Below are 57671 nucleotides of genomic sequence, written 5' to 3' on the forward strand. Positions count from 1 at the left end.
TCCTTGCAGGTGAAGAAGCTTCTTTCATTTGTATGATTGATGGCGACAACATCCTTCCTATGGCAACTTCACAAGACCACAAGCGTATTTTTGAAGGCGACCAAGGTCCAAATACTGGTGGTATGGGTGCATACTCTCCTGCCCCTGTCGTGACTGCAGACGTATTTGAAAAAACCATGAATGAAGTGATGCGTCCTACTGTTGAAGGTATGAAAAAAGACGGTCATGTTTATACAGGTTTCTTATACGCAGGCTTAATGATTGACGACAAAGGTCAACCAAAAGTGATCGAGTTTAACTGCCGTTTTGGTGACCCAGAAACACAACCAATTATGATGCGCTTAAAGTCATCTTTGGTAGATTTGGTTGAAGCAGGTATTGCTGGCAACTTACCTGCCGAAGCAGACTGGGATGAACGCAAAACTGTCGGGATTGTATTGGCGACTGCGGGTTACCCTGAAACTTCAGGCAAAGGTGATGTGATTTCTGGTTTAGAAACACAAATGGCAGATGCGAAAGTATTCCACGCAGGTACAGCAAGCAATGCCGATGGTGAGATTGTGACCAATGGTGGTCGTGTACTGTGTGTAACTGCGCTCGGTAATACCATTGGCGAAGCGCAAGCTAAAGCCCTTGAACTGTGCGAAAAAGTTACCTTTGATGGTGTGCAATATCGTAAAGATATTGGCTATCGTGCCATTGCTCGTGAAAATGCTTAAAATTTTTAGTTTAGTCTAAAAATTTAAGTCCATAAAAAAGCTCGTCACTGTACGAGCTTTTTGTTTATCAGGTTGTAACCCATGTACATTGTGATGATCTACGTTTATAAAATACTTTAGATCAATAAACATGCAAAAAATAAAAAGCTTCAAAGAATTTTTAATTTCAATATTCGTTGAGTTTACATTGCAAATACTTTTTATTTTTGCAGGATTAATATATTTGGCTTATGTTTTTATAGGGATAGGTTCATTGTTACTCTGTTTGCCTTATATATGGGCGATATATTATCGTTGGAAAAATCATTCATAACTTCTTTTATGTATTTACAGCCATGTTCTGATTCTTGTAACTAAGCCGATTTCATACCGACAATTTCATATCTCGTTTTTTACTATCGATTGCAGAATAAATTTTAAAGCACCTAAATATTTAAACACTTGTTCAAATCCTTAATCTTTACAGAATATATTTATTTATAAGAACTTATTTTGACTTATTCGCTTTCTGTTGTAAAAACAGTGATATGCATAACATACACAGCACTATATAGAATTATTTTTTATTGTTATGATGGTGCATCTTTTGAAAAAGTGAATTGCCCATCCATCTCAAAATTATTGATTGAGCTGTGGGCTGACTTTTTCAGTACTCAAACAATACCTACAACATATTTGAGAAACATACAAAATCATCATCATGCGATTCCATCCATCGTGCTGATTTGATTCTTCTCAATCATTGGCAACTTTAGGCACTGCTTAAACTTGCTCGGGATATATTCATGAAAAAGCTCCTTGGTCTTGTACTTGGTCTTTCAGTTGGCTTGGCTGGCTGTGGCAAACAAGAAGCGCCTGCGACTGACGCGGCACAAAAAGATTCTTCTGCTCTACACACTGTCACTATGGCATCGACTGGTTCAGATGCAGATATTTGGCGTTTTATTGCCGACTTACCTGAAACCAAAGCAGCAGGTATTCAACTTGAAGTGAAAAACTTCACCGATTACGTGTCAATGAACACAGCGGTAGCAAATAAAGAAATTGATCTTAACGCATTCCAATCTTATGCCTATATGGTGGCATTTAATGCCAACAATAAAGATCAAATTGCACCAGTAGCGACAACTTACTTAGAGCCAATGGGTATTTACTCAAGCAAAGTGAAAAAGTTGGATGAGTTCAAAACAGGTGCAACCATTGCTATTCCAAATGATGGTGCCAATGAATCACGTGCACTGTTATTACTTCAATCGGCTGGTTTGGTTAAACTGAAAGATGGTTTTGACAATGTTCAAGGTACGCCTGCAGACATCGTAGAAAATGCGAAGCAAATTCAAATCAAACCGATTCAAATGGCAACGGCTGTACGCGTAAAAGATGAAGTCGATGCAATTGTTTTGGGCAACACTCTTGCAATGGAAGGTGGTTTAAACGTGCTTAAAGATTCAATTTATTACGAGCCAATTGACCAAAGCACAAAAATGAATGTCAACATTCTCGCTACTGCTGCAGATCGTCAAAATGACCCAATCTTGCAAAAAGTAGGTGCGTTGTATCATACCGAAGCAGTGAAGCAATATATTGATCAGCACTTTGGCGGAACAAAAGTTGCGGTAAATAAACCTGTCAGCTATTTCACTGAAGCAGCAAAATAGTAATATAATGCGTTAAACAAAACAGGCAAAGCGAACTTTGCCTGTTTTTTCATTTATGGACATTTCTTGACGATATGATTGAATTTAAAAACATTTCAAAGCACTATCAGCTCAAAGGTCAAACACTGCGTGCGTTGGATCAAATTAACCTACAAATTCCAACAGGCAGTATTTTTGGCATTATTGGCTATAGTGGTGCAGGTAAAAGTACGTTAATCCGCTTGATAAATTTGTTGGAGCGCCCAAATGCTGGGCAAGTCATCATTCATCAAAAAGATTTTACTGCACTCAATGCCCGCGAATTACGTCAAGAACGTGCCCATATTGGAATGATTTTTCAGCACTTCAATTTATTGCAGACCAAAACTGTGGCTGCCAATATTGAAATGCCGATGAAACTGTTAGGCTGGAACAAAGCCGAACGCGAAAAGCGTTTAAATGAATTACTTGAGTTTATTGATTTAAAACATAAAAAAGACGCCTACCCTGATGAACTTTCAGGCGGACAAAAACAACGTGTCGGTATTGCGCGTGCGCTAGCCAATCATCCTAAAATTTTACTCTGCGATGAAGCAACTTCAGCACTTGATCCACAAACCACCAAATCTGTGCTGGAATTACTGAAAAAAATTAACCGCGAACAAGGCATTACCATTGTAATGGTCACACATGAAATGGATGTGATTGAATCGGTTTGTGATTATGTGGCGGTGATGGAACAAGGCAAAGTCATTGAAACAGGTTCAACCCTAGAAATATTTAGTCAACCGCAACATCCGACCACCAAAAGCTTTATTCAAACCGTGTTGCAGCAGCAATTGCCTATCAATATTTTGAATAATCTGGAAAATCAAAATCAGCACAGCATTTATTGTCTGAAGTTTTTAGGTAAATCAGCTCAGGAAACCGTAATTCAAGCCGTCATTAAACAGTTTGATATCAGCCTGAATATTTTATTTGCCAATATGACCGAAATTGATGGCGCTGTGATTGGGCAAATGTTTATACAATTGCTCGGTGATGCAAGCGTCATTCAACAAGCACTTGAATTTCTGCAAGCCAATGGTGTTGAAGTTGAACAGTCAGGAGTACAAGCATGAGAGATTTAATTGTACAGTGGCTGACCTCAGTAACTGCGCCTTTCTGGAAAAGCTCTTTATCTATTGACCAGTTTGTTACAGCCTTACAAGAGACCTTTCACATGGTGTTCTTTGCCATGTTGTTTGGTTGTATCTGGGGCTTTATTCAGGGCATTACCCTTGTAGTGACTCGTCCGACAGGTATTTTGCCAAACCGTGTGATTTATCACGGGCTTAACCCGATTGTAAACGCACTGCGCTCCCTACCCTTTATTATTTTATTGATTGCGGTGATTCCGCTGACTAAATTGTTAGTGGGTACATCCATCGGAACTTGGGCAGCCATTGTTCCACTGACCATTTATGTCGGCCCGTATATTGGTCGTTTGGTAGAAACTTCACTGCTTGAAGTCAATGAAGGGATTGTCGAATCTGCACAGGCAATGGGTGCTACACCCTTACAGATTATCTTCAAATTTATTTTACCTGAAGCACGTAGCTCACTCATTTTGAACCTAACCACAGCCACCATTAGCTTAATTGGCGCAACTGCTATGGCAGGCGCAGTCGGTGCAGGCGGCATTGGTGACCTTGCTATTTCTTATGGTTATCAACGCTTTGATAGTAGTGTCGTGATGCTAACCGTGGTGGTCTTATTAATTTTAGTGCAATTGGTGCAAAGTTTAGGCGATTGGTTATCTAAACTCAGATAAATCTTTCATCTACACATCAGAAATAGATTCACCATTTAACTCCTTGCTACTCGTATGAGTGTGTAAGGGGTTAAAACCACACTCCTTCTCCATGCATACGTGATTCACGCCATATCAACATCCAAAAAACTGAAATTTTGATATACGGTCAAGATCATCGAAAACCGTAGGAAAAACTTTGCAGCATGTTTTGTCTTGAGCAGAGCATGCTAAACTAACCCGTGATTTTTTAAGGGACTGATTCATGCGCTTTGTTCATTTAGGTATACATACAGAATTTTCGATTACCGAGTCGATTGTACGCGTACCTGACTTGATTAAAGCTGCAGTCAATGAAGAAATGCCTGCTTTGGCATTGACCGATCTCTCTAACCTGCACGCTGCCGTAAAGTTTTATGGCAAATGTTTGGGGCAAGGCATCAAACCGATTTTAGGTTCAGTGCTGCGTTTAAATGATGCCGATCATCGTGTGACGCTATTGTCGATGAACAATCACGGCTGGCGCAATCTGACCGAACTGGTGTCGCGTGGCTATATTGAAGGTCAGCAACTCAATATCCCTTGCGTCAATAAAGCATGGATTTTAGAACAAGCCGATGATCTGATTCTGTTACTCGGCATTCAAAGTGATGTCGGCAAAATGCTGATCACGTCCAATCCACAAAAAGCCGAACCGTTGCTGGAAGAATGGATCGAAAAATTTGGTAATCGGGTTTATTTGGCACTGACCCGTACAGATCGTCCCGATGAAGATGCTTTTATTGCCGAAGCAGTTAAATTAGCTAAAAAATATAATATTGGTGTGGTGGCACATAATGATGTGCACTTTGTCCGCCGTGAAGATTATGAAGCGCATGAAGCGCGAGTCTGCATTGCCGAAGGTTATGTTTTAGGAGATAACCGTCGTCCTAAAACTTACAGTCCTGAGCAATATTTTAAAACCGCTGTAGAAATGACGGAATTATTTTCCGACATTCCAAGTGCTATTGAAAACAGCTATCACATTGCCAAACGCTGTAACGTCACGCTGCAATTGGGTAAATATTTCCTTCCAGATTATCCAATTCCAGACGGACACACCATTGATACCTACTTCGCACACCTATCCAAACAAGGTTTAGAAGAACGTCTAAATGTGCTCTATCCTGTCGCGCAGCGCGATGAAGACTGGGCAGAGATTCGCAAACCTTATGATGAGCGAATTGAATACGAAATTAATATTATTAATTCGATGGGCTTCCCGGGTTACTTCCTCATCGTCATGGACTTTATTCAATGGTCTAAAAATAATGGTGTACCTGTTGGGCCGGGTCGTGGTTCGGGCGCGGGTTCATTGGTCGCCTATAGCTTAAAAATTACCGACTTAGACCCATTGCGTTATGAACTACTCTTTGAGCGTTTCTTAAACCCAGAACGTGTATCCATGCCCGACTTTGACGTCGATTTCTGTATTGCAGGACGCGATAAAGTCATTGATTATGTGGCACGCACCTATGGACGTGATGCGGTATCACAAATTGCCACTTTCGGTACTATGGCCGCCAAAGGTGCGATTCGAGATGTCGCACGGGTTTTGGGCAAGTCTTATGGTTTGGCAGACCGTATTTCTAAACTGATTCCAACTAAACCTTTAGGGCTTAGTTTGGAAGAATCAATTGAAGCCGAACCACAGCTGAAAGATGTGGTGACCAATCCATCTAACCCAGACTATGACGATGCTTCAGAAATTTGGGAAATGGCTTTAAAACTTGAAGGCATTACCCGCAACACAGGCAAACACGCAGGTGGTGTGGTGATTGCACCCACCAAAATCACCGACTTTTCTGCGGTTATGTGCGATGCTGATGGAACCGCCCGTGTTGCACAATACGATAAAGACGATGTTGAATCGGCAGGTTTGGTCAAATTTGACTTCTTGGGTTTACGTAACCTGACGGTTATTGAAGATGCAGTACAAAATATCAATAAACGCATCCAAGCCGATACACCGCTAGATATTGCCCATATTCCATTGGACGATAAAGACGCCTATTTAGTCTTTGCCAATGCCAACACCACAGCGGTATTCCAGTTTGAATCCGTGGGCATGAAAAAGATGCTGAAAGAAGCACGCCCAAGCAAATTTGAGGAAATTATTGCCTTCGTGTCCTTGTATCGTCCTGGCCCGATGGATCTCATTCCAGACTTTATTCACCGTATGCACGGTGGCGAGTTTGAGTATCTGCATCCTTTGCTAGAAGGTGTGCTTGAACCAACCTACGGCATTATGGTTTATCAGGAACAGGTAATGCAGGCGGCACAGTATTGTGCAGGCTATACCCTCGGTGGTGCGGACTTACTACGTCGTGCTATGGGTAAGAAAAAACCTGAAGAAATGGTGAAACAGCGCCAAATCTTTATTGAAGGTGCTGCGAAAAAAGACATTGATGCCGCCACAGCCAACCATATTTTCGACTATATGGAAAAGTTCGCAGGCTACGGTTTTAACAAATCCCACGCGGCTGCTTATGCCCTCGTTGCCTATCAGACGGCATGGCTGAAAGCACATTACCCTGCCGAATTCTTGGCTGCAGTAATGTCGTCGGAAATGCAAAACACCGATAACGTGGTGTTCCTGATTGATGACTGTCGCCACAATGGTCTGGAAGTTTTACCACCTTCGGTAAATATGTCTTTGTATCATTTCCACGCCAGCGATGAACGCACCATTGTCTACGGACTTGGCGCAATTAAAGGCGTGGGCGAACAAGCCATGCAATCGGTGATTGATTCTCGCCAAAAAGAAGGTCCATACCGCGATTTATTTGACTTCTGTCATCGTATTGATTTGAAAAAAATCAACAAACGAACCCTTGAAGCCTTAATTCGTGCGGGTGCATTAGACTGTTTAGGCATCGAACGCTCAAGTTTAATGGCACAATTGCCAGAAGCGGTACAAGCGGCGGAACAAGCACGTTCCAACCGTGAAACAGGCATCATGGATTTATTTGGTGAAGTTGAAGAAGTACAACGTAAGCCTGCCAAACCTGTAAAACCATGGTCAGATGAAGTCCGACTTAAAGGTGAAAAAGACACACTTGGACTTTACCTCACTGGTCACCCGATTGATGTCTATCGCAATGAATTAAAAGCCTTTATTCCAAGTAAAATTAATGAACTGACGCCAACCCGTCGTGGCGTGACCACCGTCTTTGCAGGCTTGGTGGTGGATGTCGCCAACTTCCCAAATCGGATGGTGGTCACTTTAGATGATGGTACGGCACGTATTGAAGTATCTGCCAACCATGAGCGCTTCCAACGCTTTAAAGATATTGTACAAACTGAAAAAGTGGTGGTGATTGAAGGCGAAATTTACGAACGTGAAGGTTTTGACCGCCCAATGGGACGCTTAACCAAAGCGTTTAGCTTGAATGAAATTCGTCAAAAACGCGCCAATAGTATTCAAATTCACTTGCATGCAGAACATTTAAGCAAGACCTTGAGTCAAGACTTACAAAATATGTTGCTGCCTTATTGTAATGTGGATTTATGCACGCATATTCCTGTTTTATTGCACCTTGACTATGCTTATGCCACTGCAGAATTACATTTGGGCATTCAGTGGAAAATCGCACCCTTAGATGAAGCCTTGGTCAAATTGCGTGACTATTTTGGTAAAGAAAGCCTGCATATCGAATATCAAGTGAAATCCAAAGCCGCGAAAGCTGTCGATGTGGCGAAACCTGCATCGATTGCTCCACCACCTGCTGATATGAGCATGGATGATGCTATGGATTTATACCATACCGAAGTTGATCAATATTCTTAATTAAAAATTTAACCCATCTGGATTTGTTATGAGTCAAACCGACAATGCAGCTGTTGCCGCACACCTCTCCCACGTGCGTATTGTCATGGTGAATACCACCCTGCCTGCCAACATCGGTAGTGCCTTACGCGCCATGAAAACCATGGGGCTATGTAAATTGGTTTTGGTTGCTCCAAAAACCTATCCGCATCCAGATATTGATGCTTTGGCGGCAGGTGCAACCGATTTAATTGAACAGATTGAAGTGGTTGAACAGCTCGAAGATGCAATTGCCGACTGCCATTTGGTCTTTGGCACCAGTGCACGTAGTCGTACTATTCCTTGGCCACTCTTAGATGCACGCCCTGCGGCAGAAAAGTCGTTAAATGCTGTGGCACAGCATGGGCAAAATGTTGCCATTATTTTTGGACGTGAAGATCGTGGTTTAACCAATGAAGAGCTGGCTTTGGCGAATTATCACGTGACGATTCCTGTCAATGAAGAATATGGTGTGCTCAATGTTGCTCAAGCCATTCAAGTGATTTGCTATGAAATGCGTATGGCTGCCATCGATATTGTCGGAAAAATTGCCGATCCTGCAGCGACGATGCAAGTGACAGATTCTGAAGCGATGCAATGGGATGAACCTTTGGTCAACCATGAACAAATGCAACAGTTCTATCCACATTTAGAAAAAATGCTGGCAGAAATTGAATTTATGGATCCAAAAAATCCACGATTATTGCCTTTGCGCTTGCGTCGGCTTTTCGGACGTATACAATTAGATCGTATGGAATACCATTTACTTCGCGGTATTTTTAGCCGCGTACAAGCAATGAATAACGGTTCATGGAAAAAATCTACATCAACACAGGACGAGGATCAAACTAATGCTTAAACAGCTCAAAGAAGACATTCAAGCTGTCTTCGCGCGCGATCCTGCTGCTCGAAATACACTTGAAGTCTTAACCACTTATCCAGGAATTCACGCTTTAATTATGCATCGTGTGGCGCATGAATTATGGAACAAAGACTGCAAGGGGTCGGCACGTCTACTCTCGTCATTTAGCCGTTTTGCTACAGGAATTGAAATTCATCCCGGTGCAAAAATTGGTCGTCGCTTTTTTATTGACCATGGCATGGGCGTGGTGATTGGTGAAACTGCTGAAATTGGTGATGATGTCACCTTATATCATGGCGTGACTTTAGGCGGCACAACGTGGAATAAAGGCAAACGTCATCCAACTTTGGAAGATGGCGTAGTAGTCGGTGCAGGCGCGAAAATTCTAGGCCCATTCACCGTACATAAAAATGCCAAAGTTGGCTCTAATGCGGTTGTGACCAAAGAAGTACCTGAAGGCGCAACTGCTGTGGGTAACCCTGCGCGCTTTATTATGAAAAATAAACCTGCCGATGATCAGGAAGCACGTCGTCGTGATTATGCTGCCAGTATTGGTTTCCAACCTTATGCAGCAACGCAGGACCAATCTGACCCAGTATTGGACGGCATGCGAGTATTACTAGATCGCTTGGAACAAAATGAAAAACGTATGAATTTATTATGTCAGCGTCTCTCTTTACTTGACCCAAGCTTTAAAAACCCACAGCAAAATGAACAACCTTATAGTGCAGAAGAATTAAAAATAATTGAAGATGTTAGACGTGAGTGTGAAGCACAAAGTAAATAGGGCTGTTTATTTGATCAATCCTATATACTTAAAAAAACTTCGTATCACTGTGTAACTAAGCCCCCTCAATTGTATTGCATGTTCGGAACAGATTTCTTAGACTGACCGACATGCAATATTTTAATCCGACACAATCACCTCTCACTTTTAAAATAAATTGAACGGAAGAACACCATGACCCTTAAGCCTTTGGCACTCAGTATTCTAGCCGCAACGCTCGTTAGCGCCTGTGTTGCACCACCAAAACAAGAAGTAAAACCACCTATCGTATTTACCGAACCTGAATTAAGTGCACCATTCTATGCCTTAAATCCATTTAATTATGATGCCCCACCACCATTTGAAATTAACCTACAAAAAGCAGCAGCACAGCCTGTGACTAAAATGGTGGTTACTAACCCAAATGATCCAAGCAAAAGCATTACCTTAGATCAAAACAAATTGATTGTACCTACGGTCAATAACAATGCCCGTAGCTTGAAGTTTGCAGTTTTGGCAGGTGAAAACGAAATTGACATCACCGAAATTGATGACTTCTTACAATTGGTCGAAGGCAAAGCACGTCACTATCCACCACGTTTTAGCGAACGTCAGGAACGTCGTGGTTTCGAGGCAAAGCTCAAAGAAGTGACTCAACAATTAGACACTTTGGCAGCCAATGAAAATGCCTCTTTTGATATTTTGATGCGTGCATTTAAAGCCAGTGTTATGGCACGTAACCTAGACTTAGGCTCTGTTTACACCACACGCTCACTTAACTATGCGCAGCGTATCTTAAAAATTAATCAGGAAGATGCCGAAGCGAATTTCTGGTTTGGTTTCGGTCTGTCTGAAGGTGGCGGTCATCGTGAAGCCATTCCTTATTTAGACAAAGCCATGAAAGCAGGTGTGCAGGAAGCTTATTTGTCTGCGGCAAACAATTATATTGCCATGGAACAAAAGAAAAATGCAGTACAAACTTTGAAAAACTATAAAATCAAATACCCGCAAGAAGCCGAAGTGGCTGACCGTTTGATTGCTGAAATTGAAAAGCAAGGTCGCTGGAATGTGTGGCAAGTGATCGCACCACGCACTTAATAAAAAATCGATACAAAAATACCTAAAAATAGACCGTTTCGACGGTCTATTTTGCTTTCTACGCAATTGAAAAAGCTTTAAAAAAACGTATGATGGAAAAAAATCTTAAAAATTAAGCCAGACTTTCCATGAATAAAATTGTGATTGCTGCATTGCTCAGTACAACACTGCTGTCTGGTTGTCAGGTGGTCAGTGTTAAAAATCAGGCGTTAAAAGTTAGTATTGCCAATGAACGTGATAGTATTTTATCGCGCAAAAAACTGAGTGAAGCCAGTTTAAATGTCTTGTCGATGACAGGACGTGAAGCCAATATTTGTGCCGAAAAACCTGAAGAATGTGTGAGTGCACTCAAGCAAATCCCACAAATTCAGGATGAACAACTGCTCTCAACCGCCAGTGAATTATATTTAGCGAAAGCGATTGAACTGGAAAATTCATCGTCCTGTAAAATCAGTATTCTGAACAGTAAAAGATCGGAAGAACAACAAAAAATTCATCAGGCCAATTATGAACAATGTTTAGATCAGCAATTGCACATGCTCGATCAAAGTATTCGTTATAGTTACGCCTACATGTTTAAAACCAAACGTGCGCCGCAAGACCGTCTTTTTGATAACAGACAAGTCCAAATTCGGGATTTTTATAATCAGGCGATTGCCAAATTGGTCAGCAGCTATGCGCTGCGCTATAAACACGATGAATTGCAACAACAAATTCGTGTTGGCAACAGCATTTATGACATTGATTTTGAGTACTACCCGCAGCTGAAACAACAAAAAATTCAGCAGTTGATGTCAACCTATAACCTGAACTTTTCGGGTTTGCGCTCGGTCACGCGCCGTGATGGTTTTGGGTCTGAATTTCTGGTGGTATTGCCTGAAAATCCAAACGATGATCTGAGCAAAAGCAAATATATTATTGATCCGCTAAAATATGATTATCCTGCAGGAAAAAATCCAAATATTCACCAAGCTCGCTATTTAGCCGCGACAATCACTGCAGAACCACATAGCGCCAATTCCATTGAAGATATTTTGAATCGGCCGCATTTTAAGCTCAAGGCTTATGATCCGTATAAATATGAATCTGCCCAAATTGCACAAAAGAACTACCCGCTTGCAGCTAACTTTTCTGCACCTTATGGCTTGTGGTTAGCGCAAAATAATTTAGGTAAATCGGCTTATTTATCCTTAATTGATCGTGAAGAACGACTCAGTATGCCGCATTTGTACTTACTTGAGCCGTATAATCCGAATAAAAAAGTCATTGTCCTCATTCATGGTTTGGCCAGTAGCCCCGAAGCGTGGATTCGCTTAACCAACGATATTATGGGCGATCCTGTATTGCGGGAAAACTTTCAAGTCTGGCAAGTGTTTTACTCGACCAATATGCCAATTTTAGAAAGCCGTTTCCAAATTTATGCCTTGCTTCAACAAGGCTTTAAACAGGTCAGTCCTTCTGCTGCAGCCAAAAAAGATGCTGTAGTAATTGGACACAGCATGGGTGGTATTTTGGCACGTTTGTTGGTCAGCGATACTGATTTAACTCAACCTGCCATGCAAATGCTTAAAAACCGACGTCTGGAACGCTTTAAATCTGATCCTTTGTTGCAAGCACGTTTGCGCCTTAAACCCATCACCAATTTTAACCGTGCAATATTCTTGGCTGCACCGCATAAAGGTACAGAGTTTGCAGACCGCTGGTTCACCCTTGCAGCACGTAAAGTCATTCGCTTACCGACTGCATTTTTAAGCGCGTTTGCGGATACCTTGCAGCAACATGAAGTCGATTTAAAAAATCTAACCAAAGAAATTGGGCATGGCGTCATTCAAAATGGACCGAGTGATTTAAGTAAAAATTCCAAATTTACGGAATTAACTGAAGATATTTTGCCTGTCAAAGGATTTAAATATCACAGTATTATTGGCAATAATACCGACAGCACTGAGCATCTGTTAATGAATGACGATGTGGTGCATTACAACAGTGCCCACTTAGATGGCGCTGTTTCAGAAAAAATTATTAAAGGCGGACATTCCATTCAGGAAACGCCAGAAGCTGTATTGGAACTGCGACGTATTCTTAGATTACATTTGCAAGATTTAGGCTTGTATAAACCGTAATCCGTCACGGCAAATAAAAAACCGAAGTCTAAGTGGCTTCGGTTTTTTATCTATCATGCTATTTCTCAGCAGTATTAGATTGGTGCTTGTCCCCAATAAGCTTTGGTCAATAAGGCCTCTAATTCGGCATAGTCATATTCGCGTGGATTATAATATGGACTATCGCAGATAATACGTGCCACTTGGGCAGGTGCTGTTTCGGGTAATCCTAAATCTTTAAGTGCCATTGGAATATTCAATCTTTGGTTAAGCTGATAAATCGCCAAGCCCAACTGTTCCCGATCTGACACATTTAAAGCCGCTGCCAGTTGATTCATTGCAGCAATATCTGCATGTCGGTTGTAATACACTGAATACGCCAACACAATGGCGTGGGTTTGCGCATGTGGCAACTGATAACGTCCACCTAAGCTATGGCAAATTTTATGATGAATTGCCATCCCCACCGAACCCAAACACACACCAGCCAACCATGCACCATATAAAGCGTGTTCACGTGCCTGCATATTATGAGGCGCTTGCACAATTTCAGGTAAAGCCTGTGCCAGTTGAGTAATCGCCTCTAGCGCCATTAAACTTACAATGGGATTTTTATCCTGTGCATATAATGCCTCAACTGCATGTGCCATCGCATTCATGCCCGGACATGCCGAAATTTCAGTGGGTAAGTTGAGTGTCAATTCAGGATCATAAATCACAACTTTAGGCAAAACTTGAGCTGCTTTGCCTGTGGTTTTCAGCTGGTTTTCGGTGATGCCATACACCGCTGTCATTTCACTACCTGCATAAGTGGTCGGAATTGCAATAATCGGCAAATGAGTTTCTAAGGCAATCGCTTTGGCTAAACCAATCGCAGAGCCACCGCCTAATGCCAAACAGCAATCTACACCTAAACGCTGCACATCTTGAATGGCCTGATCTGCAACCTCTTTTGGCACATGCATCACCGCATGAGGATAGACCGCTACAGCCATGTCTTGGATTTGTGCCAATAAACGCTCGCCTGCGGCTTGTTGCCCTGCAGTAGTAATAATTAAAATACGCTGATAGGCATAAGGACGTAAAATCTCTTGGATTTTTTGCAGATGACCTACGCCAAAGTGAACATCGATTGGCAATGCCTGATAATGGAATGCTTGCATGTTATTGAGCTTAAATATTGTCGTTACATTTTAATAGCATATAACTATGACTAGGCTACTGAACAGCCCAATTCTGCAACGCTGCTTTGCAAATATTCACATAAAGACTCGAGATAAACTATTTTGCTATAAATACAAAAACCCATGATCTCATGGGTTTTTGTATCATTAAAATCAAATGCGATGAATCAATCAGCTATCAATTTTAATGTAAAGAAAACTTGTACTTTTGTGCTTAGTCAATTTCTTTTAGGCACACTGCAGATAAAATTGGTACACCGAAACATGGAAGCAACAATAAAATCCAGTATTCCACGACGGTAGCTTCACCACTGATCATATTGATGAATAATCCACCAATGATTAATACCGCTGCAATTAAACCCAGAAAAATTCCAAAAAATCTTGCAGGCATTTTACGTCCCCTGAACAATCGAACAAAAGTGTTAAATCTAGTATATACCTTATAATTAAATAAGATATTATTTTTTAAGCAAAGATTAACAAAGCTATACAATCAGCTGCATTAGAAATGTCAACATTGCGCATATTGAAGTATAGTCTCAATGCACTTGTTTATTTGACCTGAGAGGACACGCATGGCATTTGTTGTTTCCACCATGCTTTCATGCCACCTTGCAACTGCGATGCCTGATAACCCATTTTAGCCAATCTTCTGGTTGCAGGAATACTGCGATGTGCAGATAGACAAATAGTCACTACAGGCTTTGTAGGATCTAAAGATAATGCTTTGACATTAGATTCATTCATTTGACTCAAAGGCAAATGCAACGCACCTTGAATATGGCTGTCACAAAATTCTTTTCGGGTACGTACATCTACAATTTGCACATCTTGCTGTTGTTGTAACAAATCCTGTGCGTTTATTTCAGGCACTTTACCCCACGGCAGATACATCATCAAATTAAACATTGCACACTCCAAAGCAAATAAAACTTGAAAATTCCAACAAATGATTTAAACCATAGCATGTCTAATTTTATCTAGCTGTGGCTATTTCCAAAGAGAAATCATATAGACACATTTGCTTACAATAATCAAAACTTAATTAATATATTAGTTTATATTATATAGGATCAAAAAAAATGTGAGTGATTTCATGAAAACACCAGATCAACTGATTACCGAAGCGAAAAGCCAAATTACCGAAATGAGTGTTCAAGATGTCTATGAGGTGTATAGCAAACATCCTGATATTATTTTGATTGATGTACGTGAACCAGAAGAACATCAAGCCTGTGCAATTGATCGTGCTGTGAACTTTCCGCGTGGCATGCTCGAAATGAAAATTGCACAACACCCTGTTGTCAATCATTACTGTGAAGTTGAACGCGCACTTGCCGATTTAGCTGAAAAAGATATTTATTTGATCTGTGGTACAGGTGCACGCTCAGCTTTGGCAACTCAATCTTTGCAGCGTATGGGCTTTGAAAAAATATTTTCTGTACAAGGCGGCATGCAGGCTTGGATTGAAGCTGGTTTACCCACAATCTCAATTACAGCTTAATTGACTAAATTACGAAACGATCCATTGCTTTAGCCCAAAACCACTTGAGTAAAGCAGTATTTTTACTACACAGTTCATGTGATAAACAAAGCTTTATCATTAAACAGTTAAATTTTTTGTTATAGTGTTACATGAAAATTCAATAAAAGACGTATGCAGTGTTGATGATGTGGGGAAGATTGCTCGGATTAACAGCAATCTTGTTACAAGTCGCTGTATTCCTACAGCCTTTATTGCCAGAGAAACAACATTTTTCCTCTGTCTGTAAAACTGTTGCCCAAGCATTATTTTTTGATCAGCCAAGCTCTGCAAATCAGCTGTCTGCAAATCTTCTACAACGCACAGCCAGCACATCTACGTCTGAATCTCATCTAAGTCATACGGCTCATTCACCGCATACAGACAAAGTTGACACACGGCATTCAGCTCAACATGCGCATGAATCATCCAAACAAGATGCACATGAAAACCATGAATGTGAATATTGTTTAGTCTATAGCTTTGCACTTCCCTTACTAGATACCAAGCTTAGATACGTGTTAATCCGAACACAAATTCGGGTTTTGTCTTTTAAAGCATCTTTTACACCCTCACTATTTCAAACTGAGCCGCTTTTTGTTTTACCACAAAGCCGCGCACCACCTTTTATAAAATAAAAACTATTCCATTGCTTTTGCTGTGTTTATAAAGAGCAATGCATTCAATTTTAAATATGGGATGTGTGTTAAATACAGCATAGTAACAATTTTTTATGAATTGACTTGTTTATTCGACCTTTAGGAGGAGATTAATATGCATCTGCTTCAACTTAGTCATAACCATGTAAATCACGATTTAGATCAAAACTCCTGTTTAGATTTAGCCCAACAAATTGTTAAAGTTCGGCAAACAATGAATATTTCACAAACTGAACTTGCGGCAAAATTGTGTATCTCTGCCCGAACGTTGGAAAGCTGGGAACGTGGTGTGCGTCAACCGTCGAGCTCTGCTCAAGCGTTGATTCGATTATTTATTAAATCGCCACAATTTGTGTTAGAAAGCTTGGCTTAACATCTTAACTATTAGCCTTTGGACTGTGTCAAAACATGGTCCAAAGCAATGAAACTTTTGATATTTTATAGCCTAAAGTATTCAATTAAGACTAAAGCAAAGCTTAAATTTCCTTCAAACCCTAATGCGAATCACCTATACTTATAGATTCAAGATTCGCAATAAAAAAACTAAATTATAGGAGCATGAATATGGCAGGATTATCCATATGGCATGTACTGATTTTCGCAATCGTGGTCATTCTTTTATTTGGCACATCTAAACTTAAAAATTTAGGTAAAGATGTAGGTGGTGCTATTAAAGATTTCAAAAAATCGGTTCAAGATGATGAATCTACACATCAAGCTAACCAGCCAAAGACACTAGATTCACAAGATCAGCAAAATACTGATACCTCTAATAAACACTAAGTTAATGGAGCGATGGAATGCTCAATGTTGGCATGACAGAACTTCTAGTGTTTGGCATTATTGCCCTGCTAGTTCTTGGTCCTGAAAAATTACCTGAAGCAGCTCGTTTTGCGGGTAAATGGTATGGTCAAATTAAGCGTATGATTAGCAATGTGCAAAATGACATAGACCGTGAACTCAAGCTGTCTGAATTGCGTCAAGAAATGCAAAGTGAAATGAATCGTATTCATGAGCTTGAGCAACAGATGCAACTTCAAATGCAACAATTACAAGAAGACAAAATTTTTGCCAATGAACAAGATGCCCAAGCTTTGAAGGCTGAGGAAGTACTGCCTAAAACTGTGCAATACCAACTACACATTCAGCAACCTCACACTTTAGTGTTTCTCAAAAAACCGAATTTAACATTTACTCAGCACCATCATCCCACTGCACAAACTTTGCAAAATACATCCGAGGTGTCATAACTATGTCTAACACGCCTCCAAAGGATTCCGATATTCCCTATACACTAGAAGAAATGCCGATCACACAGCATCTTATTATTCTACGTCGGCATCTGATTAAAATTATTGCAATACTGCTGCTGCTGTTCTTTTGCTTACTGCCCTTTGCCAATGAAAGCTATCAACTACTTTCTGCTCCTTTGCGTGCACAGTTGCCTGTTAGTTCTTCAATGATTGCAACTGATGTCACAGCCACATTTATGGCACCATTTAAGCTTAATTTTTTTGTTGCCTTAATGCTTTCTATGCCTTTCATTATTTACCAATTGTGGGCATTTATTAAACCTGCTTTGTATGAAAAAGAAAAATCGCTTGCTGTCCCACTACTCTTAGGTAGCATTTTCATGTTTTATACAGGTATTGCCTTTGCGTACTTCATTGCATTACCTTCGATTTTGCATTTTTTTATTAGCGTTTCACCAGATTCAGTCGCGCCTATGACGGACATCAATAGCTATTTAAGTTTTTGTTTAAAGCTATTTTTAGTCTTTGGCATGACCTTCGAAATTCCAATTTTGACTTTAATTTTAATTTTGATTGGCATTGTAAGCACAGAACAACTGGTTGCAAAACGAAAATTTATTATTGTCGGCTGTTTTTTTATTGCCATGTTTGTTACCCCACCTGATGCATTATCAATGATTATGTTAGCAATTCCGATGTGGTTACTTTTTGAATTGGGCTTATTGATGGGTAAACTGATTGAAAAAAGACGTGTACAGTGAAGCTAATAATTTTCTGAATAAACGCAGCTAAGGTCTAACACAGTTTTTCTCAATCACACTACAATAAAAAACCTTCATTCAAATCCTACATCAACGATATAAAATTTGAATGAAGGTTTATAGAATTAGACTTTATTAAACGGCTTTACGTTTTGCAGTCAATGGCAATAATACCACATAGCTATAGACCAATAGCGCAATGACCATAGCAATATGAAATGCCCAATCGACCCAGTAACTAAGATCAGACAATGTCGCTGAGAAAAATAACGGCAATAAGAAAAAGCCAAGAATTGCTACAATGCCTGCTAGAATTAAACTCATACGATGGTTGAATGCTGTTTGGCGACTGTTAATTAGCCAAAAAAGCCACGGTGCAATCAGTACCGCCAGTAAAAGCACAACCAATAACTTGTTTGCCAAAATGGCTTCCCACATCATCATCAACATTTGGTAGATCATTACTATAACTTCCTGTTCTTAAATCTAATTTAGACACGACCCTTAGCCACTGCCATATAGGCAGGTTTCAGCATCATTTCCTCTAAAAACCAAGCAAAGTAACTTTCTTTCAGTGGATCAACGAAAGGAACTGTTGGGGTTAAATTATTTTCATAATCAAACTCAACCAACATTGCCTTACCTTCTTCTACTAAAAGTGGACACGATGTATAACCATTAAATTTCTGACTTGGTGCTTGCCCTTTCATGACATCAATTAAGTTTTGAACCACGACTGGTGCAGATAATTTTACCGTCGCAGCTGTTTTACCTTTTGCAGTGCCATTGATATCTCCTAATCCAAAAACGTTTGGATAACGAATATGCTGTAAGCTATATTTATCTACTTCTAGCCAACCCGCCGAATTTGCTAACGGACTATTCAACACACTATCTACCCCCATCATTGGCGGCACGACATGTATAAAGTCGTATTGTTCTGTATATTGACCACCTTGCGCATCTACAAACGTTGCAACTTTTTTGGCAACATCAATACGGGTTAATTTACGGTGGAAATTTACATTCACAGGATGATCAAAGGCTTTCCAACGATTTAGTACGTTTTCGTTTACTCTAGGTACACTGAAAATTTTGTCACTTGGACTAAAGAAGTCAATTTTACTCTTGGTCAACGTACCCGCTTCAAGTAAACGATCATGCAACATGAAGGTCATTTTTAAAGGTGCACCCGCACATTTCATATCGGTATGCGCCAAAGTCATAACAGCACGACCACCCTTTTTACGGAATTCGTCAATTTGATTCCATGTCGCAAGTGCAATCTCAGGACTTGCGTAGACACTGCCTACCCCATTTTTCCCTAAATCATCCATAGACAAGCCTTCAATTTGGTCATAGCCCAAACGTAAACCTGTTGCGACAATTAAAAAGTCATAGCCAATACTTTCACCATCATCTGTAATGACACGGTTTTGGTCAGGTTCAAATGCTTTCACATTCGATTGAATCCAATTTACACCTTTTGGTACTAGGCTCGTATTATCATCTAATACTTTATCGGCCGATTTCCAAACGCCCGTTGCAAGCAAGGTATAACCCGGTTGATAACGGTGTGTTATATTGCGATCAATTAAAATAATTTTTGCATTGGGTAATTGTTTTTTTAAGCGATTAACGGCAGCTAATCCTGCAAGACCTGCACCCACGACAACAATAGTTGCAGTACTGGTTTCGTCAGCAGCTTGTGTTTTATGGCTGAGTTGCAAGCCTGTTGTGGTCAACAACCCTACGCCCGCTGCCATTTTAAGAAAATCTCGTCGGTTATTACGAATACTCATATTTCTCCCCTGCGCAAATCCTTTTGTGATGAACCCTTGCAAGTTGGCAACTGTATGCAAAGGTGGATGATCTGTTCAATGTATCTAGTCTGATTTGAAGCCGTGCATTTCATTTAGCACTCTATATTCGGTGATTGAATGGATACAATGATTTAACTGCAAAGTATGCAAACAATATTTCACTTTCATTTTTTATATAATATTGCTTAAAAATCTGATTTTGCATACAAGACCAAAGCATAATTATTAACCAAATTGAACTTCTATACAGCCCCTCCCACTAAAGGCTTTTATACTTTCACTATTTATAATTTGTTTAAATGATATACAATTTATTCTGACATACTTAGGTCTTTACAACAACACTGGCTACAGGCTAAATGTCGATCAACATGCAGTGTTGATCTAAGTAAATCCTCAACATTTTTTAATATTTTGTCATTGCTAGATATTTAGGCATTCCCTCAGAAACTTTTCACTTGAACACATTTTTTGTTTGCTGTGATTTTGCTAACATAACATTCCGTTTCATCATTCTGCTCAACAGTAAAGTAAGATGATCACAGACGATAATTTTAATTATTGTGCATAAATTGACTCATTGCTATGACTGAATCAAACATTTAAATATTCAGATTCAATGAATTAAAAGTACAACTTGCACTTACTGTTAAGGACCCTAACCGCATGAACATGACAGAAATCATGGCTGATCTATCTTCCCACACTCCAATGATGCAGCAATACTTACGGGTGAAGATGGAACATCCACATTCTTTAATGTTCTATCGCATGGGCGATTTCTACGAATTATTTTTTGATGATGCACACAAAGCTGCCAAACTTTTAGGCATTACCCTCACCCACCGTGGTAAAACTAGTGGCAAACCTATTCCAATGGCGGGCGTGCCATATCATGCTGCTGAAGGTTATCTCGCTCGCTTGGTCAAAAAAGGCGAAACCGTGGTAATTTGTGAGCAAATTGGCGAGGTGACAGGCAAAGGTCCTGTAGAGCGTGGAGTAGTACGGATTATCACCCCAGGCACGCTCACTGATGATGCCTTGCTCAACAGTCATCAATCTTCCAACTTGGTCTCTTTATGCTTACAGCAAAACCAAATTGGTATCGCATTGCTGGATTTAAGTGCAGGGATTTTTAAAGTTCAGCAAATGGATTATTTGCCTGAACAACTCGCGATTGAACTTTCTCGTTTAATGCCAAGCGAAATTGTGGTCGATGAAGATATTGTCGATCCGAATATTATTGAACAGGTTAAAAAGCAGCTTGACTGCCCTGTGACCAAACGCCCAAATGTCGATTTCAACCTGAACAATGCACAAAAAACGCTTTGTGATCAATTTGCTGTATCGTCACTTTCAGGTTTTGGTATTGATCATTTGCCCTTAGCCAAAGCAGCAGCGGCAGCGTTAATACACTACGCCAAAGAAACCCAAAAAACGGCTTTACCACATATTCGCAGTATTCAATTAGAACAAAGCAGCGATTTTATTGCGCTTGATCCTGTGACCCGACGTAATTTGGAATTGGTTGAACCATTATTTGAACACGGCACTTCTTTATTCCAACTGATTAACGATTGCCAAACTGCCATGGGTAGCCGTTTACTGAGTCGTACCTTGATGCAACCTTTGCGTGACACGGCATTATTAGATGCAAGACTGGATGCAATTCAAGCCTTAATACAAGGTTACCATGAGTCGCCTGTGCGTTTGGTACTGAAAGAAATTAGTGATATTGAACGTGTGCTGAGTCGTGTCGCACTCGGTAGCGCACGCCCACGTGATTTGGTACAACTACGTCAGGCCTGTGCGCAAATTCCCTATTTGCGTCATGCCTTACAGCCCATTGTTTCTGCACAACAATCCGCACTCATTCAAAACCTGAATGAAGAACTGGGCGATTTTCATGGACTGCATCAACGGCTGATGCAGGCAATTGTAGAAAACCCACCTGTACTATTGCGTGATGGCAATGTCATTGCAGAGGGTTTTGACAGTGAACTCGATGAACTACGCAAAATCCGTGATCATGCGGGGCAATTCCTGATTGATTTAGAAGTCAAAGAGCGCCAAGAAAGCGGTATCCCAACGTTAAAAATTGGCTACAACCGTGTCAGTGGTTACTACATTGAACTCACTCGCGCCCAAGCCGAGCAAGCACCTGAACACTATATCCGTCGTCAAACTTTAAAAAATGCAGAACGCTACATCACCCCAGAGCTAAAAAGTTTTGAAGATAAAGTCCTGTCTAGCGAGTCCCGTGCTTTAGCCCGTGAAAAGATGCTATTTGAAATGCTATTGGATGAATTACGCCAAGACATTGCTCAATTACAAATGATGAGCAGCGCGATTGCACAAATTGATCTATTGGCAAACTTTGCCCATCAAGCACGTTTACGCAATTGGGCACGCCCTGAATATAGCCCTGAAATTGGAATTAAAATTACTGCAGGACGTCATCCTGTTGTTGAGGCCTTGAGTAAAACCGCCTTTACACCGAATGATACTTTACTCGACTACAATCATCGTTTGGCAATTATTACTGGCCCGAATATGGGCGGTAAATCAACGTATATGCGTCAAACCGCACTCATTGCCCTACTTGGCTATTGTGGTAGTTATGTGCCTGCCCAAACAGCCGTATTAGGTCCTATTGATCGCGTGTTTACCCGTATTGGTTCTGCCGATGATTTATCGACAGGTAAATCGACCTTTATGGTCGAAATGACTGAGACTTCACAAATTTTACACCATGCAACCTCACAGTCTTTGGTGCTGATGGATGAAGTTGGTCGCGGAACCAGTACCTACGATGGCTTATCTTTGGCATGGGCATGTGTGTTGGATTTAAGCAAACGCATCAAATGTTTATGCCTATTTGCAACGCATTATTTTGAATTGACCGAATTAAGCAAAGAATCTGGGGTGGATAACTACCACGTAACCGCCAAAGAAATGAATGGCAACCTGATTCTCTTGCACAAAGTTCAACAAGGTCCTGCAAGCCAAAGTCACGGTTTGCAAGTGGCAAAATTGGCAGGCATTCCAGCCAATGTGATTAAAGAAGCGCAAAACCGTTTAAGAATTTTAGAAAAACAGCAGCACAAAAATGTCAATTTAGCCGTTCAAGATGACCTATTTGCACCAGCAACAAGCTCAGCTGAACCAGAAGTGATTGAACGTGTAATAGAGGTAGAAAAACCATCACCTGCTTTAGATTTATTACGCAGTATAGATGTCGATAATTTAACGCCACGACAAGCGCTGGAACAATTGTATGCTTTAAAGGAACAATTGAACGCTTAGCCGCTGTTATTTCTAAAATATTTGAGCTAAACAAAGACTCTCAATTGAGAGTCTTTGTCATTTATAAGTTTTTTTGATGGTTTTATCCCCCTTTTATCAAATTTAGCAGCACTGTCTATATCAAATATCAGTAAAAGCGATTGTTAGTTGTAGTGATTTTTGCCTAAAATAGACTATTCTGAATTAGAACCATATTTTTAGGTAGCTGTCGCCATGACATTTGTTGTCACTGAAAACTGTATTAAATGTAAATATCAAGACTGCGTTGAAGTTTGTCCTGTAGACTGCTTCTACGAGGGTCCGAACTTCCTTGTCATTAATCCAGACGAATGTATCGACTGTGCATTATGTGAACCAGAGTGTCCTGCCAACGCTATTTTCTCTGAAGATGAATTACCAGAAGGTCAGGAAGTGTTTATCGAGCTAAATGCTGAACTTTCACAGACTTGGCCAAACATTACACAAATTGGCGATCAACCTGCTGATCGTGAAGAATGGAATGGCAAACCAGACAAATTACAATACTTAGAAAAGTAAGTTCGTCTTGTTGTGAAAAAGATCAGCCCTGTGCTGATCTTTTTTTATACCTAAAACACACATTTGATTGCAATATTTTCAAATTTTAACCAGCATTTTCGATTAGAATACTGCCACTTTAAATAAATATCTGATTTGCCTAATGAAGAAATTTTTCAAGGCGCTGTTTTCGTTCAGCATTGTTCCCGTTATCTTGGTTGCTTGTAGTTCAACCCCAAACAGAACAACAACGATCACCACGCCCGATGGAAAACGAATTTTCATTCCTCAAGAAAAAATCACCTATGAGCGTCAGGTAGCACCTAAAATTGTGCCTTATTCGTATAATGCATGGGTGGCAGTGAGTGACAATTTACGCCAAGTTCGTGAATATGAACGCTTCTTGGAACACAACGGTGTTGGCAATATTATTCCAAGTTTTGAATTAATGCGTACCGCACGTGACTGGCAACGCTGTGGACGTTCGCAATTTATGATTCCAAGTCGTGAATTGTGGCAAAATCAGGTGCCTACCTTGCGTGTATTTAAATATTTGGTCGCCTCTAAAGTCTTAACTGATTTTGAAGTCACTTCTGTCTATCGAGATTTACCACTGAATCAATGTGCAGGTGGTGCGAACTCATCGCGTCACTTATTTAACTCAGCCATTGATTTTAGAATTGGGCCACAATTCCCGAATGCCGAAGACTATGCCTATATTGAAAGTACCAAATACAGACTGTGTCAGTTCTGGCAGCAATATGGTCAAAGTTTAAACATGGGCTTAGGCTTATACGCTTCAGGACAAATTCATATTGATACACAAGGTTATCGAACTTGGGGGCCAGATTTAAGCCGCCATTCATCTATGTGTAATTTCTAATTCAGTGTTGTTTAGAATTAAATCCTAAAGAGGTCAAATTGACCTCTTTTTTTATTGCGAAATAGATTATCACCTGCTCCATTCCGCGAATAAATTGCACTCTGAGCAGAAAAGTTTACAATGCACACATCGCAACAAAGGTGAGCACGCTATGCAACAAATGTGGACGGATATCGATCACTATATCGAATCACATTTAATTCCCGAAGACCCAATTTTGACGCAAACTTTAGAAAATACCGATGCCAAAGGTTTTCCAGATCACCTTGCAGTTGCGGCAAATCAGGGCATGTTGCTACAAATGCTCATTCAAATGAATCAATGCAAACGTGTGTTGGAATTGGGCACATTCGCAGCTTATAGCACAATGTGGCTAGCACGTGCGCTGCCTGAAGATGGTTATATACTCACGATTGAAGGACGTGATACCCATGCAGCTTTGGGACAAGAAAATATTGACCGCGCTCAATTAAAACAAAAGGTTGAATTAAAAGTTGGTCGTGCTGCAGAAATTCTAAAAGCTCTGCCAGAAGATACTGAAGCTTTTGATTTTATTTTTATTGATGCCGACAAACAAAGCTATCCTGAATATTTGGAACTGAGTCTTAAACTTTCACGCTCAGGTACAATTATCTTTTTAGACAATGTAATTCGTGCAGGGGAAATTTTAAATCCTGACAATCACAAACCAAGCATTGAAGGGATTCGTGACATGTTCAAAGCCATGCAAAATCATTCGCGAATTTTATCGTGCACAGCATTACAAACTGTAGGCAGCAAAGGACATGATGGCTTTGCTTTAGCGATTGTAAAGTAAAGTCCACACAAGGTTAAAAAACAACCTAAAGTAATTTTACATTATATATTATAATGTTACATATACTGTCCATACAGTTATCCACAAATTATGCGGATAACCATGGACAGTCAGCAAGCATTTACATCAGTTCAACTAAACAATCTTTTAAAATGATCTTTTTTGAATCATTTACGATTTTTACTTTGCCACCAACAAAGGAACAGTTGAGTTACGGAAAATATTGGTGGTAATGCTTCCCAAGAAAAATTGGTGAATTTTACTGTGACTAAATGCCCCCAGTACAATCAACTGAATACCATGTTCACGTTGATAATCTAAGATATTTTCAGCCACATCGCCATAACGATATTCCACCACCACATCTAAACCCGCTGAAGTTAAAAAATCTGCAGGTTCATTTAAAACTTCTGGGTGATCACCGACATAGAGCAAATGACATTGCAATAATTTAAGCAAATCACTTTGTGCAATTCGCTTCATCATTTTGATACAAGTTGGGGAATATTCATAAGCAAAAATAAAACGGTTTGGTGCTTTAAAATGCTCTCCGACAGTCATCACAGTACAATTTGCACCACGAATAAAGTTTTCGACATTACTGCCTAATGCCTTATTGCGTTCAGCAGATTTCTCGCCCACACGTCCAATCACCACAATATCTTCTTCGTTCAGCACACTAAAACTTTGTTCTAAAAAGTCGCCTTTTTCTTGAATGTGGGTAGGTACAATGCCGAACTTTTCCTGAATCATACTGGAAATGTGCTGCAATAAATTGTTGCTATAATCGAGTGCTAATTCACTTTGTTTTTGTTCTAATTCGGCTAATTCTTTGAGTAACATGGCATTACTTTCAAAACCAATCACGCCACTAATTTCCCCCAAATGATAACTGGCGGGGTAATAATCCAAAACTTGTAATAACACCAATTCACGTTGAGTTTGTGTTGCAATCCACGCAGCAGCTTCAGCAAGCGCATTAATACAAGGCGAAGAATCAATACAAGCAATTACACGTTTCATTATTGCCTCTCTTACTGCCTTTTGCAGGCTATTTTTTAGTTGTTATTTTTAACTTAACACAACTCGTGTTGCAGGGACATGAAAAAATGTAATGAAGTTTAAAGATTTAGCCTTGCTGCATCGTATTTACTCACGATAACGAATCAATTTGGCAGGGTTTCCTACCACAATTTCCCGCTCCTGAACATCTTTGGTGACCATGCTATTCATACCAACGACTGCATGTGCCGCAATCTTCACCCCATCTTTAACACCAACATGCGCACCTAACCAAACATCCTTACCAACTTCAATGCCCTGTGAACGCACCGCTTGCTGATAAATGGGCTGATCCAAAGCCATGCCATGATCAAATGCATATAAATGACAATATGCTGCGATACGCACCTGATCATGAAGCTTAATTCCAACTCTGCCACCATCTAAAATACAGTGGTGATTAATCGCGACTTCATTGCCAATTTCTAAAGGGCCATGCAAAGTACAATCGGCTGCAATAAAGGTATTATCGCCAATACTGATTTTACGTCCTGGTTCTGCAAAAATATGTGCCAATGGTGAAATAAAACAGTTTTTGCCAATCTCTACCGTTTCCATTGCCATTAAATAAGCTTGATATTCCTGCTGCCAAGCTTCTGCCCAAGCACGATGTTTAGGTTTTAATGACCAATATAACCACGGCATGTAGTTTAAACGGTGTTTATGCTGCTCACGGTACTTCGATAATGGATCAGGTGAATTTGCTTCAGTCATCTTGATCATCCTCAAGGATTTTGAGTTGTTCACGCCCACGGCTAATATCTTGTAATTTTAGTTTTAAAGGGTCTATTTGATCGACTTGCATGAATGCCTTTACCAACACGCCTTCGGCGGTGTAGTCTTCGCTGTACTCAATCTGCTGACTATTTAGCTCGTATTGTAAAATTGCCCACTCATTAAAATGACAGGAAAATTGCACGGTCTTTTTTTCAATCAGTTCTATTTTTTCTGCTAGAGCCAAACATTGCCCTGCACATCCCCCATAGGCACGTACCAAGCCGCCTGTGCCCAATTTAATGCCGCCGTACCAACGATTCACCAACACCAAAACATTAGTCAACTCATTGCCTTCAATCGTGGCTAAAATAGGACGTCCTGCCGTACCTGAAGGTTCGCCATCATCATTAAAACGTAATTGATGCCCGATTTTCCATGCCCAACATTGATGTGTGGTAGATGAATCACGCTGCTGTTCCAAAAAAGTTTTTACCGCTTGCTCATTATCTACAGGCACAGCAATTGCCTGAAATCGACTTTTTTTAATTTCTTCTTCAAAAGTGATGGGCGCAGCAATGGTAAATGGCATAACACTCCAGATCAATCAACCAGTTAAATAAAAACTTGATAATTATAACGTGTTTAGCGCTCTAACGTATTTAGAGTTATAGCTTATTTGGACTGATAACCACCATGAAAAAACCTTCTATCCTCAAAGGTATAGAAGGTTAAATAATGTTTACACGACTTTCTGTTCTACAACTTATGCAGTAAGCATACGAAAACCAATAACGGTTAGAACATTCAAGCTTTAAACAAAAAAGTCTTCACCCAAATAAACTTCACGCACAATTTCATTTTCCAGAATTTCTTGCGGTGTACCCTCTGCAATGACTGAACCTTCGCTAACAATATAAGCACGTTCACAAATGGCTAAAGTATCACGGACGTTATGGTCGGTAATTAATACGCCAATGTCACGATCTTTTAAGGTACGAATGATATCTTTAATATCACCGACAGAAATAGGATCGACCCCTGCAAAAGGCTCATCTAACAACATAAATTTAGGGTCTGCTGCCAAAGCACGGGCAATTTCTGCACGACGGCGTTCGCCACCCGACACACTCATCCCTAATGAATCTTTAATATGCGTGATTTTAAAATCTGCCAGCAATTCTGATAAACGCTGCTGACGTTGCTGTTTATTTAAATCTTTGCGGGTTTCTAAAATAGCCATAATATTTTCAGCGATGGTCAGCTTTCTGAAAATAGAGGCTTCTTGCGGTAAATAACCAATCCCCTTACGCGCACGTTCATGCATGGCAAGGTCAGATAAATCCAGTTGATCTAAATGGATTTCGCCTTTATCCATACGCACCAAACCCACAACCATGTAGAAACTGGTGGTTTTACCCGCACCGTTCGGCCCAAGTAACCCGACAATTTCACCACTTTTCATTTCAAATGAAACGTCTTTAACCACCCAGCGCTTATTATAGTTTTTGGCTAAATGCTTAATACACAAAGTCTGCTGACCGTGCTGGACGCTGTCCTGTGCTGCGCTCGTTTGATCCATTAATCACGCGCTCCCGGGAATGATTTTGAACTTGATGGTGGAATCACAATTTTTACACGACCCGCTTCAGAACCAGTTTTGTTCGGTGTACCAATCGCTTCAACATCGCCTTTGTTCATACTATAACGCAAGGTATTACCACGAATACTGGCTCCATCTTGCTCTAAAAGTGCGCCACCCGTTAAGGTGATAATGCCTGTTTCAGCATTGTAAACAATCTTTTGCGCCTGACCTTTGGCAAGCCCTTTGGCTGGATCAGTCTTTTGCTGGAATTGCGCAGGTCTGCCCGTTGCCGTAATGACACTAATTTCTTTTTTGCTGTTCAGATTAGCAACAATCGAATCTGCCTGCAGTTTCATGGTGCCCTGTTCAATCACCACATTGCCTGTATAAGTGGTGACGCCAGTACGTTCACTAAAGGTCGCACGGTCTGCCAATAAAGTAATAGGCTGACTGCGGTCTGACGGAATTGCCCATGCACCTGCCGATGAAAGCACCGCCAAGCCCACAAGTGCTGCTTGTTTTATCAACGCTTTAGGAGCTGTAAGCTTAGATTTATGGTTCATACTTTCCTCGAATATTAAAAAATTCGTATTGCCCGTCATTTAAATTGGCTTTTAAGCCCTGACTGATAAAATCAGCCTGTGGAGATTGTACAGTCACTTGTTTTTCGGTACTGATTTCACGTGTTTTAGGAAACACATTCAACTCGACTGTTTCAAGCGTCAGTTTGCCTTGAGCGAGTAACTTGGTTGCTAGCACTTGATCTGACAACACAACCTTTTCATTGTCATTAAAACCTTGTGCCTGTTTAGCAAAAAAAGTGGCATCCACCGCGCCCGCTTTATACATAGAGGCATTCAAATTTTCCAGCTTAGAGGTTTTTTGCTGCATGTCTTGCTCTAAACGGTCAATTTGCGCACGCACATATAAATTGCCCTGCTCATCTGTTTGGGTCAGATGAATTTGCTCTGCACTATAAGTCATAGAGCGAGCAGCGTCAGTTTCCAGTTTTTTGCCTTTACCGCTGTAATAGTAATAACCACCACTTACAGCTGCAATTGCAATCGCAGTAACGTATAAAACTTTAGTATCCATAAGTGGGGCTGTAACTCAAACCTTTGAATGTATGACTTAATTAATGAGGGATGCTGAGATATTTTTCAAGTAAGCTTTGGTACACACCTTTGGCGGTTAAAATCATATCGCAGATTTCACGTACCGCACCGCGCCCACCCATGGCCTGTGTGACTAAATCGGCACGACGACGCACTTCAATATGTCCATTTGGCACTGTGACTTTCATCCCTGCAATCGAAAACGCTGAAAGATCAGGCCAGTCATCGCCCATATAGAGACAATCTGCAGGTGATAAACCTAACTTGGCACAGGCTTCCTGCAATGCAGTGCCTTTATCTTCACGTCCTTGGTAGACCAAATCTACACCTAAATCGGACATGCGTTTTTCGACAATATTACTTTTACGACCCGTGATGATAATGACTTTAACACCTGCTTGTTGCACCAGTTTCATACCTAAACCATCACGAATATCGAATGATTTAATTTCATCACCGCTGTTGGTTAAGGTGACAAAACCATCACTTAGAATTCCATCGACATCTAAAACCAAAGCTTCAATATGACGCGCTTGCTCTAATAAAATATAAGATGCCATTGTTTAGTTTACCCCTGCTTGAATCAAGTCATGCATACTGATCACACCAATGACTTTATTGGCATCATCCACCACCACAAACTGATTGATTTTACGGTCACGTAATTGTTCTAAAGCTTCAACTGCACGTGCTTCTTGTGAAATCGTTGCAGGATGTTGAGTCATCACTTGCCCAACTTGTAAATTCACATCAAAGCCCTGTTGTTTATCAATTAAACGTCGTAAATCACCATCGGTGAAAATGCCTAACAAGACGTCATTTTCATCGACAATTGTGGTTAAACCTAGACGTTTGTTTGAAATTTCGTATAACACTTTGTTCATTGGTGTATCTGGTGCAACTTTAGGTAATTCTGTACCGGTATGCATCAAATGTTTCACATGCAATAACAGGCGCTTACCCAAAGCGCCTGCAGGATGTGAACGAGCAAAATCATCGGCAGTAAAACCACGTGCATCAAGTAACGCTACAGCCAATGCATCACCTAATGCCAAGGTTGCAGTCGTACTTGAGGTTGGTGCTAAACCAAGTGGACAAGCTTCCTGAATATTGCCTAATGTTAAAGCGACATCAGCATTTTGTGGCATCGGCCCGCGATCATCACCGCTAATTGTGATTAGAGGAACTTCCAGATGTTTGATGAGTGGCATCAACATCATAATTTCATCACTTTTGCCGGAGTTGGAAATGGCAATTAAAACATCACCCCGTACCAACATTCCCAAATCACCATGCCCTGCTTCACCCGGGTGCATAAAGAAAGACGGCGTGCCTGTAGAGGCAAACGTCGCAGCCATTTTACGACCAATATGACCTGATTTTCCCATACCTGTGACCACAACACGCCCTTTGCAATGCAACATGATTTCGCAGGCACGGCTAAAACGCTGATCAATTTGCGTCGCCAAGACTTGTAATGCTTGTTCTTCTATTCTTAAAGTGTCTAAGGCTACAGATTGGAAATCAATGGTATTTGACATGTTTGGCATTCAACGTTCAACTTAAATTGAGTATTTTCTACACCTCAATAAAAGTGATTTATTGAAGCACATTTAATTTTCGCAATTTTAGCATATCTATGCAATTCTACACTTTGATTCTGCGTGTGTTTTTTGTTTTAACGCATTTTTGTATGCTGTTTTAATTAACTCGCTTTTTGACTCGAGTTTCAAATGAAAAACAATCATATTTGAGCTTAGGCTATTTATTTTATTGATTCAAAGTTGCAGATAAAGCTAAAGATAGAACTAGCTCAGAAGCATATTTCAACGAAAATGCTCTAAAAATTATGGATCAAACCCATCTATAAAGCTGACTGCAAGCAAGCTGTAACAAACAGCCATAAAAAAACGCTTATCTTTCGATAAGCGTTTTTTAAAATTTTGGAGCGGGAAACGAGACTCGAACTCGCGACCCCAACCTTGGCAAGGTTGTGCTCTACCAACTGAGCTATTCCCGCAATATGGAAGTGAATTATAGAGAATTTCATACAACTGTCAACTCTCTATGCTCCCAAGTGCTCAATTAATCAGCACGACGCCATACTGTACCTTGACGGGTATCTTCCAAGACTACACCTTGATCGAGTAAAGATTGACGAATTTCATCGGCACGGGCGAAGTCTTTGGCTTTTTTGGCATCCTGACGCTGCTGAATTAAGTCTGCAATGGCTTGTTCAGACAAACCTAAAGCATCCTGACCAATATCAGACTTCAGGAATTCATCTACATCATGCTGTAGCAAACCTAAAATATTGGTCAAATGACGCAAGGTTGAATAATACACAGCCGCCTGCTCTGCCTGCTGCTCTTTTACCGCACGGTTCAGCTCTTTATTGACTTCAAACAGAACTGCGATCGCTTCTGCAGTGTTAAAGTCATCACGCATTGCAGCATTAAAGCGCTCTACCAAAGCCTCATCTAACTGCTCAACAGTTTGCGTACCATAAGCTTGTTGATAGGCTTTAAATGAGTGGTAGAAACGTGATAAAGCAGTTTTCGCTTCTTTCAAGGCAACATCGGAGAAGTTTACAGGGCTACGATAATGTGAAGACACAATAAAGTAACGGATCACTTCAGGATGGAACTTTTCCATCACATCACGGATAGTAAAGAAGTTACCCAATGACTTTGACATTTTTTCGCCATCGACATTAATAAAACCGACGTGCATCCAGTAGTTTACATACTGCTCACCTGTCGATGCTTCAGACTGGGCAATTTCATTTTCATGGTGTGGGAACATTAAGTCTGAACCACCGCCATGAATATCGAAATGGTTGCCTAAGCAGCAGGTCGACATTGCAGAACACTCAATGTGCCAACCTGGACGTCCATTGCCCCACGGAGAAGCCCAAGACGGTTCATTTTCTTTAGCATGTTTCCACAAAACAAAGTCAAATGGATGCTTTTTATCGACTTCAACATCTACACGTTCAGATGCACCCGCTTGCATATCTTCCAGTTTACGACCTGAAAGACGGCCATATTTGTCAAATTTTTCGACCTGAAAATAAACATCGCCATTGCTTGCAGGGTAAGCCGTGCCTTTATTGACTAAATTGCCAATCATGCTTTGCATTTGGTCAATATATTCAGTGGCACGTGGTGCTGCATCAGGCTCTGCACAGCCTAAGTTTGCTGCGTCTTCATTCATGGCTTGAATAAAACGATCCGTTAAAGCCTGAATACTCTCACCATTTTCATTGGCACGTTTAATAATTTTGTCGTCAATATCGGTGATGTTGCGTACATATTTCACCTTCCAACCCTGACTACGTAAAAAGCGAATGATGTAGTCAAATGCAACCATAACCCGCGCGTGTCCGATATGACAGTAATCATAAACCGTCATACCACAGACATACATGTCGATATGTCCTTCTTTACGCGGAACAAATTCAACTTTTTTTCGTTGCTCTGAGTTATATAGAACAAATGGTTGCATAGGTTTTCAAAATAGGTCTATTAAAAGATGCTCCATCTTAACCTAAGCATTATTTTTCATAAAGTTTTTCGATGTTTTTATTCTGTATGAGGATATTGCGAGTGATGAGTACTCTCTCGACCACACCTTCTCCCGAAGGAGAAGGAACGTTCAATACTAATCTTAAACTTGGATTGATCTTATAAAGTGAGTAAACCTTATGCAGCGTCGCGTTTTTGTACCAAAATCGCACCGACAGAGTAACCCGCACCAAATGAACACAGTACACCATATTCACCGTTATCGACTTCGTGTGCAGTACGGTGTAAGGCAATAATTACCCCTGCTGAAGAGGTATTGGCAAACTCATCTAAAATAATAGGTACTAGACCAGGTTGTGCCGCTTCTTTACCCACCACCAATTTTAAAATCAGTTCGTTCATGCTGGCATTGGCTTGGTGCAACCAGAAACGCTTCACCTCGGTTGGCGCAATCTGATTCTTTTCTAATTGCGCAGTAATCATTTTGGCAACTAAGGGGCAAACTTCTTTAAAGACTTTGCGACCATCTTGATGGAAGCGTTTATCGTCAATATCTGCATTTTCACTTAAGTTTAAAAAACCGAAATTATTACGGATATTATTCGAGAACTGAGTAAACAGGTTCATGTCCAAAATTTCAAAACCTGCTTTGGTTTCAGTGTCTTCCAAAATTGAAGCGGTTGCTACATCACCAAAAATAAAGTGGCAGTCACGTGAACGGAAATCGTTATGACCTGAGGTAATTTCGACATTCACCAACAGTACGCGGCGCGCACCTGCTTTAATCGCATCATGCGCTTGCTTAATGCCGAAAGTCGCAGCAGAACATGCCACGTTCATGTCATAGGCATAACCTTGAATACCAAGCGCAGTTTGAATTTCAATCGCCACCGCAGGATAAGCACGCTGCAAGTTTGAGCAAGACAAAATCACCACATCAATATCTTCTGCGGTCACGCCTGCATTTTGCATGGCTTGTTTTGCAGCAATTACACCCCATTCTGCTTGTAGCGAAATTTCATCATCCCCGCGTTCACGCAAATTTGGACGTAAACGGTTAATGTCCAGAATACCTGTTTTTTCTGACACGTAACGGCGTTTTACCCCAGAGGCTTTTTCGATAAAGTCAGCACTTGAGCCACGACGTTCTTCAAGCTCACCTGCTGCAATTTTGTCAGCATTGAGCTGATTATACTGTTCCACATAAGCATTTAAACTTTCGACCAACTCTTCATTGGTAATAACATCTTCTGGGTGATAAAGACCAGTACCTGTAATGCGAATGCCCATGTAAAACTCCTTCTAGAAATTACTAATATCTTAACTGATTCCGAGCTTTTCCCATACTTTTTGCAGCCGCGTTGCAGAAATTGGCATTTTGGTTTTCATGGGTTGAGAGAACAGCGATATGCGTAATTCTTCCACCATAAAGTACAATTCCTTGAGTCGGGCATCTTGTTTGTGTTTAAACAATTTGTCCATCCAAGGGTCAATTTGGGCGATGGCAGCATCGTCTCTTTGCAAGTTGTTGGGTAAGCGGTCTAAACGTAATAACAACGCTTTCAAATAGCGCGGATATTCGCTCCACACCTCTACAGGCTTGCTATACACAAAGTCTGCCAGATGCATTAAGTCCAGCTGATCTTCAATATCATCCATATTTTTGGCAAACACGGCTTCATCTAGCATAAGGAGCTGACGGCGGATGTCTTGCCAAGCAATATAAATTTCATTAAAGATACGCAGCGTGGTTTGACCATGACTGAGAAAAGTCTTTTTTACCTCAAGCTGCAAGTTTTGAAACTCTTCCAAGTTGACTGGTAAGTCACCAATAATGCTTTGCAATGTTGCATAGATCAACATTTGCTCAAGTTGAGCTTTATCACCCAAAGGCGAATACGCCAAAGCCAAGGGTTTATCAATTTGCTTTTTCAATTGCCGTGATAAATCGCCTAATTGCACATGCAGCAAACGAATCACCCCTTCACGATGCTGATGAATCGCCTCGCGCTGATCATTAAAGGTTTGAATCACCACACCCGATTCATCTTTTTGTGAAAGTTCTGCAAAAGCTTTACTTGGTACCAACGCCTGATATTGCTTAACCACTACGCCCGTGACTTTTTGCGAGGCTTCAAATACAAATCGTTCAGGGAAGGTTTGGAATTCGCCGTGTAACTGTTTTACTGGACTGTGAGTTTCGGTACGGCAACGCGCTTTTAATTCAGATAAATCACGCCCTTGCTCAATCACCCGCCCTTTTTCATCTAACACTTTAATAAACGGCAATAAATACGCATCTACTCGCTCAAAGCTAAAGTCTTTTTCGGTGATGTGCTCTGCGCGTAACTGGAATGCCAAAAAGCTAAAAATGTGCTCGCGTAAATTTACCGCATCAACACGTTGTAGCAACTTTCGAGCTGTGTCTGGAATAGGCACCAAATGACGACGCTTATCTTTAGGCAAAGTCTTGAGCAAGGCTTCAATTAAATTTTCACGCCAACCCAGAACACCCCACGACCAGATATTTTCATCGACCTGTGCCAACGCTTGCACTGGAATTTTAACGGTTGCGCCATCTTCATCATGGCTGGGGTCAAAACGGTAACTGGCCGCCAAGCGCAGCTCACCATTACGCAAATAGTCAGGAAATTGCTGCGTGGTCGGACGATCATTCAGCCAAAGTGCATCATCTTCCACAAATAAATAACGTGGATTTTGCGGCTCTACTGTGGCACGCCAATCTTCAAAGGAACGACGGCTTGCAACTTCTGCAGGTACTTTGGCGGCATAAAATTGATAAATAGTTTCTTCATCAACCACTAAATCACGACGACGTAATTTATCTTCAACCCGTTCCACTTCTTCCAGTTTAAGCAGGTTGTGTTTTAAAAATGGTGGGGTAATGCCCAAGTTGCCTGTGGTTAAAGCATCACGTAAGAATATTTCATGGGCGGCTTCCTGATCGACCTTTTCGTAATTGACAGGACGTTTCGGCTCGATAATTAGACCAAACAGCGAAATCTGATCATAGGCATTCACCACGCCTGCTTTTTTAGACCAATGTGGTTCAAAATAGTGATGCTTCAGCAAATCACGTGCGGCCAATAAAATCCATTCGGGTTCAATTTTTGCCAAAGTACGTAGATACACTTGCGAAGTTTCCACCATCTCAAATGCCATGACCCACGGTGTATTGGTTTTATGCAAAGTCGATGCAGGGAAAATTCGTGCTTTTTGTTGGCGTACCGCCATAAATACATTGCGCTCATCGGTTTTATTGGCAATAAAAGAAAGCAACCCTGTTAATAACGCCCGATGCAGATTTTCATAACTGGCTTTTTTCTCATTAAACGACAGTTTTAAGCCACGCGCCAAATCCACCAATTGTTCATGAGTTTTCTTCCATTCACGTAAACGCAACCAACTTAAAAAATGCTGACGGGCAAAAGTACGACGTTTGTTTTCACTCATGCCATCACGGTTTTCGTGTAAAGTTTCCCACAATTTTAAATAGAATAAAAAGTCAGAATCTGCTTCACGGAACAAAGCATGTTTTTGATCGGCTTGCATTTGTTTGTCTGCAGGACGTTCACGCGGGTCTTGTACCGCCAATGCCGCTACAATAATCAGGACTTCATTTAACACCCCAAAATGCGCACCGCCTAAAATCATACGTGCCAGTCTTGGATCAATCGGCATTTTTGCCATTTGCTGACCAATTTTGGTTAAGCTGCTGCCTTGAAGCTCGCCTTTATTAGCGGTGGATTTAGTGGAATTATTCGGATGATTGTCTCCCTTTTGCGTCGCAGAGCTGCTCATTCCGTCTAAAAGAGGGGCTTTACCCTTCTCAATCATCGCACCCAGTTCAATCAACAGCTTACGACCATCATTGACTAAACGATGATCTGGCGGCTCAATAAAATCAAAATCTTCGAGCGTACCCAAGCCCAAACTTTGCATTTGTAAAATGACCGATGCCAAGTTGGTGCGTTTAATTTCAGGTTCAGTAAACTCTGGGCGACTTAAAAAATCTTCTTCTGAATACAGGCGAATACAAACGCCTGGCGCAATACGACCACAACGTCCTTTACGCTGATTCGCTGCTGCCTGAGATACTGCTTCAATCGGTAAACGCTGCACCCGTGAGCGATAGTTATAACGTGAAATACGTGCAAAACCGCTATCAATCACATAGCGGATATTGGGTACAGTGAGTGCGGTTTCAGCGACGTTGGTGGCAATAATAATGCGACGACCACCACCTGAAGGATTAAAGATTTTTTGTTGTTCCGCCAAAGCCAAACGCGCATACAACGGTAAAATTTCAGTATGACGCGGTCCATGCTTATGCAAGGTTTCTTGCAGCTCCCGAATTTCCTGTTCAGTACTGGCAAAAATTAGAATATCGGCATGTTCAGGATGACCTTTTTCCTGTGCATCGGCAAAGCATTCTTCTACCGCTTGCACCACTGCGCGTGGCAAGTTTTCTTCAAAGTCATCAAACTCATCATCATCACTACCACCAATGCTTAATTCAGAAATTGGACGATAACGTACTTCGACAGGATAGCTTCGACCTTCGACCTCAAAAATAGGTGCGCCGTTAAAATAGTTACTAAAACGCTGCACATCTAAAGTTGCAGAAGTGATGATGACTTTTAAATCAGGGCGACGTGGCAAAAGTTGCTTTAAATAGCCCATAATGAAGTCAATATTTAAAGAACGCTCATGCGCTTCATCTATAATAATGGTGTCGTATTTATTTAAATAACGATCATTGGCAAGCTCTGCTAACAAAATACCATCGGTCATTAAACGGACAATTGAATCTTGCGAACCCTGTTCATTAAAACGAACTTTAAAGCTGATGGACTCACCTAACTTTTCGCCAACTTCTTCGGCAATACGCTGCGATACACTACGCGCAGCAAGACGTCGTGGCTGAGTATGACCAATTAACCCCGTTAAACCACGACCTGCCAACATTGCAATTTGTGGTAACTGTGTAGTTTTCCCTGAACCCGTTTCACCCGCCACAATAATGACCTGATGTTGCTGAATTGCAGTAATCAACTGTTCGGCAGATTGAGTCACAGGTAAATCTTGATTCAACTTGATATCGGGAATGCGCTGCGCACGCTCCAACACTTTTAAATTAGATTTTTCAAATAATTCCTGATATTGCTTTGGATTGGCATCTTTGCCTTTTCGTAGTCGATTTAAACGATGACGATCACGCGCCAAAACGAGGTGGTCTACATTTAAATGACTCTGCACAGAATACGCTTCCTAACCAAAACACAAACGCGTATTTTACGCTGTAATGCCTTTAAGCGAAAGAACAGTGATTTAGAATGCGTATTTAAAAAGTTTTAAATCCCCCCTTGAATTTCAAAATAGCATCCCCATATAGATGTATGTTCACCAATTGCTTGAAATGGGTTGTATTTGAACCTGAAAAATAGGTTGTCATGCAATCATCATCATTTTGAGGCTTAATAAAGACTCAATAATGCAGTAATGAAAGTGTACGCTTTTTACATACTCATTTGTTTTTCCGATGCTAGTAATGTAAAAATACCATTTCAGCAATAAAACAAAATTAGATACTCTATTACCAACTAAATACAAACCTTAATCATGGAGACAATGATGAGCTTAATTAATACTGAAGTTAAACCATTTAAAGCAAATGCATACCACAACGGTCAATTCATTGAAGTAACTGAAGCTGATCTTAAAGGCAAATGGTCTGTAGTATTCTTCTACCCTGCTGACTTCACTTTCGTTTGCCCAACTGAGCTTGGTGACCTTGCAGACAACTACGCAGAATTCCAAAAATTAGGCGTTGAAATCTATGCAGTTTCTACTGACACTCACTTCACGCACAAAGCTTGGCACGATTCTTCAGAAGAAATCAAAAAAATCCAATACGTAATGGTTGGCGACCCAACTTGGACGCTTTCTAAAAACTTCGAAGTATTAATCGAATCTGCTGGTCTTGCTGACCGTGGTACTTTCGTAATTGATCCAGAAGGTAAAATCCAAATCATCGAAATCAATGCTGGCGGTATTGGCCGTGATGCTCAAGAACTTCTTCGTAAAGTTAAAGCAGCTCAATACGTTCACGCTCACCCAGGTGAAGTATGCCCAGCTAAATGGAAAGAAGGTGATGCAACTTTAGCCCCATCTATCGACCTAGTAGGTAAAATCTAAGTTTTAGATTAAACCACTCAAAAAAACCACGCATATTTTGCGTGGTTTTTTTTAATCAGAACATCACCCTTTTCTACCTTATTTATTCATATTTCATCTCTAGAATAGAAAATGTAAAAACATTACAACACTACAATCGAATCTGTACCGGTAACAGTTGTGAGATTTATTTTTGAGGACTGTTCTATGAAAAAATTATTTTTACTTTCAACATTACTAGCATTTTCAGTGCCAGCTTTAGCTGATTTCAACTGTAATGGCAGCATTAAAAATCGAACTATTGATGATAATGTCAAAGTGCATAAACAATGTGTTCTTGATCATGTGACTATTAAGGGCAACCTAATGTTGCATTCCAACTCACATACGGCAATTAAAAATAGTACGATTGATGGCAATTTAGAATCTAAAGGAAACTTTAGTCAGGTTAATGCACATGCCAACCGCATTGATGGCAATATCCAACTCGAAGATGGGCGTAACATCCAACTCACGTCAAACCGTGTAAATGGCAATATTCAACTTAAAGATAATTCAGGCTCAATCGTTGTAAAAAATAACCGCGTGAATGGCAATTTAGAATGTGAAGATAACCGCGTAAAACCGACTGGCGGCACAAACCGTGTTTCTGGTGACAAAGAAGATCAATGTCGTCATCTATAAAATCTAGTCTTTCAATCATTTTATTTAAATGAATGACTATTCATGTGCAAAGCATAAACACCACATCCTAAATGTGGTGTTTTATTTCGCTTCATAATAGTTTTGTCGTTTTTGGCACGTTTAGGTTGCGCAAAAAACTTATATTCAAAAGTTACAATTCTGTAATACTTTTTAGCAAGCACTTCACTTATGTTCAAAATAAGCAGATTTATTCTGTGAAAAATAATATAAAAAATAAAGGAGTTGCTTATGGGTAAAACACTTGCCGTGACATCCTGGACATACAGTGCATCTTCACGTTATTTAAAAATATTTTACGAAAATGGCTCTGGGGATTTATTCCATCCTGTACCACGATTTATTTATGACAACTTATTAAGACGTAGTGATAAAGCAGCTTTTGTGAGTAAATATTTAGCATACGATTTAAGCTTTAACCGTATTTCCATTCAATAATTGATTTTATTAAACTTTGAACATCCACATAACGATCCAATCTAAAAATAGATTGGATCGTTTTAAATAGGTAAATAACTTCAAATATTAATACACTTCTTGAATCAATTTAAAGCGTTCCTGTTCACGGTCATCATCCAAAGTAATACTCTCCGTGAACATATCAAGCGGTCTGGCCCAAATAGAATAATCGCCATATAAGCATTGATAAACCACCAATTTCTCTTGGGTTTCACTGTGTGTAGCCACATGCAGCACTTGATACAATTGCCCTTTATAATGTTGATAAATCCCTTTTTTAAGCATTTTACAATCCCAATCTTACAGAATGGCATTACTGTACAATAAAAACTGTAACCATTCTTAAGATTTCACCTTATCAGAAAAAATGAATCGCATCGGCATATTTTTCTCTAATTTATCGTTCTAATCTACACAACAAAAAAATATCTAAACCCATTACATTATTTGAACAATTTTAAGCTTCAAATTGATTGTTTTTTGGTTATATTCGCATTATCCCATCTTAAGTGGATGTAAAAAAAGGAAACATGATAATGAATAAACTTCTTATTGCTTTAGGTCTTGCTGCCACTGTAGCACTTGTAGGTTGTGCAAAAGAAAAAGCACCAGAAACAGGGGCAACTACGGGTGAACACTTAGAAAACGCTGCGGCTCAAGCTGCACATGATGCCAAAGATGCAACACATGAAGCTGCTACTGCTACAGCAACTGCGGTAGATAACGCAGCGCAAGCAACTGAAAATGCTGCACACAATGTTGCAACAGCAACAGAAAACGCAGCTGATGCGACTGTACAAGCTGCTAAAGATGCAACTGCTGCGACTGCAGGTGCGGTTGAACAAGGTGCTGCAAATGTGAAAGAAAAAGCACAACAATAATTTGATTGTATAAAACAAAAACTCCTGAGCAAGTTCTCAGGAGTTTTTTATTCAGCACGATTTAATTAGGGTCTGTTGACAATTCGTCTATGTTTGCGACATGAGAGATATATCTCGCAAGGTTTTTTAGCTGATATAAGGCATGGGACAGGAAATTTAGTCATTCTAAATGACTGGAACATAACGTAATAGCAGCAAAAAATATGCTTGTTCCCTTGCGCAGCAAACAAAGCAGTGCTTTGTTTTTGCTCATGTGGCTAAAACTTTCACAGATTGCGTTATGAAACTTGAAAATAAACCCGTTATTCCCTGCGTTTCATGCCTAATCTGCTCAGTTTTAGCCTACAGCGCAAGCCATTTATGAAATATCAACAGACCCTGGTAAACCTAAATCCTGCCGCAACTATAACGCCGCTTTTAAATTACAACCATAGCCCATGGTCTGTTGCACTTGGCGATAACTGGTATAACGATTCAAAATAAAATCATAATAAGATTCCGCATTGGCAAAATTTTCAGTCAAATTTTCCTGCTCTGCACGCGGTAATTTTACATCTTTAAGAAAATCTAGATTGTAATGTCCTAAACGATATAACTCAGCAAAATGACCATTCATCATATCGCAATAAGCAATTTTAGTCGGCTTTAAAGCAGTACTGGCGACTAAATGCTGATTCAAAGTTTGTAAGTTATTTACATCTAAAGGGAATTGATGCGCAAATGCGATATTTTCGACTTGTTTAAATTGTTTGAAGTCTTGCGCCAATTTGACATTTAAAGCATCTATACGCTGTTGTAATGCAGTCGCATCCTGAACCTGATATTGCTTTGGATCAATTTTCACTTGAGTTTGTTGTGGATTGCTACAGGCACTTAATCCACATACCACAAGCAAACCACCATAAACGAAAGGCTTCATTAATTTACTCATCAATTCATATATCAGGCTTATTATGCCTGAAAGCATCTGCAAATTTAATGATATCGCTCATCTTAATATTTCATAAGGAAATGACGGATATGATTTGCCAATCTACCTAGAGTTGGGCAAAGTAGATAAAAACATGGAGTAAATAATATGACCTTATTAGAACAACTGAATATAAAGCATCCTATTTTTCTTGCTCCAATGGCTGGCGTTTCTACTCCCGAACTTGCAGCCGAGGTTTCTAATCAAGGTGGTTTTGGCTCACTCGGTTTAGGTGCAAACACGGTAGATGCTGCACGTGAGCAAATTTTACGCACTCAAGAACTGACTGATTTTCCATTTCAGGTCAATTTCTTTTGCCATGAATCAAGTCCACTAGATGAAGTCGCTGCACAAGCGTGGATTGCACATTTTCAGCCAATCTTTGAACGATATGGCGCAACTGCACCGAGTCAACTAAATTGTATTTATCCAAGTTTTAAAGACCATGATGGATATTTAGATCTTGTACTAGAAACTAAACCACAAGCCGTCAGTTTTCACTTCGGGATTCCGCATGCGCATCAAATTCAGGCTTTAAAAGATGCAGGAATCATTACTATGGTTTCAGCAACCAACTTAGCCGAAGCTCAAGCCATTGAAGCAGCGGGAATTGATGTCATTATCGCCCAAGGCATTGAGGCAGGTGGACATCGGGGTATCTTTAACCAAACTTTTGATAGTGCAATTAAAACCAGCGATTTAGTACAACTGATTCGTGAACATTGTACCCTGCCAGTGGTTGCCGCAGGTGGCATTATGAATGGTCAGCAAGCACAGTTAATGCTGAAATTGGGCGCTTCTGCGGTACAGCTGGGTACAGCCTTTGTGCAATGTAAAAGTTCCAATGCCAATCCAGCTTATCGACAAGCTTTATTTCAGCAAAACATTACTCAAATTACCGACAGCATCTCTGGACGCTCTGCCCGTGGTTTAATTAATCATTGGCATACACAGGTAGATACACCAAATCGTTTAACTGTGCCCACCTATCCATATACGTATGATCTTGCAAAACAGTTGCATTCAGCAGCCGTCACACAAGGCGAGCAAGGTTATGCCCCTTTTTGGGCAGGCAGTAATGTCAGTCAGATTCGTGAATTAGAGGCCGCAGATTTAATTAATCAGTTGGTTTTGGAAATGATTCACGCACGCTAAGTTTACGTACGAAAAACTCAACTGTGTATCACGGTTGGGTTTTTATTTTGTATCTAATAAGTTCACCGCTTCAACCTGCACATCACTCATGATTTCACCATGCGCAAGTAGCTGATTAAAGTAATCTTCCACCACTTTATATTGTTCTGCAGTACTTTCTACTTGATACATACTTTGACGGAATTCATTACTTGAACGTAAACCTTTGGTGTACCAAGCAATATGTTTACGTGAAATACGACAACCTGAATATTCACCATAAAATTCATACAGCTCAGCTAAATGTCCAAGTAATACTTTTTGAACTTCTGCAATGCTCGGTGCTGCTAACAGCTCACCTGTTGCTAAATAATGTGCGATTTCCCGAAAAATCCACGGACGTCCTTGCGCAGCACGTCCAATCATAATCGCATCTGCGCCTGTATAGTCCAAGACATATTTGGCTTTTTCAGGACTATCAATATCACCATTGGCAATCACAGGAATATTGAGCATGCTTTTCACTTCTTTAATCAGTGAATAGCGTGCACGGTTTAAATACATATCTTCACGGGTACGCCCATGCAATGCCAATGCAGCAATGCCTGCTTGTTCTGCGCGTTTGGCAACCCGTAAAATATTTTCCTGCCCATTCAAAAAACCTAAGCGAGTTTTCAGTGTCACAGGCACATTCACCGCGGCAACCACAGTATCTAAAATGCGTGCCACCAAATCTTCATCTTGCAATAAAGCCGAACCAGCCAACTTATTGCAGACTTTTTTGGCAGGACATCCCATATTGATATCAACAATTTGTGCACCATTGGCGACTTGATAACGTGCGGCTTCGGCCAAATCATGCGGGTCTGAACCTGCAATTTGTGCAGAAATTGGTGCAAGTTCCCCATCAAAGTTGGCACGATACAAACTCTTTTTACTCATGCGCAAAGTTTTGTCAGAGGTCATCATTTCACTGACCGCATGCCCTGCACCAAAGTACTTGCACAGTGAGCGAAAGGGTCTATCTGTGACGCCTGCCATCGGGGCAACGATCAAATTATTTGACAGTTGATAGGGACCAATATACATATATATTCTTAACTTTAACGATTGGCATAGTATACTGCATCTGCCCTTTGGGCTCATCCATTTGGAACGAGTTTTCCCTATCTATGAAAGACACTGTATTCACTTCTTTGATGAAACCCTTCAGCGTGCTTGCTTTATCATTAAGCTTGGCTGCCTGTGGAGATAGCGCATGGTGGTCTAAGGACAATGAGCCTACCCTTGAAGCAGAACAAATCCGCAAACTCATTCCAAATCGGGTCAGCGAGCGTAGTGCTTGGGCAAAAGATATTTACGATATTTCAGAGCAATTGGGCATTCCACAAACCAAAGAAAATATGTGTACCATCATTGCCGTCGTGGATCAGGAATCCAACTTTGTAGCCGACCCTCAAGTCTATGGTCTGGGTGAAAAAGCAGTTAAAGAAGTGCAAGACCGTTTGGATGAGAAATTTAAAGATAAACTGGGCGAAGCGATTGGCGGTACGGTTGCAGGCTATTTTCAGGATGTACTAAAAAACCATCCTAGCCCTGAAGATAACTATTTAAGCCAAATGCGTCGTGTGAAAACCGAACGTGAATTAGATGAATTGTATCGTGAAATTTTTGACTATATGGCCAAACATTATCACGTATCTGCACTAACAGGTGCTGCCAAACTGTTTGGACAAAATATTGGCGAAAAACTTAATCCAATTACCACTTTAGGCTCGATGCAAGTGCATATTAGCTATGCCAAAGAGCATAAACGTCAAAGCGGCAACATCGCAGAGTTACGCAGCGATCTATACACTCAATATGGCGGATTATATTACGGGATTCATCGTTTAATGATGTATCCTGCCGATTACGATCAACCGCTATACCGCTTTGCTGATTATAACTCTGGCATGTATTCGAGCCGCAATGCAGCATTCCAAAGTATGCTGAATGATTTAACCGAAGCAGAATTAGATTTAGATGGTGATTTGCTGCTTTACACTAAAGATGGTGGTGTGCGTAATGCAAAGAGTGAATCAGAACGCGAATTAATTGCTGTTTTTTCCAAACATAATATTCTAGTCACCCCACGACAAATTCGTGCAGACCTAAAAAAAGAAAAAGAAAAGAAATTTGAAGACACTGCAACTTATTTGGCGGTCACGAAACTCTATAAAGCGCAAACGGGCAAAGAGCCATTTTATGCCATGATGCCGCAAGTGGTCATTTCAGGGCCTAAACTGAGTCGAGATTACAACACCAATTGGTTTGCTACGCGAGTCAATGGACGTTATAAAACATGCATGCAAAAAGCCAAAAATATAAAAATCTAGCCCTATTTGATTTTGATGGGACCCTGTGCAGCAAAGACAGTTTTACAGGGTTTATTTTCTATGCTTTATCTAAGCGGCATATTTTTAAGCAAGGACTTAAAATCTTGCCTTGGATTCAGGCTTACTATTTAAAAGTTTATCCTGCACATGCCATGCGCCCTAAATTGTTTAATGCCATGTTTAAAGCTGCAAGTACAACTGAAATATTAGCACTTGCACAACGCTATGCAGCAGATTTAATGCATGACCTTAACCCACAACTGTTACAACAATTAAAACAGCATCAATTCAATGGTGATGATGTGGTGATTGTTTCTGCCAGTGTGGATATTTATTTGCAATATATTTGTCAGCAGTTAAATGTCGATTTGCTTTGTACTGAAACAGAAATTAAAAATCTACAATTCACAGGGCAATATTCAACACCTGATTGTAGTCGGGAACAAAAGAAAATACGGATTTTAGAACAATATGATTTAGAAAATTATGCAGCTATTTATGCGTATGGTAATAGTGATGAAGATGATGCCATGCTGAGTTTAGCGACTTATTCTTATATGGTGGGTAGTGATCATTCATTGCCAGAAATTGTAACTTATAAAAAACTGGCTTGATTTTGATGAATGATATAATAAAACCACAATTTGAATTGTGGGTTTTTTAAGTTACATGTAGCGGATGCCGCCTATGGTGATTACTTTTTTATACCCAGAATAGAAAATAAAAATAGAGTTTTCTCTTAATAAAATAGCTGATGATTCAGCATAAAAATAACGACTACAACACCTAAAGCAATAAAAAAGGTGACACTTTACAGCATCACCTCTAATTCAAAATAGAAGTATAGTTTTAAACCAAGATCAATCACTTAATCTATTCGTACTAAACAACTCATTTGTAAGTCACTTATTTCTTAAATGGAAAAGCATATTTCACAATACGTTTAAGCACACTGCCGTACTGTTTAACTAAGCTCGCATTGTTGTAGTTCAAGCCATACTTTTCACACACAGCTTGTACTTTTGGCGCCATTTTACGATAGCGACGTGCAGGAATATCTGGATATAAATGGTGTTCAATTTGATGGCTTAAATGTCCTGTCAAAATGTGGAATGCTTCAGAACCTGTAAGATTCGATGAACCACGAATTTGACGCATATACCAGTGACCACGGCTTTCGTTTTGCATCACAGACTTTGGAAATACTTCTACATCCTTCGTAAAGTGACCGCAGAAAATAATGCTGAATGTCCAAATATTACGAATACCATTCGCAACCAAGTTCCCTGTAAACACTGGTAAAGCCGAAGGGCCTGCAATCAATGGAAAGAACACATAATCTTTAAACAATTGTTTTCCAATTTTCTTCTGCATAGGTTGCCATTCTTTTTTGGCTTGGGCTTTGCTTTTACGGCCATTCAAAATTTTACCAATTTCTAAATTCTGAATGGCAACACCCCATTGGAACAGTAAGCAGAAAGGAATACTGTATAAAGGTTGCAATAAATAGCCTGATCTCCAGCGCTGTTCTGGGAACAAACGCACCAAACCATAGCCAATATCATCATCCATACCTTTAATATTGGTATAAGTATGGTGTTTAAAGTTATGGGTTTGACGCCAGTTGTCTGAAGTACCTACCGTATCCCATTCATAACTTGCACCATTGAATTTAGGATCATTCATCCAGTCATACTGACCATGCATGACATTATGACCTAATTCCATGTTTTCCATAATTTTGGCAAAGCCTAACAAGCCTGTACCCAAAACCCATGCTGGCGGGAACCATCCTGCGAACAATAAGGCACGACCTGCCATTGAGCTATAACGAATGGTTGAATAAACACGGCGGATGTATTTAGCATCTTTTTCGCCAATATCATCCAAAACTTCTTGTTTAATGGCGTCTAATTCACGTGCAAGCTCATCTAATTCAAATTGAGTGAGTTCACGGTTTTTAGGATTGCGGAAATATTCTATTTTTACTGGCATATTCATAATCGGAACTCGCTTATAAATCAATAATTAAATCGGTTTGTGCTGAATTGACGCAGATTTTCAATTGGTTATTCGGTTCGCTGTTTTGAACACCATCGACCAAGTTTTTCGTTGAACCTTCAGCCTTGTTGCATACGCATTTATGGCAAATTCCCATACGACAGCCGTATTTAGGTTTAATATTTTGCTGTTCCAGACTTTCTAAAATGGACTTGCCTTTTGGAATAGTGATAATCTTTTTCGATTGAGTCAGTGTAACTTGTACCAAACCAACATCGTCACTTAACACAGGGGTCATGCTAAAAGCTTCTGTTTTTAGCAAGGCAGCCTGTGCAAGTAATTGTTCAGCTTGCGTGGTAAAACCCGATGGGCCACATGCAAACACTGCACTTTGCTCAATTTGCGCTAAGTCTTTTAAATGTTCTGCATTTAAACGGCTGTGCGCCAAACTCGGCTCTTGGGTATAAAGCACTTGAAATTTAAAGTTTGGATATTGCTGTGCCCAAGCTTCAAATTGCGCTTTAAATGCTGCATCTGCAAAGGTTTTTACCCAATACATTAAAGTCACTGGAGTGCTACTAAGACGACCAGATTTTGCCATGTCTTGTAGCAAACTATACATTGGTGTGATACCACTACCCGCTGCCAATAGAATTAAAGGCTGGGCTTGTGCAGGCAGTTGCATATCACCATAAGGCGCACCAAATTCCAAAGTATCACCAACTTTGGCTTGCTCAACCAGCCATGTGCTGACTTTGCCCTGATCAACTTTTTTTACCGTCAATAAAACGTGTTGTGCATCAAGCTGAGTCAAACTATAGGTTCGCTCATAGCGTACGCCCTGAATTGTCACATAAACAGGATGATGCTGCCCTGCTGCGCCAATTTGGAATTTTTTATTGAATTGCAAAGTAAAGCTCACTACACCTTGTGCAGCGGTATCTTTTTTTACAATTTTGCCGAGTGACTGATTCACCGACCATAATGGATTAATTTTTTGCAACCAGAAATTGGCGGCATAAGGGTCTAGTACTGCAGTTGCAATACTGGTTAAGGGAGATTTTCTTTTTTCAGTTAGCTGCATGATTCAGCACCACCCGATGAAATTTTAATTATTATACACATGTATATATATTTGTATATACACCTGTATTGTTTCTAATCATTTCACAAGTACTGGCGCAACCGCTATAATGCCTCTAAGCTTATAAATTATTGAAAATATGACTCAGCCTGCCATGAAAACAAACCATGATGTGACTTTTCCAGAATCTGAAACGGTTCATGAGCCTCTTGTCGTGCGTACGGTTGGGCGTAAAGCTACCATTACCAAACAAGAATTATTTCAGGCAGCATTAAATTTAATTGGCCCACAAAAAAGTATCGCATCTTTAAGTTTACGTGAAGTTGCACGTGAAGCAGGCATCGCACCAAACAGTTTTTATCGTCATTTTAAAGATATTGATGAACTCGCGATTGAACTGATTGATCGTGCAGGTGTGGTGTTGCGTCAAATTCTGCATGAAGCACGCTTAAAAGCATCTAAACAAAACAGTATTATTCGCAGCTCGGTTGAAGTATTTATTGAACAATTAGATACCGATGAAGGCAATTTAAGTCTGCTATTACGTGAAGGTTATACGGGTTCAACCTCTTATAAGCTAGCTGTTGAGCGCCAATTGAATTATTTCCAGCAAGAATTGCAGGATGATTTAATTCGTTTGGAACGTTTGAATAATAGCAAATTGGCGCATCCCGACATTGCAGCCAAAGCCATTACGCAACTGGTGTTTAATATGGGTGCCAAAGTCATTGATATGCCAACTGCAGAGCGCAAAGAAACCGCCGAACAAACCATGACCATGATTCGTATGATTTTAGAAGGTGCGCGTCATTTGGATGATGCCAAAATTCGTTAACATAACACAGGATAAATCGGGCGATTTTCCTGAATCAGGTCACGCCCGTTTGAGCATTTAATTGTTAGACTTCGCTGTTAAGCGTGTTGTTTTTGAATTAATTGCTGCACATGTGTTGCCGTGGTTTCAGGATTTTCCAAAGGAAACATGTGTCCTCCCTCGACCACACTAAACTCAATTCCATAAGTTTTTTGCATGCCTTGCGGTAAACCTTGCAAATAAAATGGGCTATGCCTTGCTGTAATTAAATGCACAGGTACATCTGGGGCTTTGCGTGGTGTGCGCCACCACCATGCAGGTACGGTTCTAAAAATTTCAGCTTCTACCCGTTTTGGAATTGTTAAAGTCACACCACCTCTTTGTGCATCGACTTGTATGCCGCTGGCAAAATAATCTTCAAAACATTGTGCATCAAATTTTTTAAATAAACGGTTATGCCGCAAAGCTTGATAGGCTTCTGCATGGCTAGCCCAATGATCTCGACGCTTCATGGTCACGGCGGCAGGTGTGAGTTGATCTACATATTTCAGTTTAAATTTTTGTAAAATTTCAAATAATGCTGACTTCGATCCAATCACAAAAGGTGGATCCATAATAATCAATTGAGAAAATAAATCTGGACGCTGATAGGCACACATCAGGGTTAATAATGAACCAAAAGAATGCCCTAAACCAATCACTTGTTGCTTTGGAAACTGCTGCTCAATGTCCTGAATCACTTGATGAATCAAATAGGTCCACTTATAGGTCACAGGAAATTCTGCTTGCATACCAATCAGTGGAATTGCCTTTAAATGATAATCTGCTTCAAAACATTGAAAAAACTTTTGATAACTGGCAGAAGGAATACCATTGGCATGGGTAAAATGAATTGCAGCTTTAGTCATTTAAAATACGCTTAAAAGAAGAATATCGGGTCTGTGACTTGATCTATGCGTACGCGCTTACAGATTCAACACTTGGCACATCAATCATAGATAAAAGATCAACAGCCTTTAAACTACGCATACCACTGGGTTTTGCAAATGACCGGAATGCTGAAAAAGATGAATTATGAGTCATTTTAATGACACATAAGCACTGGTTGCTACTTTGTTTAAGTCTGTGATGTGAAAAATCTCGCACAACATTTTTATTGCGATATTAAAAAAGCACCCGCTAAACTGCTCCGTAAAAATGAGGCGCAATGCCCAACTTAAAACGTGCAATTTAGAAGATGCCAAATATTTAAAAAAGTGATTGATTAAAACCGACTCAATACAAATACACCGTCTAGACACCTGTATTGAATGCACTCTTTATGGCTTTACCACCACCATCACCTGAATTGCTTCAGGCGTGACCGACAAACCATCTAATAATGCAACACCTTCTTTTTGCAATTTCTGTAAACGTGTAATTTCATCTTCACGAATACTTGGGTTAAATTGCTTCAAATAGCTTAAACGGTCAATTTCATATTGCCATTTTTTGCTATATACATCTTTAGCTTGTTGCTTAAATTCAGGCAATGCAGCTTTAGCCAACTCCAAAGCCTGTGTATAACGCGCTTCAATCGCGTCACGGCGTGCTTTCACCACTTGACGACAACTGTTGCCATCTAAATGATGTAAATAAGGTTTTAAAATTTCAGGGGCAATTTTTTGCGATAAATCCTGCCCTTTTTCGCTCAATAAGACACGAATGAGTTGCTGTGGCAAGCTTGATGGCAAATTCAGGGCTTTAGGTGCAATGACATCCACTTTGAACCAGACTTCGAGCAACACAGAACCTTGTGGCAAAGCGGCAGATTTTAATACCGCAACGTTGGTGCTACCAAAACCTTGTGTATTGATCATTTCCATCACGCTTTCTGTGAATGGATGCTCTAGGGTCAAATACTGTGCATCTTCACGAATTTGCGCCTGATCACGATAGAACGTCGCGGTCATGCCTTCTTCGTCTAAGGTCAAACCTTGAACCTGCATTTGATCAGTTGGTTTAATAATCACCGTGCCATTGCTTTGTTCATCGAAGTCAATATTGGTCGATGCCATAAAGCGCTTCATAAACATAGGCAACGTGGTATTGTCGTCGTAATCTTCTAAAGCTTGTACAATTTCCTGCGCCACCACAGGACGGCAAGAGTTGTATTCCAACAAACGATCTCGACCCGCTTGAAGTTCTGCTTCCAAAGCTTCACGCTGCACACTGACTGCTTCCAGTAAATCTTCAAATTGTTGTCCTAAATCTGCCAATAAGCAGTCTTTTAAATCGACAATAAAGTTTTCCTGCAAGGTTTGTGCAGTGGGTGAAATATTGCTGAAAATATTGAGTGCTTCGTTATACCAACGGAACATACGTTCTTGCGCAGTACCCACCAAATACGGCACATGAATTTGAATACGGTTTTCTTGACCAATACGGTCTAAACGACCAATACGTTGTTCTAACACGTCAGGATTAGCAGGCAAGTCAAACAAAATCAGGTCTGATGCAAACTGGAAGTTACGCCCTTCTGAACCAATTTCGGAACACAATAAAATTTGTGCACCATAAGAATCTTCTGCGAAATATGCTGCCGCTTGGTCACGTTCTAACAAGCTCATGCCTTCATGGAACATTGCAGTACGAATACCTGCATGTAGGCGCAGCGCATTTTCAAGGGCTTCTACCACAGGGCCGCTACGCGCAATTAAAAGCACTTTTTTATGTTTTAAGTCGCTACGCAAACGCTCCATTAACCACATTACACGCGGGTCAGTTTCCATCCAACTGCCATCGAGCTGTGCTTCTTCTGGCCACATTTGTTCACGTAATTTACCATCTTTAGACCAGTTTTCTGGCGCAGGTAACGGCGCAGGCTGACAATCACGACCTGGGAAACCTTGAATTGCTTCACGGGTATTACGGAACAAAATACGCCCTGTACCATGACGGTCTAATAATTCGTGGATGGCACGGAAACGCTGCTCTGGGTTATCTTCAATGCGATGTCCCAACAAGCCTTCCAGTGCAACCAAATGGCTTTCTTCCAATGCGGCATCTGACATTAAGACTTCGGCAATTTTTGCCGTATGTTGATATTGCGCTTCTTCATCCAAGAAACGGTCTAGTGAACTAAAACGCTGCGGATCGAGTAAACGTAAACGCGCAAAATGGCTTTCTACACCCAGTTGCTCAGGCGTTGCTGTAAGCAATAACACCCCTGCGGTTTGTTCGGCTAATTCTTCGACCAGATCATAACGGTCATTACCACCTTCTTCTTCGCTCCACATTAAGTGATGCGCTTCATCGACCACCAGCAAATCAAAACCTGCTTCTAGGGCTTGTTCGCGTAAGTCATCGTGGTCAATCATTAAATCGACTGAAGCAATGATGCATTGTTCGGTCAAGAATGGATTCAGGTCAGGATCGTGTTCTTTAATAGATGCCGTACGGGTTAAATCAAACAAAGAGAATTGCAGATTGAAACGGCGACGCATTTCAATCATCCACTGATATTGCAGCGAATCAGGTACCAAAATCAGGATACGTTCCGCACGTCCTGTTTTGAGTTGCTGATGGATGATCAAACCTGCTTCAATGGTTTTACCTAAACCAACTTCATCTGCCAATAAGACACGTGGCGCAAAACGCTTACCGACTTCATGTGCAATATAAAGTTGATGTGGAATCAAACCTACACGCGAACCCACCAAGCCGCGCAGTGGGCTACTTTGCATATTGGCTTGCATCAACAAGGCTTCAATACGCAAGTCGTACCATTCTTTATAGTCAATTTGGCTAGCAAGCAAGCGGTCTAATGGTTTTGAAAGTTGGATACTTGCACCAATACGGGTTTCATTCAGTGATTTCTTTTCTTCACTGCCATCTTGCAAACGACGCACTACGTTATAACGCAATACGCCATGACGGTCTTCGACCGATTCAACCGTCCACACATTGCCTTCTTGGTCTTGAACTTCATCATTTACATTAAAAATGATACGCGATAAAGGTGCGTTATTGCGTGCATAGACACGGGTTTCATCACTTTTAGGGAATAAAATGCTGACCGATCGCTCATCTACATCAATCAGAACACCAAGTCCTAATTCCGTTTCTGTGTCTGATAACCAACGTTGACCAATAGCAAACTGCTGCAATTTTTCCACCTTTATTTAGAAGTTAGGACGTATAAATTTTTGCGCAAAACCAGCTGAGTATTTGAGCAAAAATTCAGGGCGTATAGCAATATATTTTGACATAAAGCGCACTAAAAAGAGAGCCTAAAGCACAGGCTTTGCGTAATCTTTTTCGCTTAAAATGGGACTGGGCAAGTAAACTGTACACGTTGCTCAGTTTGTGGATGCAGAAAACTTAATTCTGCTGCATGTAAACACAAACGAGGCATGAGTTGTTGCTGTTCGGGCGTGGCATACAAAGTATCACCAATAATTGGATGACCTAAATATTGCATGTGTACTCGCAGTTGATGCGAACGACCTGTAATCGGCGTCAGTTGCACACGAGTCACAATTTGCCCCTGCAATTCAAATTGCTCCAATGCACGCCAATGCGTTAACGCAGGTTTGTTATGGGTTGCATCGGCAATGTGTAATGGAGGATGTGCAGGATCATAGACCACAGGCACATCTACAGTGCCTTCACCTTGCAGTTGCCCTGCCACCAATGCCTGATAGGTTTTATCGGTTTGGCGTTCTTGAAACTGACGCGAAATTTGTTTTTGCGCCCATTTCGTGAGTGCAAATACCAAAATACCCGAAGTATCACGATCTAAGCGATGAATCAGCAAAGTGCGCGGCTCAATTTTAACTAGACGACTCATCACACAATCTTGCAAATCTGCTGTTTTACCTGGAACGGTGAGTATGCCAGCGGGTTTATGTATCACCATAAACTCATCGTCACGATGAATCAGGTGTTCGCTTAGAAAATTACTCAATTTCAATTCCGGGCCGATCGTGAAAACAAGGCGGCAATAATAAAAAGCCTGACACAGAATTACAATGCAAAATACATCAATTCCCGATGAATTTTCCGATTTACATTCCTGAATCAGACAATCTGCTGAATTTTAAATCAGCCTGCTTTTAGAAATGTGGGTTTTATAGCATGCAGGAGGCTTTGTTGCATAAATATTTTTTAAGATACTGTTTTAAAGGTTTTTAAAATTTGGATAGAAAAATACAATGAAATCATAGTGCAAGATAGTTGCACAACAAAGCCGTTCTGAAGCTATATCTTTGATGGCGGGAGCAAATGAAGTAATAGGATTCATATTTAGTTTGACCAGGCTATTTTAGTGTTTAACAAGACGCTGATCTAAGCCTTTGATATTAAATTGAAGAGTATGTCTTCAATTTAACCTAAAGCATAGATATTTTGGAGATATCTATGCCTTTTAGGACAGTGTTAAGCAGAGGTCAAATTACGCCTTCATTTCCGCAAATGTTTCTTTTGCAGCTTGAATGGTGTAGGCAATATCTTCATCACTATGCGCAGATGAAATAAAGCCTGCTTCAAAAGCAGATGGCGCCAAGTTCACACCACGTTGCAACATTCCGTGGAAGAATTTACGGAAAGCATCGACATCGCAATTCAGCATAGAATCAAAACTGGTGATGTCATCTTGGTCAGTAAAATACAAACCAAACATAGCACCGACTTGTTGCGTCTTGAACGGGATACCTGCTTCATCTGCCGCAGCTTGTAAGCCTGCCAACAATTTTTCCAGTTGCGCAGTTAAATTTTCATAAAAACCTTCGGCACGTAAATGTTTAAACATTTCAATGCCCGCACGCATCGCCAACGGGTTACCAGACAAAGTACCTGCTTGATACACCTTACCTAATGGCGCAATACATTCCATGATTTCGCGTTTACCACCAAATGCACCTACTGGTAAGCCAGCACCAATAATTTTACCGAGTGTGGTCAAGTCTGGTTTAACATTATAATGCGCCTGAGCACCGCCTAAGCCAACACGGAAACCTGTCATTACTTCATCAATAATAAAGACTGAGCCGCGTTCATCGCAGACATCACGAATTGCTTGCAGGAAACCATCAATTGGTTTAACCAAGTTCATGTTGCCCGCAACTGGCTCAACAATCACCCCTGCAATTTCAGCACCAAACTTTGTAAAACATTCTTTTAAGGTGGCGATATCGTTATACGGTAAAGTCAGCGTATGTTTAGCAAAATCGGCAGGAACACCCGCAGAAGTCGCTTCACCTTCACCACTGGTTAAAAGTCCAGAGCCTGCTTTGACCAACAGCGAATCTGAGTGTCCATGATAGCAACCTTCAAATTTGACGATTTTGTCACGACCTGTATAACCACGCGCCAAACGAATTGCGGTCATGGTGGCTTCTGTACCTGAGTTGGTCATGCGAACCAACTCAATTGAAGGCATAATTTCGCAAATAATATCGGCCAAAGTCGTTTCATGCACCGTTGGCGCACCAAAACTCAAACCATCTTCAGCTGCAGCTTGCACCGCCTGAATAATAGCAGGATGGGCATGACCTAAAATCATTGGTCCCCAAGAACCTACATAGTCGACATAGCGTTTGCCATCGACATCGTACAAATAAGCACCTTTGGCTTTTTCAATAAATACAGGGGTTCCGCCTACCCCGTTAAATGCGCGTACAGGTGAATTCACCCCACCAGGTATATGTTTATTGGCTTGTTTAAACAACTGTTCTTGCTTTGGAGATAAGCTCATGGAGGCACTCAACTTAAAAAAATAAATAAAATTAGCTGTCTGCTTTAAGCTTCTGCTTTGAAAAGTGCAGACCAATCATAAACACGCTGTGCAACAGTATGCATCGGACGTCCTAATATATCACTTATCACTGCACATAAATCGGCACCTGCATCAATGACTGGCTGACTGTTTTCAACAGTTAAACCACCAATCGCGCAAATTGGTACATTGAGTTGTTGCTTCGCCTGTGTAAGTGTGTCTAATGTGAGTGTACTTGCCTCAGGTTTGGTTTCAGTTGCATAGACTGCGCCAAAAGCCACGTAGTTTGCACCATCGGCAATGGCTTGTTCTGCCAATTCAATCGAGTTATTACAACTACGACCAATCAATACATCTTGGGGTAAGCGTGCAACCGCTTCAACAATAGAGCCATCCTCTTGCCCTAAATGCACACCAACACCATATTTCACGGCAGTTTCAAGATCATCATTAATCACAAATGGCACTTTGTATTGATCACACATCGATTTCATATATTCGATTTCGTATGCCTGTTGAGCTTGAGGCACATTTTTACGGCGATATTGCAACACCGCGACTTCATAAGTTGCCATCGCCCCTTCTAGTTTTGCCAAAAGCAGTTCGATAGGATCATCATTGGTAATCAGATATAAACCGCGCATAATCTCAGCCACAAATAATACAAGGTCTGCATTATTACATATTCAAACAATATGCGTCAGAACCTCAGGCTCAGTAAGTTTATTTATAGGGGCTCT

53 protein-coding genes and 1 tRNA gene (1 of these 54 cut by a window edge) are annotated in these 57671 nt (G+C 40.6%); 27 read left to right on the top strand and 27 right to left on the bottom strand.

All coding sequences use genetic code 11. From position 1 onward, the window contains the following. The 9 genes from purD to AC07E5_RS05580 form a co-directional block, all read left to right on the top strand. Positions 1-719: the 3' portion of a phosphoribosylamine--glycine ligase gene (gene purD / locus AC07E5_RS05540; RefSeq protein ID WP_004973125.1), read on the top strand. 565 nt of this gene lie to the left of the window's left edge; only the last 719 of its 1284 coding nucleotides appear in the window; the start codon falls outside the window, past its left edge; its stop codon occupies positions 717-719. 785 nt (positions 720-1504) lie between these two features. Next, positions 1505-2377 carry a MetQ/NlpA family ABC transporter substrate-binding protein gene (locus tag AC07E5_RS05545; RefSeq protein WP_096900915.1) on the top strand — a complete coding sequence of 291 codons (873 nt, stop codon included), beginning with the start codon at positions 1505-1507 and terminating at the stop codon, positions 2375-2377. A 74-nt stretch (positions 2378-2451) separates the two neighbouring features. Then, positions 2452-3477 carry a methionine ABC transporter ATP-binding protein gene (locus AC07E5_RS05550; RefSeq protein WP_004973123.1) on the top strand — a complete coding sequence of 342 codons (1026 nt, stop codon included), beginning with the start codon at positions 2452-2454 and terminating at the stop codon, positions 3475-3477. After that, positions 3474-4169 carry a methionine ABC transporter permease gene (locus AC07E5_RS05555; RefSeq protein ID WP_004973122.1) on the top strand — a complete coding sequence of 232 codons (696 nt, stop codon included), beginning with the start codon at positions 3474-3476 and terminating at the stop codon, positions 4167-4169. Before AC07E5_RS05550 ends, AC07E5_RS05555 begins: the two co-directional genes overlap by 4 nt. 244 nt (positions 4170-4413) lie before the next feature. Further along, complete coding sequence (dnaE, locus tag AC07E5_RS05560; RefSeq protein ID WP_498624891.1) at positions 4414-7977, top strand: DNA polymerase III subunit alpha; 3564 nt, start codon at positions 4414-4416, stop codon at positions 7975-7977. A 28-nt stretch (positions 7978-8005) separates the two neighbouring features. Beyond that, positions 8006-8854, top strand: a complete 849-nt coding sequence (locus tag AC07E5_RS05565) for an RNA methyltransferase (protein ID WP_225530816.1) — start codon at positions 8006-8008, stop codon at positions 8852-8854. Continuing rightward, a complete protein-coding gene (gene cysE, locus AC07E5_RS05570) occupies positions 8847-9644 on the top strand; it encodes a serine O-acetyltransferase (protein ID WP_004973118.1) in 798 nt (265 codons plus the stop codon). The genes AC07E5_RS05565 and cysE overlap by 8 nt, the downstream gene beginning before the upstream one ends. Positions 9645-9818: 174 nt before the next feature. Then, the gene (locus AC07E5_RS05575) at positions 9819-10721 is read left to right on the top strand and encodes an ABUW_2363 family tetratricopeptide repeat lipoprotein (protein ID WP_004973117.1); all 903 of its coding nucleotides are present in this window, start codon (positions 9819-9821) and stop codon (positions 10719-10721) included. Positions 10722-10849: 128 nt separating this feature from the next. Further along, the gene (locus tag AC07E5_RS05580; RefSeq protein ID WP_004973116.1) at positions 10850-12844 is read left to right on the top strand and encodes an esterase/lipase family protein; all 1995 of its coding nucleotides are present in this window, start codon (positions 10850-10852) and stop codon (positions 12842-12844) included. 74 nt (positions 12845-12918) lie between these two features. Here AC07E5_RS05580 and AC07E5_RS05585 read toward each other — a convergent pair whose 3' ends face one another. The 3 genes from AC07E5_RS05585 to AC07E5_RS05595 all read right to left on the bottom strand — a co-directional run bounded on the left by AC07E5_RS05585 (position 12919) and on the right by AC07E5_RS05595 (position 14919). Further along, entirely contained in the window at positions 12919-13986 is a 1068-nt protein-coding gene (locus tag AC07E5_RS05585; protein ID WP_180005690.1) for a maleylacetate reductase, read from the bottom strand. 235 nt (positions 13987-14221) lie between these two features. Beyond that, positions 14222-14401, bottom strand: coding sequence for a hypothetical protein (locus AC07E5_RS05590; RefSeq protein ID WP_096900920.1), 180 nt, complete (start codon positions 14399-14401; stop codon positions 14222-14224). A gap of 161 nt (positions 14402-14562) precedes the next feature. Next, positions 14563-14919, bottom strand: coding sequence for a rhodanese-like domain-containing protein (locus tag AC07E5_RS05595; RefSeq protein ID WP_286415965.1), 357 nt, complete (start codon positions 14917-14919; stop codon positions 14563-14565). A gap of 187 nt (positions 14920-15106) precedes the next feature. Between AC07E5_RS05595 and AC07E5_RS05600 the strand changes: the two genes are divergently transcribed. The 6 genes from AC07E5_RS05600 (at position 15107) to tatC (ending at position 18205) form a co-directional block, all read left to right on the top strand. Continuing rightward, positions 15107-15514 carry a rhodanese-like domain-containing protein gene (locus AC07E5_RS05600; RefSeq protein ID WP_004973106.1) on the top strand — a complete coding sequence of 136 codons (408 nt, stop codon included), beginning with the start codon at positions 15107-15109 and terminating at the stop codon, positions 15512-15514. A 164-nt stretch (positions 15515-15678) separates the two neighbouring features. Next, positions 15679-16170, top strand: coding sequence for a DUF2946 domain-containing protein (locus AC07E5_RS05605; RefSeq protein ID WP_225532528.1), 492 nt, complete (start codon positions 15679-15681; stop codon positions 16168-16170). A 136-nt stretch (positions 16171-16306) separates the two neighbouring features. Further along, on the top strand, positions 16307-16564 hold the full coding sequence (locus AC07E5_RS05610; protein WP_225530657.1) for a helix-turn-helix domain-containing protein: 258 nt from the start codon (positions 16307-16309) through the stop codon (positions 16562-16564). A 191-nt stretch (positions 16565-16755) separates the two neighbouring features. Beyond that, positions 16756-16974 (top strand): Sec-independent protein translocase subunit TatA, encoded by a 219-nt coding sequence (gene tatA, locus AC07E5_RS05615; RefSeq protein WP_286415970.1) that lies wholly within the window; start codon positions 16756-16758, stop codon positions 16972-16974. 17 nt (positions 16975-16991) lie between these two features. After that, entirely contained in the window at positions 16992-17441 is a 450-nt protein-coding gene (tatB, locus tag AC07E5_RS05620) for a Sec-independent protein translocase protein TatB (protein ID WP_498624895.1), read from the top strand. 2 nt (positions 17442-17443) lie between these two features. After that, the gene (gene tatC, locus AC07E5_RS05625) at positions 17444-18205 is read left to right on the top strand and encodes a twin-arginine translocase subunit TatC (protein ID WP_286415975.1); all 762 of its coding nucleotides are present in this window, start codon (positions 17444-17446) and stop codon (positions 18203-18205) included. Between the two features lie 135 nt (positions 18206-18340). Here the strand turns inward: tatC and AC07E5_RS05630 are convergent, their stop codons facing one another. Together AC07E5_RS05630 and AC07E5_RS05635 are read right to left on the bottom strand one after the other, a co-directional pair. Further along, positions 18341-18667, bottom strand: coding sequence for a hypothetical protein (locus AC07E5_RS05630; RefSeq protein WP_286415977.1), 327 nt, complete (start codon positions 18665-18667; stop codon positions 18341-18343). 29 nt (positions 18668-18696) lie between these two features. After that, the gene (locus AC07E5_RS05635) at positions 18697-20007 is read right to left on the bottom strand and encodes an NAD(P)/FAD-dependent oxidoreductase (protein WP_286415978.1); all 1311 of its coding nucleotides are present in this window, start codon (positions 20005-20007) and stop codon (positions 18697-18699) included. Positions 20008-20694: 687 nt separating this feature from the next. Between AC07E5_RS05635 and mutS the strand changes: the two genes are divergently transcribed. The 4 genes from mutS to AC07E5_RS05655 all read left to right on the top strand — a co-directional run bounded on the left by mutS (position 20695) and on the right by AC07E5_RS05655 (position 25550). After that, positions 20695-23334 carry a DNA mismatch repair protein MutS gene (gene mutS / locus AC07E5_RS05640; RefSeq protein WP_096900922.1) on the top strand — a complete coding sequence of 880 codons (2640 nt, stop codon included), beginning with the start codon at positions 20695-20697 and terminating at the stop codon, positions 23332-23334. A gap of 213 nt (positions 23335-23547) precedes the next feature. Next, positions 23548-23871: a ferredoxin FdxA gene (fdxA, locus tag AC07E5_RS05645; protein ID WP_004973093.1), complete on the top strand. Its 324-nt coding sequence runs from the start codon at positions 23548-23550 to the stop codon at positions 23869-23871. Positions 23872-24013: 142 nt separating this feature from the next. Continuing rightward, on the top strand, positions 24014-24733 hold the full coding sequence (locus AC07E5_RS05650) for a D-Ala-D-Ala carboxypeptidase family metallohydrolase (RefSeq protein ID WP_004973092.1): 720 nt from the start codon (positions 24014-24016) through the stop codon (positions 24731-24733). A 151-nt stretch (positions 24734-24884) separates the two neighbouring features. Continuing rightward, a complete protein-coding gene (locus AC07E5_RS05655) occupies positions 24885-25550 on the top strand; it encodes an O-methyltransferase (protein ID WP_004973089.1) in 666 nt (221 codons plus the stop codon). Positions 25551-25730: 180 nt separating this feature from the next. Here AC07E5_RS05655 and AC07E5_RS05660 read toward each other — a convergent pair whose 3' ends face one another. The 12 genes from AC07E5_RS05660 to AC07E5_RS05715 all read right to left on the bottom strand — a co-directional run bounded on the left by AC07E5_RS05660 (position 25731) and on the right by AC07E5_RS05715 (position 38833). Continuing rightward, positions 25731-26573: a universal stress protein gene (locus AC07E5_RS05660; protein WP_096900923.1), complete on the bottom strand. Its 843-nt coding sequence runs from the start codon at positions 26571-26573 to the stop codon at positions 25731-25733. Between the two features lie 126 nt (positions 26574-26699). After that, entirely contained in the window at positions 26700-27326 is a 627-nt protein-coding gene (locus tag AC07E5_RS05665; protein ID WP_004973079.1) for an acyltransferase, read from the bottom strand. After that, entirely contained in the window at positions 27319-27918 is a 600-nt protein-coding gene (locus tag AC07E5_RS05670; RefSeq protein ID WP_096900925.1) for an IMPACT family protein, read from the bottom strand. The genes AC07E5_RS05665 and AC07E5_RS05670 overlap by 8 nt, the downstream gene beginning before the upstream one ends. 222 nt (positions 27919-28140) lie before the next feature. After that, entirely contained in the window at positions 28141-28908 is a 768-nt protein-coding gene (gene lptB, locus AC07E5_RS05675; RefSeq protein WP_004973074.1) for an LPS export ABC transporter ATP-binding protein, read from the bottom strand. Further along, positions 28908-29474, bottom strand: coding sequence for a lipopolysaccharide transport periplasmic protein LptA (lptA, locus tag AC07E5_RS05680; protein WP_004973072.1), 567 nt, complete (start codon positions 29472-29474; stop codon positions 28908-28910). Before lptA ends, lptB begins: the two co-directional genes overlap by 1 nt. Continuing rightward, positions 29464-30006, bottom strand: coding sequence for an LPS export ABC transporter periplasmic protein LptC (gene lptC, locus AC07E5_RS05685; protein ID WP_004973071.1), 543 nt, complete (start codon positions 30004-30006; stop codon positions 29464-29466). Before lptC ends, lptA begins: the two co-directional genes overlap by 11 nt. A 40-nt stretch (positions 30007-30046) precedes the next feature. Beyond that, positions 30047-30586: a KdsC family phosphatase gene (locus tag AC07E5_RS05690; protein ID WP_004973069.1), complete on the bottom strand. Its 540-nt coding sequence runs from the start codon at positions 30584-30586 to the stop codon at positions 30047-30049. Positions 30587-30589: 3 nt separating this feature from the next. Next, on the bottom strand, positions 30590-31567 hold the full coding sequence (locus AC07E5_RS05695) for a KpsF/GutQ family sugar-phosphate isomerase (protein ID WP_004973067.1): 978 nt from the start codon (positions 31565-31567) through the stop codon (positions 30590-30592). 403 nt (positions 31568-31970) lie between these two features. Continuing rightward, positions 31971-32046: transfer RNA gene (locus AC07E5_RS05700), tRNA-Gly, on the bottom strand. Between the two features lie 65 nt (positions 32047-32111). Beyond that, the gene (gene cysS / locus AC07E5_RS05705; RefSeq protein ID WP_498624902.1) at positions 32112-33533 is read right to left on the bottom strand and encodes a cysteine--tRNA ligase; all 1422 of its coding nucleotides are present in this window, start codon (positions 33531-33533) and stop codon (positions 32112-32114) included. Between the two features lie 197 nt (positions 33534-33730). After that, positions 33731-34843, bottom strand: coding sequence for a beta-ketoacyl-ACP synthase III (locus AC07E5_RS05710; protein WP_498624904.1), 1113 nt, complete (start codon positions 34841-34843; stop codon positions 33731-33733). 30 nt (positions 34844-34873) lie between these two features. Further along, positions 34874-38833: a DUF3418 domain-containing protein gene (locus AC07E5_RS05715; RefSeq protein WP_498624906.1), complete on the bottom strand. Its 3960-nt coding sequence runs from the start codon at positions 38831-38833 to the stop codon at positions 34874-34876. A 375-nt stretch (positions 38834-39208) separates the two neighbouring features. Between AC07E5_RS05715 and ahpC the strand changes: the two genes are divergently transcribed. From ahpC to AC07E5_RS05730, 3 genes are all read left to right on the top strand, one after another. After that, a complete protein-coding gene (ahpC, locus tag AC07E5_RS05720) occupies positions 39209-39772 on the top strand; it encodes an alkyl hydroperoxide reductase subunit C (RefSeq protein ID WP_004973058.1) in 564 nt (187 codons plus the stop codon). 186 nt (positions 39773-39958) lie between these two features. Continuing rightward, the gene (locus AC07E5_RS05725) at positions 39959-40435 is read left to right on the top strand and encodes a bactofilin family protein (RefSeq protein WP_498624908.1); all 477 of its coding nucleotides are present in this window, start codon (positions 39959-39961) and stop codon (positions 40433-40435) included. Between the two features lie 249 nt (positions 40436-40684). Next, entirely contained in the window at positions 40685-40891 is a 207-nt protein-coding gene (locus AC07E5_RS05730; RefSeq protein ID WP_498624910.1) for a KTSC domain-containing protein, read from the top strand. An 87-nt stretch (positions 40892-40978) separates the two neighbouring features. Here the strand turns inward: AC07E5_RS05730 and AC07E5_RS05735 are convergent, their stop codons facing one another. Beyond that, positions 40979-41197 carry a DUF1653 domain-containing protein gene (locus AC07E5_RS05735; protein ID WP_004973051.1) on the bottom strand — a complete coding sequence of 73 codons (219 nt, stop codon included), beginning with the start codon at positions 41195-41197 and terminating at the stop codon, positions 40979-40981. 251 nt (positions 41198-41448) lie between these two features. Here AC07E5_RS05735 and AC07E5_RS05740 point away from each other — a divergent pair, with 251 nt between their 5' ends. Continuing rightward, positions 41449-41793, top strand: coding sequence for a hypothetical protein (locus AC07E5_RS05740; RefSeq protein ID WP_004973048.1), 345 nt, complete (start codon positions 41449-41451; stop codon positions 41791-41793). 403 nt (positions 41794-42196) lie between these two features. On the opposite strand, the gene AC07E5_RS05745 is transcribed toward AC07E5_RS05740, so the two are convergent. Next, positions 42197-42712: a putative periplasmic lipoprotein gene (locus AC07E5_RS05745; RefSeq protein WP_498624913.1), complete on the bottom strand. Its 516-nt coding sequence runs from the start codon at positions 42710-42712 to the stop codon at positions 42197-42199. Positions 42713-42871: 159 nt separating this feature from the next. Between AC07E5_RS05745 and AC07E5_RS05750 the strand changes: the two genes are divergently transcribed. Next, positions 42872-43918: an NAD(P)H-dependent flavin oxidoreductase gene (locus AC07E5_RS05750; RefSeq protein WP_004973046.1), complete on the top strand. Its 1047-nt coding sequence runs from the start codon at positions 42872-42874 to the stop codon at positions 43916-43918. Between the two features lie 42 nt (positions 43919-43960). Here the strand turns inward: AC07E5_RS05750 and dusB are convergent, their stop codons facing one another. Next, entirely contained in the window at positions 43961-44986 is a 1026-nt protein-coding gene (gene dusB, locus AC07E5_RS05755) for a tRNA dihydrouridine synthase DusB (RefSeq protein WP_004973043.1), read from the bottom strand. Positions 44987-45069: 83 nt separating this feature from the next. On the opposite strand from dusB, the gene AC07E5_RS05760 reads away from it, so the two are divergent. Then, entirely contained in the window at positions 45070-46275 is a 1206-nt protein-coding gene (locus AC07E5_RS05760; protein ID WP_179989574.1) for a DUF1615 family protein, read from the top strand. Beyond that, positions 46242-46889: an HAD-IB family hydrolase gene (locus tag AC07E5_RS05765; protein WP_353675639.1), complete on the top strand. Its 648-nt coding sequence runs from the start codon at positions 46242-46244 to the stop codon at positions 46887-46889. The genes AC07E5_RS05760 and AC07E5_RS05765 overlap by 34 nt, the downstream gene beginning before the upstream one ends. Before the next feature lie 292 nt (positions 46890-47181). Here AC07E5_RS05765 and AC07E5_RS05770 read toward each other — a convergent pair whose 3' ends face one another. Further along, the gene (locus AC07E5_RS05770; protein WP_096900933.1) at positions 47182-48276 is read right to left on the bottom strand and encodes a fatty acid desaturase family protein; all 1095 of its coding nucleotides are present in this window, start codon (positions 48274-48276) and stop codon (positions 47182-47184) included. A 13-nt stretch (positions 48277-48289) separates the two neighbouring features. Continuing rightward, positions 48290-49360, bottom strand: a complete 1071-nt coding sequence (locus AC07E5_RS05775; RefSeq protein WP_498624916.1) for a ferredoxin reductase — start codon at positions 49358-49360, stop codon at positions 48290-48292. A gap of 154 nt (positions 49361-49514) precedes the next feature. Here AC07E5_RS05775 and fabR point away from each other — a divergent pair, with 154 nt between their 5' ends. Further along, on the top strand, positions 49515-50195 hold the full coding sequence (gene fabR / locus AC07E5_RS05780) for an HTH-type transcriptional repressor FabR (RefSeq protein WP_416651244.1): 681 nt from the start codon (positions 49515-49517) through the stop codon (positions 50193-50195). Positions 50196-50272: 77 nt separating this feature from the next. Here fabR and AC07E5_RS05785 read toward each other — a convergent pair whose 3' ends face one another. The 5 genes from AC07E5_RS05785 to thiE form a co-directional block, all read right to left on the bottom strand. Continuing rightward, positions 50273-51082 carry an alpha/beta fold hydrolase gene (locus AC07E5_RS05785; protein WP_104852176.1) on the bottom strand — a complete coding sequence of 270 codons (810 nt, stop codon included), beginning with the start codon at positions 51080-51082 and terminating at the stop codon, positions 50273-50275. 411 nt (positions 51083-51493) lie between these two features. Then, positions 51494-54331: an RNA polymerase-associated protein RapA gene (rapA, locus tag AC07E5_RS05790; protein WP_180187066.1), complete on the bottom strand. Its 2838-nt coding sequence runs from the start codon at positions 54329-54331 to the stop codon at positions 51494-51496. A 146-nt stretch (positions 54332-54477) separates the two neighbouring features. Continuing rightward, entirely contained in the window at positions 54478-55122 is a 645-nt protein-coding gene (locus AC07E5_RS05795) for an RluA family pseudouridine synthase (RefSeq protein ID WP_004973024.1), read from the bottom strand. Positions 55123-55608: 486 nt separating this feature from the next. Then, on the bottom strand, positions 55609-56910 hold the full coding sequence (gene hemL / locus AC07E5_RS05800; RefSeq protein ID WP_104852178.1) for a glutamate-1-semialdehyde 2,1-aminomutase: 1302 nt from the start codon (positions 56908-56910) through the stop codon (positions 55609-55611). Between the two features lie 44 nt (positions 56911-56954). Beyond that, a complete protein-coding gene (gene thiE, locus AC07E5_RS05805; RefSeq protein WP_498624920.1) occupies positions 56955-57575 on the bottom strand; it encodes a thiamine phosphate synthase in 621 nt (206 codons plus the stop codon). Positions 57576-57671: the final 96 nt, after the last annotated feature.

This window comes from Acinetobacter seohaensis (assembly GCF_056431365.1).

Excerpts from the sequence above, each read along its gene's own strand:
- AC07E5_RS05770 (WP_096900933.1), bottom strand. The coding sequence starts at position 48,276 with ATGAATATGCCAGTAAAAATAGAATATTTCCGCAATCCTAAAAACCGT.
- AC07E5_RS05650 (WP_004973092.1), top strand. The coding sequence starts at position 24,014 with ATGAAGAAATTTTTCAAGGCGCTGTTTTCGTTCAGCATTGTTCCCGTT.
- AC07E5_RS05580 (WP_004973116.1), top strand. The coding sequence starts at position 10,850 with ATGAATAAAATTGTGATTGCTGCATTGCTCAGTACAACACTGCTGTCT.
- AC07E5_RS05695 (WP_004973067.1), bottom strand. The coding sequence starts at position 31,567 with ATGTCAAATACCATTGATTTCCAATCTGTAGCCTTAGACACTTTAAGA.
- tatC (WP_286415975.1), top strand. The coding sequence starts at position 17,444 with ATGTCTAACACGCCTCCAAAGGATTCCGATATTCCCTATACACTAGAA.
- dnaE (WP_498624891.1), top strand. The coding sequence starts at position 4,414 with ATGCGCTTTGTTCATTTAGGTATACATACAGAATTTTCGATTACCGAG.
- AC07E5_RS05690 (WP_004973069.1), bottom strand. The coding sequence starts at position 30,586 with ATGGCATCTTATATTTTATTAGAGCAAGCGCGTCATATTGAAGCTTTG.
- AC07E5_RS05605 (WP_225532528.1), top strand. The coding sequence starts at position 15,679 with ATGATGTGGGGAAGATTGCTCGGATTAACAGCAATCTTGTTACAAGTC.
- cysE (WP_004973118.1), top strand. The coding sequence starts at position 8,847 with ATGCTTAAACAGCTCAAAGAAGACATTCAAGCTGTCTTCGCGCGCGAT.
- AC07E5_RS05550 (WP_004973123.1), top strand. The coding sequence starts at position 2,452 with ATGATTGAATTTAAAAACATTTCAAAGCACTATCAGCTCAAAGGTCAA.
- tatB (WP_498624895.1), top strand. The coding sequence starts at position 16,992 with ATGCTCAATGTTGGCATGACAGAACTTCTAGTGTTTGGCATTATTGCC.
- AC07E5_RS05735 (WP_004973051.1), bottom strand. The coding sequence starts at position 41,197 with ATGCTTAAAAAAGGGATTTATCAACATTATAAAGGGCAATTGTATCAA.
- AC07E5_RS05595 (WP_286415965.1), bottom strand. The coding sequence starts at position 14,919 with ATGTTTAATTTGATGATGTATCTGCCGTGGGGTAAAGTGCCTGAAATA.
- AC07E5_RS05745 (WP_498624913.1), bottom strand. The coding sequence starts at position 42,712 with ATGAAGCCTTTCGTTTATGGTGGTTTGCTTGTGGTATGTGGATTAAGT.
- cysS (WP_498624902.1), bottom strand. The coding sequence starts at position 33,533 with ATGCAACCATTTGTTCTATATAACTCAGAGCAACGAAAAAAAGTTGAA.
- AC07E5_RS05600 (WP_004973106.1), top strand. The coding sequence starts at position 15,107 with ATGAAAACACCAGATCAACTGATTACCGAAGCGAAAAGCCAAATTACC.
- AC07E5_RS05555 (WP_004973122.1), top strand. The coding sequence starts at position 3,474 with ATGAGAGATTTAATTGTACAGTGGCTGACCTCAGTAACTGCGCCTTTC.
- ahpC (WP_004973058.1), top strand. The coding sequence starts at position 39,209 with ATGAGCTTAATTAATACTGAAGTTAAACCATTTAAAGCAAATGCATAC.
- dusB (WP_004973043.1), bottom strand. The coding sequence starts at position 44,986 with ATGTATATTGGTCCCTATCAACTGTCAAATAATTTGATCGTTGCCCCG.
- AC07E5_RS05545 (WP_096900915.1), top strand. The coding sequence starts at position 1,505 with ATGAAAAAGCTCCTTGGTCTTGTACTTGGTCTTTCAGTTGGCTTGGCT.
- AC07E5_RS05730 (WP_498624910.1), top strand. The coding sequence starts at position 40,685 with ATGGGTAAAACACTTGCCGTGACATCCTGGACATACAGTGCATCTTCA.
- AC07E5_RS05655 (WP_004973089.1), top strand. The coding sequence starts at position 24,885 with ATGCAACAAATGTGGACGGATATCGATCACTATATCGAATCACATTTA.
- AC07E5_RS05610 (WP_225530657.1), top strand. The coding sequence starts at position 16,307 with ATGCATCTGCTTCAACTTAGTCATAACCATGTAAATCACGATTTAGAT.
- AC07E5_RS05635 (WP_286415978.1), bottom strand. The coding sequence starts at position 20,007 with ATGAGTATTCGTAATAACCGACGAGATTTTCTTAAAATGGCAGCGGGC.
- AC07E5_RS05725 (WP_498624908.1), top strand. The coding sequence starts at position 39,959 with ATGAAAAAATTATTTTTACTTTCAACATTACTAGCATTTTCAGTGCCA.
- AC07E5_RS05765 (WP_353675639.1), top strand. The coding sequence starts at position 46,242 with ATGCATGCAAAAAGCCAAAAATATAAAAATCTAGCCCTATTTGATTTT.
- fabR (WP_416651244.1), top strand. The coding sequence starts at position 49,515 with ATGAAAACAAACCATGATGTGACTTTTCCAGAATCTGAAACGGTTCAT.
- AC07E5_RS05575 (WP_004973117.1), top strand. The coding sequence starts at position 9,819 with ATGACCCTTAAGCCTTTGGCACTCAGTATTCTAGCCGCAACGCTCGTT.
- AC07E5_RS05740 (WP_004973048.1), top strand. The coding sequence starts at position 41,449 with ATGAATAAACTTCTTATTGCTTTAGGTCTTGCTGCCACTGTAGCACTT.
- AC07E5_RS05585 (WP_180005690.1), bottom strand. The coding sequence starts at position 13,986 with ATGCAAGCATTCCATTATCAGGCATTGCCAATCGATGTTCACTTTGGC.
- lptC (WP_004973071.1), bottom strand. The coding sequence starts at position 30,006 with ATGGATACTAAAGTTTTATACGTTACTGCGATTGCAATTGCAGCTGTA.
- AC07E5_RS05590 (WP_096900920.1), bottom strand. The coding sequence starts at position 14,401 with ATGCCTGCAAGATTTTTTGGAATTTTTCTGGGTTTAATTGCAGCGGTA.
- lptA (WP_004973072.1), bottom strand. The coding sequence starts at position 29,474 with ATGAACCATAAATCTAAGCTTACAGCTCCTAAAGCGTTGATAAAACAA.
- AC07E5_RS05760 (WP_179989574.1), top strand. The coding sequence starts at position 45,070 with ATGAAAGACACTGTATTCACTTCTTTGATGAAACCCTTCAGCGTGCTT.
- AC07E5_RS05565 (WP_225530816.1), top strand. The coding sequence starts at position 8,006 with ATGAGTCAAACCGACAATGCAGCTGTTGCCGCACACCTCTCCCACGTG.
- hemL (WP_104852178.1), bottom strand. The coding sequence starts at position 56,910 with ATGAGCTTATCTCCAAAGCAAGAACAGTTGTTTAAACAAGCCAATAAA.
- tatA (WP_286415970.1), top strand. The coding sequence starts at position 16,756 with ATGGCAGGATTATCCATATGGCATGTACTGATTTTCGCAATCGTGGTC.
- AC07E5_RS05670 (WP_096900925.1), bottom strand. The coding sequence starts at position 27,918 with ATGCCATTTACCATTGCTGCGCCCATCACTTTTGAAGAAGAAATTAAA.
- AC07E5_RS05630 (WP_286415977.1), bottom strand. The coding sequence starts at position 18,667 with ATGATCTACCAAATGTTGATGATGATGTGGGAAGCCATTTTGGCAAAC.
- AC07E5_RS05710 (WP_498624904.1), bottom strand. The coding sequence starts at position 34,843 with ATGGGCATTCGCATTACAGGTACTGGTCTTTATCACCCAGAAGATGTT.
- lptB (WP_004973074.1), bottom strand. The coding sequence starts at position 28,908 with ATGGATCAAACGAGCGCAGCACAGGACAGCGTCCAGCACGGTCAGCAG.
- thiE (WP_498624920.1), bottom strand. The coding sequence starts at position 57,575 with ATGCGCGGTTTATATCTGATTACCAATGATGATCCTATCGAACTGCTT.
- AC07E5_RS05750 (WP_004973046.1), top strand. The coding sequence starts at position 42,872 with ATGACCTTATTAGAACAACTGAATATAAAGCATCCTATTTTTCTTGCT.
- AC07E5_RS05660 (WP_096900923.1), bottom strand. The coding sequence starts at position 26,573 with ATGAAACGTGTAATTGCTTGTATTGATTCTTCGCCTTGTATTAATGCG.
- mutS (WP_096900922.1), top strand. The coding sequence starts at position 20,695 with ATGAACATGACAGAAATCATGGCTGATCTATCTTCCCACACTCCAATG.
- AC07E5_RS05785 (WP_104852176.1), bottom strand. The coding sequence starts at position 51,082 with ATGACTAAAGCTGCAATTCATTTTACCCATGCCAATGGTATTCCTTCT.
- AC07E5_RS05665 (WP_004973079.1), bottom strand. The coding sequence starts at position 27,326 with ATGACTGAAGCAAATTCACCTGATCCATTATCGAAGTACCGTGAGCAG.
- fdxA (WP_004973093.1), top strand. The coding sequence starts at position 23,548 with ATGACATTTGTTGTCACTGAAAACTGTATTAAATGTAAATATCAAGAC.
- AC07E5_RS05775 (WP_498624916.1), bottom strand. The coding sequence starts at position 49,360 with ATGCAGCTAACTGAAAAAAGAAAATCTCCCTTAACCAGTATTGCAACT.